Raw genomic sequence first — 57,671 nt, 5'->3', positions numbered from 1 at the left:
CATCCCCGCCGTCCTGCTCGATCCCGTCCCTGTGACGGTCGACGACATCAAGGACACCGTCATCAAGGACGGCGTGTACACGACCGACCAGATCTGCACGCCGAGGGTCCGGGCGGCTTGCGAGCGGGCCGGACTTGTCGGGTGACGGTGCGAGGCGGACTCGTCGGGTGACGGCGCGAGGCGGGGCACGCGGACCATTTCCGGGCTGATGAAGACATCAGCGCACTCGACCGCTGGTGGGCCGGGACCGGTCGGCCCGCAGTCTCCCCCGCGCGGGGGAGACGGTCGCGACCTTCGGACGATCCCCGGACGCCGGGTCGGTGGCGACGATCGAGGCGCATGCCCTCATACGTCCAGATCGGAGCCTCATCGTGCTGAAGTGGACCCTGCGCGCCGTCGCCGTCCTCGCCATCGCCGCCGCGATCGCCACCCCGGTCGCCGCGCCCGCGCCCGCACCGGAAGCGGGCGTCGCCACACCGGCAGTCGCCATCGCCGCGGCCGCATCCGGCCCCGACGCCCCATCCCTGCCGGCGCGGTGACGGTAGGGGTCAGCCAGTCGGTCAGTCAGTCGTCCTCACCACCGGCGCCGACCGAGCCCATCACGCCTTGTGCTGCATGGAGCGCCGTGCGGGGTTCCCCTGTTCGGCGGCCTTGGGGTCCTTCTCGTCGGCCTTGGCCCGTACGCCGTCGGCGATGCGTTTGCCGATGGTCTCGTCGATGTTGGACCAGTACGCGAAGGCTCGCTCCAGGACGGGTTCGCTCACTCCGTTGAGGAGATGTCCGACGACGTTGTCGACCAGACGGTCGCGGGCGGCGTCGTCCAGGACCTCGCGCACCATGGTGCCGGGCTGCCCCCAGTCGTCGTCCTGCGGGTGTGAGACGTAGGCGGCACGGGTGATCTCGCCGTCGGCCGTCCAGCTGGGCGGGGACCCGTAACGCTCCGTGTCCGCGGCGGGACCGCCCTTGGAGTTCGGGGCGTACACCGGGTCGGTGGTGTTCCGGTAGGCCATCGCCCCGTCCTTGGAGTACGTGTGGACGTCGACGACGGGGGCGTTCACCGGCAGCTGCTGGTAGTTGGCGCCGATGCGGTGGCGGTGGGCATCCGCGTAGGAGAACAGCCGGGCCAGCAGCATCCGGTCCGGGCTCGGTCCGACACCGGGGACGAAGTTGTTGGGCTGGAACGCCGCCTGCTCGATCTGGGCGTGGTTGTCGGTGGGGTTCCGGTCGAGCGTCATACGACCGACCGGGATGAGCGGGTAGTCACCGTGCGGCCACACTTTGGTGAGGTCGAACGGGTTGAACCGGTAGCCCGCGGCCTCCTCGTACGGCATCACCTGGACGTACAGGGTCCAGCTCGGGTGGTCACCGTCCCGGATGTGCTCGAAGAGGTCGCGCGTGTGGTAGTCCGTGTCGGCCGCGGCCATCTGATCGGCCTCGTGCTGGGTGAAGAACTCGATGCCCTGGTCGGTCTTGAAGTGGTACTTCACCCAGAACCGCTCGCCGGCGGCGTTGATCCACATGTAGGTGTGGGAGGTGTAGCCGTTCATGTGGCGCCAGGTCCGCGGGATGCCCCGGTCCCCCATCAGCCAGGTCACCTGGTGCGCGGACTCCGGGGAGAGGGTCCAGAAGTCCCACTGCATGTCGTGGTCGCGCAGGTTGTTGTCGGCGCGACGCTTCTGGGACCGGATGAAGTGCTGGAATTTCATCGGGTCCTTCACGAAGAACACCGGCGTGTTGTTGCCGACCATGTCGTAATTGCCTTCGCTGGTGTAGAACTTCACCGCGAATCCGCGCGGGTCACGCCAGGTGTCCGGGCTGCCACGCTCGCCGGCGACGGTCGAGAAGCGGATGACCAGGTCGGTGCGGGTGCCCGGCTGGAACAGGGCCGCCTTCGTGTAGGCGCTGACATCGTGACTGACCTCGAAGTGTCCGAAAGCGCCGCTCCCCTTGGCGTGCGGCTGGCGCTCGGGAATCCGTTCCCGGTTGAACTGCGCCATCTGCTCGATCAGGTAGGCGTCCTGGAGCAGGATCGGCCCCCCGGGACCCACGGTGAGTGAGTGTTCGTCGCTCTCCACCGGTGCCCCGGAATCGGTCGTGGTGGCAGGTCGGATCTCCGTCATGAGTCAGCCTTTCGTGATGCGCCGGCAGTGACGTCGCGATTCCTCGGGCCGCTTGCGCCTCGTGCCCACCGGTCGCGTGATCCTGAAGGGACGGGATAAACACCCTCACTCCGGCCGATCTGGCCGCTTTTTGTTTTCACCGATGGCACGTGGCGTGCCATCCCTCCTGAGTAGAGGAAGCCCGGAGATATGGCCTCCGGGGATAGCCCGGACCGGTGATGTCCCGGAATCCGCCGTGGCGGCATGTGCGGAAACCGCGCGACGGATGCGCCGCCCTGCCCCGTAGAGCAGACGACGGACGGACGTCTGCAGGGAGGGGAACAGAAAGTGGCAGGGCACGGAGTCAGAACCGTCACAGGTACGGCGGCCGCGGTGGCGGCATTGGTGGCGCTGACCGCGTCACAGGCGCCAGGGGCGGTCCCGGCACGGGCCTCGGCGTCGGCACCGGGGCAGACACCGGCCGGGCACGGGCCGAGCGTGTCCGGCGACACCCCGTACCGCACCGAGCTGCCGCCGCTGCGGACCGGGAAGCGGGACGGCGGCGGGGCACGGGCGGGGGTGAGCGGCGGCGCAGCGGCGGAGGCCGGGACCGCGCTGCCGGCGAGCGTGTTCGCCGCGTACCGGCGAGCAGAGGAGCGGCTCTCGCGCGAGGCGCCCGGCTGCCGGCTTCGGTGGCAGCTGCTCGCGGCGATCGGGCAGGTGGAGTCCGGGCAGGCGCGGGGCGGCCGGGTGGCGTCGGACGGTACGACCGTGACGCCGATTCTCGGGCCACGGCTGGACGGCGTGGCGTACGCGCTGATCCGGGACACCGACGGCGGAGTCCACGACGGGGACACGACGTACGACCGCGCGGTGGGGCCGATGCAGTTCATTCCGTCGACCTGGGCCCGCTGGGGCGCGGACGGCAACGGCGACGGGCGTACGGATCCGGACAACGTCTTCGACGCGGCTCTCGCCGCCGGACGCTACCTGTGCGCGGGCGGGAGGGATCTGTCCGTCCCGGCCGAGCTGGACCGGGCGATCCTCGGCTACAACCACTCGGCCGCCTATCTGCGCACGGTCCGGGCCTGGTACGCGTACTTCCTGGACGGGCACCGGGTGGTGCCGGACGCCTCCGCCGGTTCCTCGGCCCGCCCCGAGCCATCGCGGTCACCCTCGAAGCCGAAGAAGGCCTCGCCGACACCCTCCGCCCGTCCGAGCGCAACTCCGTCCCGCACCCCGTCGACCCCCGACGCCTCACCGGCCCCCACCGCATCCCGTCCGGCCACCGGACCCGAGGAGACCGGGAATCCGCAACTCCCCCTCCCCTCCCCGGACATCGAGCTTCCCGGCGACGACGTGCTGCCCAGCGGCGGTTCACTGACCAGTAACAGCGCGGACTCGATGACGGCCACCCCCTCCACAACCGCCGATACTCGACGGTAATGTCGCCACCCGCCGGACGGCACGAGACCGGTGGGTGAGAGCGAAGGGGCCCTCATGGCGACGGACATGCCTGCGGACCAGCCTGCAGGGATACCTGCGGAATTGTCCGCAGAGATACCTGCGGAGTGGGACGCCTCCGACGACCGTTGGCAGCGCATGTGGAGCCACCGCGAGCAACTGCTCAAGGTGGCCCGGCGCAGGTCGATGAGTGCGGAGGACGCCGAGGACGCGGTACACGAGGCGATGCTGCGCGCCGCCGAGCGCCCGGACCTGGACGACGAACGGCTCGCCGCGTGGCTGACGACGGTCACGATGCGGATCTGCGTCGACCGCTACCGGCAGGTCAACCGTGAGGCACAGGTGCGCACGAGCCCTACCCTCATCACCCCGGGGCCGGTGCCCGTCGAGGAGGCTGTCTGCGACCGGGCCGAGGCGAAGTGGCTGGCGGTGCGCAGTGGTGAGCTGCCCGCGCGGCAGGCCGAGGCGCTGCGGCTGAAGTCGGAGGACCTCGACGTCGGCCAGGTCGCCGTACAGATGGGGCTGAGCTACCGGACCGTCGAGTCACTGCTGGCCCGGGCCCGGCGGACGCTGCGGCAGTCGCTGGCCGCGACGCTCGGGTGCGCGCTGTTCCTGATCGGGTGGGGGCGGCCGAGGCCGGCCGGCAAGGGCCCGGCCTTGGCGGTGGCCTCGACGGCAGCGACCCTGGCGGTTGCGGGGTTCGTGCTGCCGTACGCCCTCGACGGCGGTGGCGGCGGGGGCGGTACGGCGCCTCGGCCCGCCGTCGCCTCGCCGGGTCCGGAGGCGGTGCGGCCGGACGGTGGTGGCGAGGGGCGTACACCTCAGGGGAACAAGCCCACCGTCACGTCGGCCGAACGGAGAGCAGCCGAGTCCCCGGCGGGCGAATCGTCCCTGCCACTCACCGTGCCGTCGCTGCCGGACGTCCCGGAGGTCTCCGTGTCCCCGCTGCCGGTGTTGTCCGCGCCGGAGGTCCCCCAGGTGCCCGACGTCCCGGAGCTGCCCGAGCTCCCCGGCCTGCCTGTCACGCCCTCCGCCGTTCCGACGGACACGGCACCCCCGGCGATCCCGGACGCCTCCACCGCCGTACCGTCCACCTCGCTCCCCGCGCCCACGGCGACCCCGCTGCCGTAGCAGGCTCCGGACACACAGCCGCCGGACATACGGCAGTAAATCGTCATGAAACCCTCGACCGGAAACCCGCCCGAAAAAAATCCGCCACCCGAGCGACGGACGCCCCTCCCCTCCCCGTAGAGCAGATGTCAGAGCTGCTCCAGGGGCCGAAGGGTGGACCGGATGGGTGTCGAGATCTGTGTGGAAGGGCTGACCAAGTCCTTCGGTCACCAGGTCATCTGGCAGGACGTCTCACTGACGCTGCCCGCCGGGGAGGTCTCGGTCATGCTCGGCCCCTCGGGCACGGGCAAGTCGGTGTTCCTCAAGACGCTCGTCGGACTGCTGAAGCCGGAGCGGGGCTCGATCACGATCCAGGGCCGGGACATCACCAGGCTCCGCGAGCACGACCTGTACGAGGTGCGCAAACTCTTCGGCGTGCTGTTCCAGGACGGCGCGCTGTTCGGCTCGATGAACCTGTACGACAACATCGCCTTCCCGCTGCGCGAGCACACGCGTAAGTCCGAGAGCGAGATCCGGCGCATCGTGCTGGAGAAGATGGACATGGTCGGGCTGATCGGCGCCGAGGGGAAGCTGCCCGGCGAGATCTCCGGCGGGATGCGCAAACGGGCCGGGCTGGCCCGGGCCCTGGTGCTCGACCCCGAGATCATCCTCTTCGACGAACCCGACTCGGGCCTCGACCCGGTCCGCGTCGCCTACCTCAACCAGCTCATCGTCGACCTCAACGCCCAGATCGACGCGACCTTCCTGATCGTCACGCACGACATCGCCTCGGCCCGCCAGGTGCCGGACAACATCGGGCTGCTGTTCCGCCGCGAACTGGTGATGTTCGGGCCCCGCGAGGAGCTGCTGACCAGCGACGAGCCGGTCGTACGGCAGTTCCTGAACGGCCGGATGCAGGGCCCGATCGGCATGGCGGAGGAGAAGGACGCGGCCCAGGTGGAGCAGGAGCTGGCCGCCCTCGGCGACGACGGCAAGGACACCCGGGTTCCCGGCAGTCAGGCTCTGACTCCCCGCCTGCTGCCGGGGCCGGGTATCCCCCGGCCACCCCGCTGGGAGGCCATCGCCCGGCGCGAGGCCGCGCTGCACCAGAAGGCGGGGGCGAGCGCATGAGTCTGTCACCCCTCGGAGCGCTGCGGCACTCGGGGAGCCTGTTCGCGATGGCGCTGGACGTCGTCCGGACCATCCCCCGACGGCCGTTCCAGGCAAGGGAGTTCATTCAGCAGGCATGGTTCATCGCGAGCGTGACGATCCTGCCGACGGCCCTGGTCTCGATCCCCTTCGGCGCGGTCATCGCCCTGCAGATCGGCAGCCTCACGCGGCAGCTCGGCGCCCAGTCCTTCTCGGGTGCCGCCTCCGTGCTGGCCGTGCTGCGCGAGGCCTCGCCGATCGTCACCGCGCTGCTGATCGCGGGCGCCGGCGGCACGGCGATCTGCGCGGACCTGGGCGCCCGGAAGATCCGGGACGAGATCGACGCGATGCAGGTGCTCGGCATCGACCCCATCCACCGCCTCGTCGTACCGCGCGTGCTGGCGTCGATGTTGGTGGCGGTGCTGCTCAACGGCCTGGTGTCGGTGGTCGGCGTGGCGGGCGGCTACTTCTTCAACGTCGTCCTGCAGAACGGCACCCCCGGCGCCTACCTCGCCTCCTTCACCACCCTCGCCCAGCTCTCCGACCTGTGGGCGGCCGAGATCAAGGCACTCGTCTTCGGCGCGATCTCGGCGATCGTGGCCTCGTACAAGGGGCTCACCGCGAAGGGCGGCCCGAAGGGCGTGGGCGACGCGGTGAACCAGTCGGTGGTGATCACCTTCATGTTGCTGTTCGTGACGAACTTCGTGATGACCGCGGTGTACTTCCAGGTCGTCCCGCAGAGGGGTTAGCCGATGAGACTTCTCGACCGCCCCCTGCGCTCCCTGGAGGAGCTGGGCGTCCAACTTGCCTTCTACGGCCGCTCGTTGGCCTGGACCGGCCGCACCCTGCGCCGCTACAAGAAGGAGATCCTGCGGCTGCTCGCCGAGGTGAGCTTCGGGCGCGGAGCCCTGGCCGTCGTCGGCGGCACGGTCGGCGTGATCGCCTTCCTGTCCTTCTTCACCGGCACCGAGGTCGGCCTCCAGGGCTACGCGGCCCTCAACCAGCTCGGCACCTCCAACTTCGTCGCGTTCCTCTCGGCGTACTTCAACACCCGGGAGATCGCCCCGTTGGTGGCCGGGCTCGCGCTCTCCGCGACCGTCGGCGCCGGGTTCACGGCCCAGCTGGGCGCGATGCGGATCAGCGAGGAGACCGATGCGCTCGAAGTGATGGGCGTGCCCTCGCTGCCGTTCCTGGTGACGACGCGGATGATCGCCGGGTTCGTCGCCGTGATCCCGCTGTACGTGATCGGCCTGCTGTCCTCGTACCTCGCCGCCCGCACCATCACCACCGTCTACTACGGGCAGTCGGCCGGCACCTACGACCACTACTTCCAGCAGTACCTGCCCCCGGTCGACGTGCTGTGGTCCTTCGGCAAGGTGCTCGTCTTCGCCGTCCTGATCATCCTGGTGCACTGCTTCTACGGCTACTACGCGAGCGGCGGCCCGGCGGGGGTCGGCGTGGCCGTGGGCCGTGCGGTGCGGACCTCGATCGTGGCGATCAACGTCCTGGACTTCTTCCTGTCGCTCGCGATCTGGGGCGCCAACACGACCGTACGGATCGCGGGGTGAGCCGCCTGATGAGGGCGCGTATGAGAGTGCTGAGACTGCGGCTGTACGGCATCGTCTTCCTCGCCGTACTCGCCCTGCTGCTGTCCCTGTCGGTCGCCGTCTACCGGCAGGCGTTCACGCCGGTCGTGCGGATCACGCTGGAGGCCGACAGCCTCGGCAACCAGCTCGATCCACGGGCCGACGTCAAGCTGCGCGGGCTGCTGGTCGGCGAGGTGCGCGAGGTGCGGGCGGACGGGACGAAGGCGACGCTCGACATCGCGCTCAAGCCGGAGCACGTCGCCCACATCCCGTCGGACGTGCACGCGCGGCTGCTGCCCAAGACGCTGTTCGGCGAGAAGTACGTCGACCTGGTCGCGCCCAAGCGCTCCTCGGGCCGGGCCATCCAGGCCGGTGACGTCATCACCCAGGACCGCACCCGCGTCGGCATCGAGGTGCAGCAGCTGATGAACGACCTGCTGCCCCTGCTCCGTACAGTCCAGCCCGGCAAGCTCAACGCCACCCTGTCCGCCTTCGCCACCGCCCTCGACGGCCGCGGCGACCGCATCGGCGACAACCTCACGCGCCTGGAGGCCTACCTGAGCCGCCTCAACCCCCATCTGCCGTCCCTCACCGAGAACATCGCCCGCTTCGCCGAGGTCGCCGAGACGTACGGCGACGCGGCGCCCGACCTGATGGCGATCCTGCGCAACACCGTGACCACGAGCCGCACGATCGTCGAGAAGAAGGACCAGCTGGCCGCCGCACTGAAGACGACGGCAACCGTCGCGGGCACGGCGGAGGACTTCCTCGACGTGAACGGGGACCGGCTGATCACCCTCGGCCAGGTCTCGCGGCCCACGCTGGAGCTCTTCGCCCGCTACTCCCCCGAGTACCCCTGTCTGCTGGCCGGACTGGTCCGGCAGGAGAAAGCCTCGGAGGAGGCGTTCCGGGGCGGGAAGATGCACATCACGCTGGAGGTCGTACGGCCGCAGGGGGCGTACGAACCCGGTGAGGAGCCGCTTTACGGCGACCGGTCGGGGCCGAACTGCCATGGCCTGCCGAATCCTCAGGTGCCGGCACCCGGTGCCCACCTCAACGACGGCTCCAGGAACGCGAGTTCCTCCGCGGGTCCGGCCGGCGTCTCCGCCACCCGGGCCGAGCAGCGGGCCGTCAGCTCGCTCGTGGCCCCGGTCCTGGGCGTGCCCGCCGACGAGGTGCCGTCGGTGACGACGCTGCTGTTCGGGCCGCTGGCGCGCGGGACGGCGGTGAGTGTGGCATGAGGACCGGTCGTACAAGGAGTGGAGGAGCCCTGCAGACCGCTGCGCCGCTCGTCAAGTTCAGCCTCTTCGCGCTGGTGACGATCCTGGCGACGGCCCTGCTGGCCGCCACCATCGTGAACATCTCCTTCACCCCGCACGACACGTACCGCGCGGTGTTCAGCGACGTCACCGGCCTGGAGGAGGGCGACGACATCCGGGTGGCCGGGGTGCGGGTCGGCGAGGTCGAGGGCATCCGGATCAAGGACCGGACGCTGGCCGAGGTCACCTTCACGGTCAGCGAGGACCGGCCGCTGCTCACCGGCACCGGCGCGGTCATCCGCTACCGCAACCTGGTCGGGCAGCGGTACGTCGCGCTGACCGAGGGCGCGGGCGACAGCACGCGACTGCGGCCCGGCGCGACGATCCCGCTGTCGCGCACGCAGCCCGCGTTGGACCTCAACGCCCTGCTGAACGGCTTCAAGCCGCTGTTCGCAGCGCTCAGCCCGAAGGACGTCAACCTCCTCGCCACCGAGATCATCAAGACGCTCCAGGGCGAGGGCGGCACCGTCAACAGCCTGCTCGTGCACACGGCGTCGCTCACCTCGACGCTGGCCGGCCGCGACCAGCTGATCGGCTCGGTGATCGACAACCTCAACACCGTGCTGGGGACGCTGGACAAGCGCGGCGCCCGCTTCTCGGGCCTGCTCAAGCAGCTGCGCCGGGTCATCTCGGGCCTGTCCGCCGACCGCAAGCCCATCGGGGAGTCGCTGGTGAGCATCGGCGACTTGACGGAGGCCACCTCGGGGCTGCTGAAGGACGCGCGTCCGCCGCTGAAGGACGACATCGCCGAGCTGACCGAGCTCACCGGAACGCTGAACGACAACGAGAAGACCGTGGAGGGCGTGCTGAAGCGGCTGCCGAACAAGCTGGGCGAGCTGACGGGGACGGCGTCCTACGGCTCGTGGTTCAACTTCTACCTCTGCGACTTCGACGGCCGGATCGTGCTGCCGAAGACGAAGCAGGTACTCACGCCCGATCTGCACGTGGCGAGGGCGAGGTGCGGGGCATGAGCCGTAAGCACCGCCCGGAGCCGATGTTCAGGGTCCGCGTCGAGCCACCGAAGCTGCCGAGGATACGTCCGCCGAAGGTACGGCTCCTGCCGCGCCGCAGGCCCCGTCAGCAACCGCTGATCAAGGTGCGGGTCGAGCCGCCGAAGCTGCCGAGGATACGGCTCCGCCGCCCGCACCTCGGCCCCTTCCGCGACCGCAACCCCGTCGTCATCGGCGCGGTCGGCCTCACCGTCCTCGCGCTGCTGGCGGTGGCCGCGTTCAACGCCGACCGCCTGCCGGTGATCGGCGACGGCGAGACGTACAGCGCCGCCTTCGCGGAGGCGGGCGGGCTCAAGCCGGGTGACGAGGTGCGGATCGCCGGGGTCAAGGTCGGCAAGGTCGAGGAGGTCGACCTGGAGGGCAACCACGTCAAGGTCACCTTCAAGATCAAGGGCGAGCCGGGCTTCGGCACCCGGACCGGCGCGTCGATCCGGGTCAAGACGATCCTCGGCGCGAAGTACCTCGCGCTGCACCCCAAGGGCGGAGGCCAGTTGGCGCCCGGCAGCGAGATACCGCTGAAGCGCACAGTCCCCGCGTACGACGTCGTACAGGCGTTCAGCGACCTCACCACTACGTCGGAGGAGATCGACACCGACCGCGTGGCGAAGGCCCTGGACACCATCTCCGCCACCTTCGAGGACTCGCCGGAGGAGGTACGGGCATCGATCAAGGGCCTGTCGCAGATCTCCCGGACGGTGTCCTCCCGCGACAAGGCGCTGCGCGAGCTGCTCGACCACGCGAACGGCGTCACGGGCGTCCTGGCCGACCGCTCCGGCGACTTCACCGCCCTGGTCAAGGACGGCGACAGGCTGTTCAAGGAGATCAGCAAGCGGCGCGAGGCGATCCACAACCTGCTGAAGAGCTCCGCCGCGCTCGGCATCCAGCTCTCCGGCCTGGTCCAGGACAACGAGAAGGAGATCGGGCCCGCGCTCGAGGGCCTGAACCGCGTGGTGGAGATGCTCGAACGGAACCAGTCCAGCCTCGACCGGAGCATCAAGCTCCTCGCGCCCTTTGTGCGGGTCTTCACCAACACCCTCGGCAACGGCCGCTGGTTCGACTCCTACGTCCAGAACATGGTGGTACCCGCTCCGGTGGAGCCGCGGACGGGAGGGGCGCAGTGAACATCCCGGTCAGGATCAGGAAACGGCTGGCCCTGCTCACCGTGCTGGCCCTCGTCGCCGCGCTCACCTATGTCCTGTGGCCGCGCCCCGAGCCGGTGCGTGTCACGGCGTACTTCCCGCGCACGGTCGGCATCTACCCGGGCTCGGACGTCCGCGTGCTGGGCGTCCGGATCGGCGAGGTCAGGACGATCACGCCGGAGGGCGGCCGGGTGCGGGTGGAGCTGGAGTACGACTCCGGCCGCAAGGTCCCGGCGGACGCGCAGGCCGCGATCATCAACTCCTCGGTGGTCAGCGACCGTTATGTCCAGCTGCTTCCGGTGTACCGCAGTGGTCCGGCACTGCGGGACGGGGACGAGATCCCCGAGTCGCGCACGGCCGTACCCGTCGAACTGGACCGTATCTTCGACAGCCTGCACACCACGGCCGAGGTGCTCGGCCCCGAGGGCGCCAACGAGGACGGCTCCCTGTCGCGGCTGCTCGGGGTGAGCGCGGACAACCTGGACGGCCAGGGCGAGAACCTGCACCAGACGGTCGAGGACCTCTCGGAGGCGGTCACGACCCTGTCCGACGGCCGCACGGACCTGTTCGGCACGGTCCGCAACCTCCAGGTCTTCACGGCGGCCCTGGCGGCGGACGACAAGAGCGTGCGGTCGTTCAACAGCAGCCTCGCGAAGGTCGCGGACCAACTCGCGGGCGAGCGCGAGGACTTGGCGGCGGCGCTGAAGAACCTCGGAACGGCGCTCGGTGACGTGTCCGACTTCGTGAAGAGCAACAAGAAGTCGCTGACCGCGAACGTGGAGGGTCTCAGCAAGGTGACCAAGGTCCTCGTCACCCAACGAGCCGCGCTGGAGGAGCTGTTGGAGGTCGCCCCGACCGGCATGTCGAACCTCAACAACGCCTACAACCCGTCGGCAGGCACCCTCGACACCCGCAACAACCCGGATCATCCGCAGGATCCGGCGTCGCTGCTGTGCTCCGTGCTCAGGACGACCGGGGACGAGGGCGGCAAGAACCCGGACTGCAAGGAGCTGACGGAGTTGTTCGACTCCCTACCGGAGGTCCCGCAGGGCCCGGCGGTCACCGGCACGGTCGACCGCACCCTCGGTGGGATCCTGGGGGCGAGCGCATGAACGTCGAGCGCAAGAGCGTGCTCCGCGGGGGCGTGCTGGGCAAGGGCGGGGCGGTGGCCTGGGCGGCCCTCGGCTCGCTGCTCCTGACCGGCTGCGAGTTCAACGGCTGGTACGACGTCCAGCTGCCCGGCGGCGCCGCCGCGGACGGGAACGCGTACCACGTCACCGTCGAGTTCCGTGACGTCCTCGACCTGGTGCCGCAGTCGGCGGTGAAGGTCAACAACGTCACCGTGGGCGCGGTCGAGAAGGTGGAGCTGGACGGCTGGCACGCGCGCGTACGGCTGAGGGTCGCCGACTCGGTGAAGTTGCCCGGCAACGCGATCGCTGAGCTGCGGCAGACCAGCATGCTCGGCGAGAAGTACGTGGCGCTGTCCAGGCCGGCGGACACCACGCCGACGGGACGGCTCCGCGACGGTGACGTGATCCCCCTGTCCCGCAGCGGCCGCAACCCGGAGATCGAGGAGGTGCTGTCCGCGCTGTCGGCCCTGCTCAACGGCGGTGGGGTGGCCCAGCTCAAGACGATCACCGTGGAGCTGAACAAGGCGCTGGAGGGCCGGGAGAACCGGGTGAAGTCCCTGCTCACGGAGCTGAATGTCTTCCTCGGCAGCCTGGACGAGCAGAAGAAGGACATCGTCCGGGCCCTGGAGGCCGTGGACCGACTCGCCGAGCGCCTCGGCACGGAGAAGAAGACCATCGCCGAGGCGGTGGACGCGATGCCACCCGCCCTGAAAGTCCTGGCCGACCAGCGCCACGACCTGACGCGCATGCTCACCGCGTTGTCCAAGCTCGGCGAGACGGGCACCAAGGTGGTCAACGCCTCGCACGACGACACGGTGGCCAACCTCAGGCAGTTGCGCCCGATCCTGCAACAGCTGAACAAGGCGGGCAGCGACTTGCCCAACTCCCTTGAACTGATGACCACTTATCCGTTCCCACGCAACGCGGTGGACGCGATCAAGGGCGACTACGTCAACCTGCACATCACGGCCGACCTCGATCTGGCGGGGATCTACGGCAACTTGACGAAGAAGCCGGGCGGTGACGGCGGAGACGGGAACGGGGACACGGACGGGCCGGAGCTCCCCGACACCCCCGACCTGCCGGACCTCCCGGAACTGCCGGGCGTGCCGACGCCCACGGCACTGCCGAACGGCCCGAGCACACCGTCGTCGCCTTCGGCCCCGTCCGGGGGCGGCGGAGACCTGCTGTGCCCGCCGGTGTGCACGGCCACCTATACGGCCGGGGGCGACCGGCCCGAGGGGATCAACCTCGAACTCGCCGAGCTGATGCTGAAGGGGGTCCAGCCGTGATCACCCGTACGGTCAAGGTCCAACTGCTGGCCTTCGCCACCATCACCGCGGTAGGGGTGTCGTACGTAGGCGCCGAATACACGGGGTTGGTGGATGACGTCCTGGACCGCGGCTACACAGTCCGCGCGGACTTCCCCGACTCCGGGGGCGTCTTCCCCGGCGCGGAAGTGACGTATCGCGGGGTGCCGGTGGGGAAGGTGGGCGCGCTGCACCTGACGGGCGGCGATGGTGTCTCGGTGGCCCTGGACATCGAGGACGGGGCGCCTCGCATCCCCGCGGACGCCCTTGCCGTTGTGGCGAACCGCTCGGCGGTGGGCGAGCAATACGTCGACCTGCAGCCGCGCACGTCCCACGGCCCGTACCTGCTGGACGGCAGCGACATCCCGCGTCGGAACACCCGCGTACCGCTGCCGACGACAGACCTGGTCCTCAGCCTCGACCGCCTGGTGAACTCGGTCGGCAAGAAGGACCTCCAGGTGACGATCGACGAGTTGGGCGAGGCCTTCGCCGGAACCGGCCCGAACCTGAGCCGCCTGGTGGACTCGGGAAACGACCTGGTCGAGTCGGCGTCCGACGCGCTGCCGGAGACGATCGCGCTGATCGAGGACTCGAGGAAGGTCCTGAAGACTCAGGCGGACCAGGGTTCGTCGATCAAGTCATTCGCGCGCGATCTCGCGTCGCTCTCCGCCCAGTTGAAGGAGAGCGACGGGGACCTGCGCAAGCTGATCGGCAATGCTCGGCCGGCGGCACAGGAGGTGAACTCGCTGCTGAAGTCGGCGGGCCCTGAGCTGTCGGTCCTGCTGGCGAACCTGATCAGCGGCGGCCAGGTGACGCTGGCGAGACTGCCCGGAGTGGAGCAGGCCCTGGTCACCTTCCCGGTGATGGTGGCGGGCAGCTACACGGTCGTGCCGGGCGACGGCACCACCCACTTCGGCCTGGTGGTGAACGCCGACGACCCGCCGGCTTGCACCCAGGGCTACGGCACGACCCGCCGCGACCCCGCCGACACGAGCACCCGCGAGGCGAACACCGACGCCCGCTGCACGCTTCCGCGGGGCAGCGAGTCGTCGGTACGGGGCGCGCAGAACGCGCCGGGCGCCGCTTCCGGAGGCGCAAACCAGGCGGCGTACGCCGCCCCGTACGACCCGGAGACCGGCACCACCACCGGCCCGGACGGAAGGCCCGTCGAGATCGGCTCGACGGGCGGCCAACAGGCCGTGTTCGGAAAGGAGTCGTGGCAATGGCTGCTAGTCGGACCGATGGCATGAGAAAGGCACTGAAGGCCATGGGCAAGCCAATGTCGGGACGAGCACGGTCACTGGGCCTGGCGGCGGCCACAGCCGTGGTCACGGCACTGACGATCTGGCTGACCCTCGGCCTCTACGAACAGCGCGAGGCGGACCAGCGCCGCCAGGACATCCTGGCCGCGGCCCGCCAGTCAGCGCTGAACTTCACCTCGCTCGACTACCGCCACTACGACCGCGACAGCGCGAACGTCCTGTCAGGCGCGACCGGCGACTTCAAAAAGCAGTTCGCGGCCCAGACGGAGCAACTGACGCAACTCGTGGCGACGAACAAGTCCGTATCAGAGGGCCAGGTCCTGGAGGCGGGCATCGTCCGCTCCGACGAGGACTCGGCCCGCGTCCTGGTGGTCGCCGACAGCAAGGTGACCAACACGGCCGTGCCGCAGGGCGAGGCGCGCACGTATCGCCTGCAGCTGGACCTGGTGCAGCGGGATGGCCGCTGGCTGACGTCGGACGTCGAGTTCGTCGGCTGACAAGCATCAACGAGGAGTACGACCATGGCGAAGACGACCACCGGCCACGCCCCCGGTTCCGGCACCCGGCGCACCATGACGGCGGCCGCCCGCGCAGCGGCCAAGCGAGCGGAGCGCGGCCACCGCGAACCGGCCCCGGAGGCCAACGTCGCCGTTGCCGGACGCACCGTACTCATCGAGGCCCCGAAGGACGGCTGGGAGGACCCGCCGGAGCCGTCGTTCGAGGAGTTCGAGGAGGAAGCGCCGGAGGACGGGGGGCAGCCCCGTCGTCGGCGCCGGCTGCTCACCGCGCTGCTCGGCGTCCTACTGGTGGCGGGTCTGGTGGCGGTCGCGGCACTGGGATGGCAGTACTGGGACGGACGCCAGACGGAAAGCGCCAGGACCGAGGCCCTCACGGCCGCACGGAAGGCGGCACCGGTCGTCCTGTCGTACGACTACCGCCACCTGGACAAGGACTTCGCGACGGCCCGTACCCACTTGACCGGCGACTTCCGCGACGAGTACGGCAAGACGACGAAGACCGTGGTCGGCCCGACGGCCAAGAAGTACCGGGGCGTGGTGAAGGCAACGGTCGCTGCTCCCGCCACGGGCGCCCCGGCCGCCTCCGTCGTCTCGGCCTCGCCGGACAAGGTCGTGGTGCTGCTCTTCGTCAACCAGGTCACCGAGAGCACGCAGGTTTCGGGGGCCCGGGTGGATCTGAACCGGGTGCGGATGACGATGACCGACACCGACGACGGCTGGAAGGTCAGTGCGGTGGACGCGCTCTGAAGGTCCCTGAGAGGGCATGTCCGGCGCCGTTCCCTGGTCCCACGGCCCCATCGGGTCTGCCGGGTCGAAATGTCCGGCCTATGCTGGCAGGGAGTGGCCGACGGGGCGGCCGGGGGTGCCTCGGCGAGTCAGGGAGGTCCCCGTGTGAGTGGGTGTCGGGGTCGTACGGCGGTCGCCGCCTCCGCGTTGTCGCTGGTCGTGTGCCTGGGCGCCTGTGGCGGCTCCGGGGAGCCCGGCTCGGGCGGGGCTGCCTCCGGTGAGGGTGGATTCGCGGTCGGGCTGCTGCTCAGCCAGAACATCCAGACGCGCTGGGAGGCGTTCGACAGGCCCCTGATCGAGCGGAAGGTCAAGGAGCTGTGCGCGGGCTGCGCGCTGGAGTACGCCAACGCCCAGGGCGATGTGGCCGCCCAGAAGCAACAGGTGGAGACCCTGCTCAACAAGGACATCAAGGTCCTGATCCTCAGCGCCGTCAACTTCCGGTCGCTGCGCTCCTCGGTCGAGCGGGCGCACGACGCGGGCGTCCCGGTCATCGCCTACGACGGCCTGGTCGAGGGCCCGATCTCGGCCCACGTCTCCTTCGACAACGAACGGGTCGGGAGACTCCAGGGCGAGGCGCTCCTGAAGGCCATGGGCGACAAGACGGACGGCGGGCAGATCGTGATGATGAACGGTCCCCAGACCTCCCCGACCAATGTCTCCTTCAAGAGAGGCGCGATGTCCGCCCTCCAGGGCAAGGTCGGGATCGGCAGGTCGTACGACGTCCCGAGCTGGAGCCAGGAGATCGCCCACGCCGACATGGTCCGCGCCATCGCCGCCCTGGGCGCCGACGGCGTCTACGCGGCGAACGACGGCCTCGCCGCCGGCGTGATCTCCGCCCTCAGGGCCGCCCGCATCGAGCCACTGCCTCCCGTGACCGGCCAGGACGCCGACCTCGAGGCCGTGCGGCGCATCCTCTTGGGCGAGCAGTACATGAGCGTCTACAAGCCCTTCAAGGCCGAGGCCGCCACGGCCGCGGAGATGGCCGTCGCCCTGGGCCGCGGCGGAAATGTCGACGCCATCGCCGAGACCAGCGTCGACACGGCCACCACCAAGGACATCCCCGCCGTCCTGCTCGATCCCGTCCTGTGACCGTCGACGACATCGAGGACACCGTCATCAAGGACGGCGTGTACACGACCGACCAGATCTGCACACCGAGGATCCGGGCGGCTTGCGAGCGGGCCGGACTCGTCGGCTGACAGTGCGGCGCGTGATGACGCCACGGGGACGCACTGTCCGGTGACGGAGAGTGGCAGACGAGTCGGGCTGTACGCCGGGGACAGGTTCGCGGCTCGTGAAATCGGCCCCTGAGCCGCGCAGATTTCCTGCTTGACCAGTGGCCGTGCACATTGCGTGCACACACCCCACCGGAGAACGCGATTGTGAAGTAGCCGGCATGGACGTCTTCCTTGATGGCGATGACATCCCGCGGGGAGAGCTCGCCGGCGCTAATTCGGCTCTCGTTCCCTCACTCGACGACACCCGACTGACGCTGATCATGCGCCACCTCCAATCTTGCCAGTCTCGGCATGCCCTACGCCCAGGCCAGATGCAAGTTCCGTGACAGACGGATCACGCTGAGCGGTGACCGAGCGCAGAACTGTTGCTCAGCGTGACGAAAGGGGCGCCTATGGCAAGGTCGGACAGCGCTCAGCGGGATCGCCACGGTGTCCGAGAACGGCTCCACCGCAGGCAGGCGGTCTTGCGGCCGTCGTTTCACGGCTCTGACAGTGAGGAGCAGCGGGGCGGACTGATGACCGTGAAGGGGGACGATCTCGTGCGCGCTGGGATCGAAGGGATCGACGAACTGTTGCGGGACCGCCTACTGATCATGGTCAATGACCAGTCGGCGATCGACGTGCTCCCGCACGTCCCAGCCCGCACGGGCGGGCTGGTGGTGACGGGCGCTGCTGCATCGGTCAGGTGCAGGGAGGTTCGCAACGCCCTGCCGGAGAAGGTCGTGGTCATGGACCACGGCAGTTACACCCAACAGATTGCCACCACTGACGCGCCCTTCGGCCTCGAGACCAGCTACGGCTGGCGCGACCTGGACCTCGTCGGGCTCAACGAAATTCTGGACGGCCAGCGCGACAATAGGGCGTCCTATGCCGTCACGCCCACGTGTTTCATCCCGGCCGACCAGGTGGGAGACGCGTCGGTGCTCAAGTCAGTGATCCGTCAGGCCAACCAATTGCGCCGTGGGGACACGGTGGTGCTACTGCCGTGCAGCTGGCGATGGTTACGGCGCTCGTCCCTGCCGCACCTCGCCGAGCAGATCCAGACCTGCCGACATCCTGTGGCACTGATCATGCAGGCGGACGGTGACCCACTCGAACGCAACCAGGCTCCTGAAGGGCTGCGGCAGTTGTGTCGTACCTGCCCCCGTCTCGTTCTGTGGCGCACTGATCTCGCAGCCTTTGATGCAATGGCACACGGGGCGCTGGGTGCGGCGGTCGGGACCTCGGCCGTACTCCGGCATGGTGTGGCTCCGCGACCCGGCAACGGAGGTGGCGGCCACAAGCCGTTTCCGGTGGTCCTGGTCCGGCGCCTGCTCCGTTACCACCGCGTGGCGACGCTCGATGACTGGTTCGCCCACGTCGATCCGTGGACCTGCGACTGCGCGGTGTGCAAGGGGGCCGCTCTCACCCGCTTCACGGACAGCGACGCCGACGTCCTTGCGGCCCTGCAGCACACGATCTGCGAACTCTATTCAATGCATGAGGAGTTGGACACGACCCTGCCCGGCGACGAGCGCATCGGGTGGTGGCGTCAGCAACTCGCCGACGCCTGGGAATACCACCGCCTACTGGCGTCCCAGACGGGCACGGAGGTCCCGTTTTCGAAGGTGCTTCAGGCCTGGCGCCGCCCGAGTCCGCCCGCGCTGCCCGTGGCCGGGGAACATCGGGCTCAGGGCCAGTCCGGGCCGAGTTGACGCCAGGCCTGCTCGTGGAAGAGCCACTGGGCAGCGGAGTGCCGTCGGGGGCGGTAAGGGTCAGGCTCAAGGAGCCAACGCAGCCCCGCAGGCTCTTGGGTGGCGACACCGACCCCGTAGAAGCGGGCCTTGAGGAGGAGCAGGTCCATGTCGGAGTCGTCAGTCGCTTCGGGGTTGTGCTGCCCTGGTTCCGACACAGGGTGCGATACGAGGACCCCGCGGGCGCAGAACGGCGCGAACTGCGAGGCGTCCCGAACCGCGGAGTCCCATTCGCCTGGTGAAATGCCTCGCGGTCCGTGGACGAGGACCAGCTCGACACGGGCAGCGGGTACGAGTCGCCGTACGGCGATGCCCTGCCCGTCCACCAGGTCCACGGCGCCGGGCGGCGCGGTGTGCAGCATCCGCAGGGCATGGGCATCGAGCGAGAAGAGCGGTACGGGGAGGTCCACTGGAAGTTCATGCAGTGCGGTGAGCAACACCCGGCTGTCGACAGCGCCGAGGCCGACTGCGGAGCGTCGGCGGGCCTCGTCGGCAAACACTGTGACGGCGGCCTGCACGTGCTCTCCGCGCAGCCTCAGTCCGACGAACGTCTGCTCGGCCAGCAGCATGTCTTGTGTCCTCGTCCTGGTGGCTCGGTGTCGGTCTGTCGGGCGGTCTGTGGCACGGTGGGCGCCGTTCGTCTCCGTTGTCTATCAGCCCCGCACGCTCCGGGCACGTCCGCAGACCGGATATGGCCGACCGGTCGCCGTATCCCTTACCATGCGCCCCGCTATGCGGCCCTCCGTACCGGATCTGGCACCGACTGAGGGTCAACCTGCTGGGAGGCCGGTGCAGGGGCTGGAGGTTGCGCGAAGGCGTCAAGCGCAGTCACCCCGAATCAATGCGCGAAGGGCAGGACAGCCATGGCCAGCGCGACGAAGATCGGCTGGGTGAACTCCCCTGCGGCTCCGGTCAACCCGAGTGCCACGGCAACGGCGACGAGGGCGCACATGAAGAGGAGTGGGACGAGCACGCGGGCCTTCGGGGAGGGCACCGCGGTCGCCTCGGGGAGGGCGTCCGGCACGGCGGCGAGTCGATCGACGTCGACCACGCGGAAGTCGACGACATCGCCTCGCGGACGGCTGCTGTACTTGAGGATGTTGCAAATGAGCAGCCACAGTTCGCGCTCGTGCGTTCGCCGCTCCTCGCTTTCGGCGCTGTCGTGAACGAGTGCGGCGTGGTGACGCAGGGCCCGTACGACGCATGCGGTGTTCTGCGCCATGGTCAGACGACTGCCGGGGACGGTTCCGGCGGACTCCCTGTGGGCGCGACGCACCAGAGCCATGCACAGCTGTTCGATCAACTGGCTCTGCCAGGCCGCGGTGGTCGACTTGGCCGGAGCCTTCTTGGCACGTGTGGTGAAGGATTCCAGGACGCCCACGGCGGCGAGGGTGACCGTGCCTGCCGAATCGGCGTTGCGTACGGCCCAGATGTCGATGCAGGTCAGGAAGGCTGACACGAAGACGAAGGTTAGGTAGACGCCGACAGCCCAAAGCGACGAGCTACGCCAGGCCAAGGGGCTGACGACGAGGGCCAGCGCGGCAGAGGCAAGCATGCCGGGTGCGGCCAGGAATATCCGGCTGAGCTGTGCCCAGGTGGCGTGCGCGTGCACCTGGTTTACGAGCGGCTCGCTCGCCAGCACCTCGAAATCCGGACAGGTGCGCAGGTTTTCGGAGAGCCTTTCCCTGACTGCGTCGAGTCGGCTTCTTGCGTTACGCCGCCTGAATTGCTTCAGCAGAGGAACGCGACCGAGACGCCTACCCGGTATGCGCGTTCCGCTCACCCATGGAATGTAGTAGATGATCAGCATGCATGGCGTGACGGTGAACCAGAGGTAGAAGGTGAACCATAAGTAGGTCTGTCTCATGCTCATGCGAGCAGGGTGCCAGGATGCACTGACAGAGCTACAAGAGCTTCGTTACCGCTTCGGCCAGCAGCCGCATCACCTACCGCACCAGAACGATCTCATCAGCGGCCAGGCCCGAGCCGGTCAGTCCGTACATCGCGGAGTCCATCTGCCGGCCCTGGTCGGCGTAGGCACGAGCATCGGCGTAGTCGCCGTACCCGTACTGGGCGAACGGCCCGACATCGAGCAGCTCACGGATGCGGGCCCTGACCGCAGCGAGATCTCCGCAGTCGCTCGACCCCTGCAGTTCCAGGCGGCACCGCAACTGCCAGTCTTCGCGTATCCTGCTCCCGCACCAGAACGAGCAACTCGTCCTTGGAGAGGGTGGGCGGCCTGGCGTCGAGGTCCTTGGGCTCTGCCGCTGGGCGAGCACGGGTCAGGCCGAGGACGATCGGGTGCGCAGACCGGAGCGAGGCGGGGCAGGGGGCTCCGTGACCAAGCCCCCGTCCACCGCTCCGGCTTGGAGAATCAGTCCAAGCCGAGGCTGTAACGACTACGGCCGCACAACCCTCTGTGGTATTCGACGCACCATTCGTCAATGACGTGCTCGGGACGGCGTATCAGAGGGTTGATCAGTTCCCTGTCTCCGCTCCGCCGCACGTTCCAGTCCTCGTCGATGAAGAGGAAGAGCCTGTCGAACTGGACATGGTGGTTGGGGCAGAGACACAACAGGTTGGACAGTTTGTCCGGTCCGTCGTGCGGGGTTCCGAGCCCTTGGATGTGCGCAGCCTCGCTGTAATGACCGAAACGCGTCTCCAGCTGCACTCCACATACCTGGCACCGGTGCTGATAGAGCTGCTTGATCTCCTCTACGAGACGGGGGTCCCGAACGGGGCGCGCCGAAGTCACATGCCGACGCATTCCGCGCTCAGTGGTCTCATCCGCGCCGTCTCGGCCCTCGACCCCCTCTCCCGCGTTCCCGCTGGCATGGGCGTATCCGGCCAGGCCGAGGCGCATCAGCAGAGCCCCCTGGTCGACATCCTGGAAGTAGGTGGTGCAGAGCAGGCCGATCGCTTGGGCACGGGTGAGTGGCTGCTTGAGCAGCTTCGCCACCTCTGGCCGCAGCCCTGCCGCAATCACGGAATCGGCCGAGGTCACCGCCGGCGCCGAGTCGAGGCCCTCATCCCCTACCCCTTCTGTCTCCCACAAACCGCTGCTCCGCAGGTGCCGAAACGGGTACTCAGGTGCCGCCGCGGTACCAGAACCGCCGAACTCGATCAGGAGAGGACCAACCTCGGCTCTGAAGTCGTTCCATGGCACAAGTCGGCTCTGCCCCGATACAAGACGGCTGATGGACCACAACAGCGTCAGTGATCCGTGATGCGTACGTGCCTCCTCCGGCACGCTGGCGTCCAAGGTCGCGAGGGCACGAAGGAACCCCTCGCGCCCCAGCTTGGCTGCCGCGCACACAGCAGCTTCTCCGCTTGCAGGCCGACCTACGGCGGTCATGTTCCCGCCCACCAGACTGTTCAGCAGCCCCAGCTGACGCCGCCGCTCTGCAGCCCGCACCAGCGTGAGATAGCGCACCTCCGTGTGCAGGGCCAACGCGGTCAAGATCGGTTCTGCCGGGATCTCGAACTCGAAGATGTCCCCCAGAGCCATGATGTGTTCCCAGGTTCGCCCATCCTCGAGCTCCCCCCAGATCTCTCTGGCCAATTCGGGATTCCTGAGCAGCCCGAGAACGCGGGCTTTGGCGATGAACTTCTTGCCGGCGTAGAACAACACCTCGTCGCCGACCTTCTGCCCCCGCAGTGCGGCGCCTTTGGGATGACTTTCCTTCTTGACAGGCGTTGCCCCCCACAGCCGGGCAACTCCGTCGGGGAAGAGTTCCTTGAGCTGCTCCGCATCCTCGCCCAGGGCATGCTCATACTCCGCGAGCCGGATGCCCTTCCGGATCGAACGGTCGAAGTTCTGAGGCCCACGAAGTTGAGGTCCGCCCCTGGGCTGCAGCAGCCACTGCACCGAGGCATCAGATTCTCTGGTGGGGTCCGTACCGCCCCGATTGTCCGTTGCTGCGCCGACCTCGGAGGTCAGGCGGCCACCATACTCATTCCCCATGGTGATCAGATTTTCATACTAACGACAGCTGCTCGTCAGGCCCTTGGCCAAGCAGTCACAACCGGCTCTGCTTGAGAGGCAGCCGAGCACTCCCGTACCCGAGGGTTGATCAACGACGTAAGGCGGCACCTTCCGTGCCCCAACCGCTACGATCTGAGCGGGGAATTTTGCTGCCTGAGCAGCAGCAATCGACATAGAGCGACACGAAGCGGGGATGACACATGCGGGACGGCCGGTGGACTGCGGTCACCGACTCGGAGTTCCAGCATGAGCACCGGGGCCTGGAGGCCATCCGCGAGAAGCTCCCGGACAACGATCCGTGGCGGGCCTGGTCGAACTTCACCTTCACTGCCCACACCGGCCACGTCAGGGAAGTAGACCTGCTGGTGATCGCCCCGGGCGGCGTCCACCTGATCGAGCTGAAGGACTGGCACGGCTCCGTCGAGTCCCGAAACGGTACCTGGCTGCAGACCCAGCCCAGTGGCCGACAGATCCCCCACGGCAACCCGCTACACCTGGCCAACAAGAAGGCCAAGGAGCTGGCCGCGCTGCTCCAGCAGAACGGCGAGAAGGTGTGGGTTTCGGAGGCCGTCTGCTTCACCGACTCCTCGCTGCGCAACCGGCTGCCCGCCCACGACCGCAACGGCGTCTTTACGGTGCACCAGCTCACCGAGATGCTGAAGGAGCCGCCGAAAGACGAGTACCGCCGGATCGACGCCGCGCGGTCGCGCCGGATCAAGGCGGCCCTTGAACGCATCGGCATCGCGCGCAGCGACGCCGAGTACAAGGTCGGCCCGTACCTGCTGAGCCGGAAGGCGTTCGACTCGGGCCCGACCTGGGCCGACTATCTGGCCCAGCACAGTGAGCTGCCGGAGGCCGCCCGCGTCCGTGTCTATCTGCGCGAGCGCGGCTCCGACGCCGAGCTGCGGGCATCCGTGGAGCGCGCGGCGCGCCGCGAGGCCGCGGTGCTGCGTTACTTCCGGCACCCTGGTGTCGTCCAGCTCAAGCAGTACGACCCATCCGGGCACTCCGCGGGCCCCGCGCTGATCTTCGACTTCGATCCGCGGACCCTGCGCCTGGACGAGTACTTGATCCAGTACGGCGAGAAGCTGGACATCCTCAGCCGGGTGGCACTGGTGCGCCAGCTGGCCGAGACGGTGCGCTCGGCGCACGGTCGGCGGATCTTCCACCGCACCCTGGCGGCCCGCGCGGTCCACGTCATCCCGCGCGGTCGTACCCGCCGGGCCGACTCCGAGAGCGAGACCGGCGCCTGGTTCAGCCCACACCTGCAGATCTCCGACTGGCAGGTCGCCGTCCAGCGCAGCTCCGAACACGGTGTGGCCGCCAGCGGCGAGCGGTTCGCCCCCACGACCTTCTCGCGTGCGGGCGCACATCTAGCCGAGGGCGCGGACCCGTATCTGGCCCCGGAGTTGACCGCGCTCAGGCCCGACCCGGTTGCCCTGGACGTGTACGGACTCGGAGTGCTCACCTATCTGATGGCCACCGGCAGGCCACCGGCCGCCAGCCAGGCCGAACTGGTGGCTCGCTACGAGGCGGGCGAGGGCCTGCGCCCCAGCTCCGTGGTGGACGGCCTCTCCCCGTACATCGACGAGCTGGTGCAGGCGGCCACGGCCTACGACGTCTCCGCCCGGCTGTCGTCGGTGGACGACTTCCTGGAGATGCTGGAGGTCGTCGAGGCGGACCTGACCGAACCTCCGACGGCCGAGGCCCCGCGCCCGGCCGAACCCGAGAAGGACCCCCTGGACGCGGTCGCCGGCGACGTGCTGGCGGGCCGCTGGGAGGTCAGGCGCCGCCTCGGTACGGGTTCGACGAGCCGCGCTTTCCTGGTGCGGGACCTGACCGCCGGCCCGGATGTGCGCTTCTCGAAGTCCCTGGCGGTGCTGAAGGTCGCGACCTCGGACAGCCGCGGGGAGGTCCTGCGTCGCGAGGCCGAGGTGCTGGGGCAGCTGCGCCCGGACTCGCGAGTGATCCGGTTGGTCGAGCCGGAGCCGCAGCGCATCGAGCCCCGCACGGTCCTGGTCATGGAGTACGTCGGCGATGAGCGCGAGGAGAGCGGCGACCCGTCTACACCAGGTGCGAAGCGTAGACGGCGGGAGGAGACGGTCGCCCGGCAGCTGCGCGAGTTCGGCCGCCTGTCCGTGGACCAGCTCGAGGCCTACGGCGACTATCTGTTCGGCGCGGTGGACTTCCTCGAGGGCGAGGGCGTGTGGCACCGCGACATCAAGCCGGACAACATCGCGATCCGCATCCGACCAAACCGCACCCGCGAGCTGGTGCTGATCGACTTCTCGCTCGCGGGCTACCCGGTGAACGAGACCGCGGCGGGCACGGACGGCTACCTCGACCCGTTCATCGGCACGCTCACCGACCGCTCGGTCTACGACGCCCACGCCGAACGCTATGCCCTGGCCGTCACCCTGCACGAGATGGCGTCCCGAGAGCTGCCTGTGTGGGGCGACGGCAAGGTCTCGCCGCGCCAGACCGACCCGGAGAAGGAGCCGTACCCGAGGATCGCCGCCGACGCCTTCGACCCGGCGGTACGGGACGGCCTGGTCGCGTTCTTCCAGAAGGCCCTGCACCGAGACGCCTCCGAGCGCTTCCCGGACCTCAAGCCGATGCGGGACGCCTGGAAGAAGATCTTCCTTGCCATGGACGAGGCGAAGCCCTCGTCCCGCCGCCCGTCACGGCACGCGGCGCCACCCGCGCAGGGCGAGGCGGCGCAGCCCGCCCCGGACGCAGCCATTCCGGAGGCCGAGGAGGAAAGCGCCGAGCAGCAGCGCGAGCGGCTGGCGGAGCGCGTCGACCGGGGCACGCTCGTCTCGTCGTCTGGTCTGAGCCCGGCCGCGGAGTCCTTCGTGTACGGCCTCGGCGTCAACACGGTCGGTGAGTTGCTCGACTACAGCCAGCGCCAGCTCGTCAACGCCCCCGGTCTCGGCGCCAAGACCCGCAAGGAGGTCTTGAGCCGTATCAAGCAGTGGCGGCTCAAGTTCGCGGAGAAGCCTGCGGCTCCCCTCACGCCCGAGGGTCGCAAGGCCGCGAAGGAGGAGCTGTCGGCCGCCGAGGCCGCGGCGGCCGACGCGGTGGCGGCGAGCGGCGGTGCCGGTGCGGGTTCGCTGCCGGAGCGCGCGCTGCGCAGCGTCAGCCTCGACACCCTCGCCACGGTGTTCGTACCGCCGCTGCGCAAGGACGGCTCGAACCACAACGAGTGCGAGATGGTGCGGCTGCTGCTGCGGCTGCCCAACGAGCACGGCGTACTGCCGTCGGAGGTCGGGGTCTGGCCGAAGCAGACGGACGTCGCGCACGCGCTGGGGCTGTCGCGGGGCCGCATCCCTCAGATGCTGAAGAACCAGCGGACCCGCTGGAAGAAGCACCCGGCGGTACGGGCGCTGCGCGCCGAGGTCCTGGACCTTCTGCACGACCTGGGCCGGGTCGCTTCGGCCGCGGAGGTCGCGGACGCACTGACTGTGCGACGCGGCACCCAGCTCCAGGAGCGCGAGCAGCGCCGGGCCCTGGCCCTGGCCGCTGTACGGGCCGTGGTGGAGGTCGAGCAACTCGTCCCGGACGAGGCCGAGTTCCAGCACGCCCCGAACCGCGACGCGGCCGACGAGAGCATGGGCGCGGGGCTGCTGGCGCTGGAGGTGGGCGCGGACGACGCGCCGGACACGCCGTCCGCGCCGGGCCTGCTCCACTACGCCCAGCGGCTCGGCCGTATCGCCGACGGCATGTCGGAGCTCGACACCCTGCCCACGGCGGCGACTGTGGTGGCCGAGCTGGGGGCCATACCCCCGCCGAGTGCGGCGGTGCAGTGGGACGACCGGCGCATGGTGGAGATCGCGGTGGCCGCCTCCCGCCATGCCGCCGCGACACCCCGCCTGGAGATCTATCCGCGCAAGCTGCCGCTGGTGCGGGCGCTGCGCCTCACCCAGGCCGGCCTGGTACCGCTCATCCCGGGGATGGCGGAGGCCGAGCAGCCGGGCCTGACGGCGGACGATGTCCACGAGCGCGTACGGGCCCGCTTCCCAGAGCTGCTGAACGAGCGGGGTGGCCATGCCCTGCCTACGGGCGGTCCGCTGACCAGGGCTCTACGGGAGGCCGGCTTCGACCTGGTGCTGTCGACGCGCAAGAGCACGGGGACGCTGCGGTATTTGCCGAGCAGTCCGGACGGAGTGTCTGCGTATCTGTCGTCGGACGCCCGGCGGCAGCCGACGGGCACCGTCTCCGCGCACCGCTACTCCGACGATCCGGAGCTCGCGGCGGCGGGGACGGCCGAGGACCGACTGAAGGCCTCGGCGCGCCGGGACGGCTTCCGCGTACTGACGGTGCCGACGGAGTGGGCACGGGATGCGATCGACGAACTTGGGCGGGAGGACTTCGCCGGTGGGGCCGTCGTGGTGTCGGTGGCCGAGTTGTTCGTGCGGGCGCTGCACGAGCTGGTCGACCCTCGGCCCAAGCCCACGTGGGAGACGATCCTGCGTGCGGATGTGGCGAAGGCTGGGACGCCGGGAGCGATGAAGTTCGCCGAGTATGCGGGGACGGCGTGGGGACTGGTGGAGCCTCGGATCGGGGAGCTGCTGGTGCCGGGGGGCTCGGATTCTAGGAACAGTGGCGGCGGGGGCGGGTTGGCTGCTCCGTTGCTGCTGACGGACGCCGGGGTCTTCGCCCGGTACGACGCGATGGGCGTCCTGGAGCGGCTGGCGGAGCGGTCGCGTGGTGGCGGGCGTGCACTGTGGCTGCTGTGTCCGCAGAGCGATCCGGCCCGGCCGCCGCGGCTGGGGACGGTAGCGGTGCCGTACCAGTCGGGGCTCGGTGAGTGGATCGTGCTGAATGAGTTCTGGGTCCAGAACGCGCACCGCGCGAAGTCGGAGAGGGCCGGGGCCGGCGGGCCACGGGGATGATGCGCTGAGCGCGCGTGCCGTACTCGGAGCGGTTCGCGTGTGGGTGGGGATGACGACAGGAGACGTGACCAAGTGATCGACCGCAAGTCCAAGGCACTGCTGACGGACCTGATCAAGCAGGTGAAGGCGGTCGAGGTCGACCTCGGCCAGCAGGTACGGGACGGCGAGACAGTCCTGAAGCCGCTGCGCACGGAGTACGGCAAGCTGCAGAAGGCCGATCCCCAGGGGAGCCCCAAGTGGGATGCCTGGCTGGAGGAACGGCTGGCCGAGCTGCCGGAGGAGCGGGCCGAGCGGGTACGGGCGGCGGAGGCGGTCGCGGGGCGGCTGAAGGCCGAGTACGACCAGGCGTTCAAGCTCGGCCGTACGGGGGCGACTTGGAGCGCGTGGCTGGATGAGCGGATCACGCAGGTCGCGGTGGCGTGGGTGCTGGGCACGGTGTTCGTACGCTTCTGCGAGGACAACCGGCTGATCCCGGAGCCGTACCTCACGGGCCCCGATGCCGAGCGGCGGGATCTGGCGGAGGCCCGGTACCGGCAGTACGTCGAAGATGAGCAGGACCCGACGTATCGAGGGTGGCTGGAGCGGGCGTTCGCGGAGTTGGGCTCCGGGCAGGCCGGCAAGCTGCTGTTCGACAAGCGGCGCAACCCGCTGTATCAGATCCCGGTCTCGCACGACGGGGCGCGGGCACTGGTGGAGTTCTGGCGGGAGCGCCGGGAGGACGGTGAGCTGGTCCACGACTTCACCGACCCGCTAAACGAGGACGGCACGGAAGGGTGGGACACGCGGTTCCTGGGTGACCTGTACCAGGATCTGTCGGAGGCGGCCCGGAAGACGTATGCGCTGCTTCAGACCCCGGAGTTCGTGGAGGAGTTCATCCTCGACCGGACGATGGATCCGGTGGTGCGGGAGCTGGGCGGGCGCTTCGGCGAGCTGAAGATGATCGACCCTACGTGCGGGTCGGGGCACTTCGTGCTGGGCGCATTCCGGAGGATGGTCCGGCTTTGGGCGGAGCGGGAGCCTGGGCGGGATGTGCATGAGCGGGTGCGGGATGCGTTGAACTCCGTGCACGGGGTGGACATCAATCCGTTCGCGGTGGCTATCGCACGGTTCCGCTTGTTGGTGGCGGCGATGGCGGTCTCGGGGGTGCGGACGCTGGCGGAGGCCTCGAAGTACGACTGGCCGATCCAGTTGGCTGTAGGCGACTCGCTAATCAAGGCACGGCAACTTGAGCTTTCCCTTGGCGATGAGGAAGCGCAGGACCCGCTGGCGGACTTCTCGTATGCCACGGAGGACGTGCACGAGTATCCCGGGATACTGCAGCAAGGACGGTATGACGTGGTTGTAGGGAATCCCCCATACATCACAGTCAAGGACAAGAAGCTGAACGCGTTGTACCGGGAGCTGTATGCATCCTGCTCAGGGAAATACGCCTTGTCTGTTCCCTTTGCTGAGCGCTTCTTCCAGCTCGCGAAAGTTGGCCAGCCAGACGGGTACGGCTACGGCATGGTTGGACAGATCACCGCGAACTCGTTCATGAAGCGAGAATTCGGATCCAAGCTAATTGAGGAGTATTTCGCACATAAGGTAGAACTGACCGAAGTTATCGACAGCTCGGGTGCCTACATCCCAGGACACAGCACACCAACTGTAATTCTCGTGGGCCGCCGACGAGCAGGAGCAGGCCGTTCAACTACGATTCGCACTGTTCGCGGCATCCAGGGTGAGCCTCCAGGCGACAAAAGCGGTGAGGATGGCCTGGTTTGGAATGCGATTGTAAACCAGATCGACGCCCCCGGCTCGGTCGGCCCTTGGGTGTCAGTGGACGATCTCGACCGTGAGCGATACTTCAGAAAGCAGCCTTGGATCCTCGCTGACGGCGGCTTGGAGTTGAACGAGAAGATTGAATCGAGTAAGCGAAGTAAATTGAAGAGCACCCTGTCTCGGGACATTGGTTTCGCCAGCTTTCCCGGCCAGGACGACGCCTTCATCAGCACGCCAGGAGCCCTCCGACGAAAGCGGATCTCTGGAACGCTCGCCAAGCAACTCATTGTTGGCGAAGTGGTCAGGGACTGGGATAGCCATCCCGTCGAAAGCGCGATCACACCGTACGATCACGATCTAACACCGCTACCCTACGACCCCGAGGCCCCGTGGGCGCGACTTCTATGGACCACTAGAAGCCACCTTCGCTCCACAACCGATTTCGACGGCCAGACCCAACAGGACCTCGGTAAAGCGTGGTGGACTTGGTACCGATGGGTCGCTGAGCGCTACCGAACACCGCTGTCAATCACCTTCGCTTTTGTGGCGACTCACAACCACTTCGTATTGGATCGGGGTGGGAAGGTGTTCAAACAATCCGCCCCTGTGATCAAACTCCGAGAGGGAGTAAACGAAGACGATCATCTTCGCCTACTGGGACTCCTAAACAGCTCGACTGCTTGTTTCTGGCTCAAACAAGTGAGCCACAGCAAGGGTAACGCCACGGCCGCAAGCGGTATGCCTGACCAGCCTTGGTCCTGGAACTACGAATTCACCGGCACCAAAATCGAAGAGTTCCCGCTTCCGTCGCCGCACTCGACGAAACTTGCAGCGTCTATTGACGCATTGGCCCAGGAGCTGGCACGCGTCAGCCCCTCCGCGCTGATCTCAACGAACGGTCCCGTTTCCTCTACTGAGCTGCGCGAAACTCGCACCCGGTGGGAATTCACTCGTGCTCGCATGATTGCTCTGCAGGAAGAGATGGACTGGCAGGTCTACTCAATCTACGGTTTGCATTCTGAAGACCTCCGCCATCCCGAAGATGACGTTCCGGGAATCCAGCCTGGTGAGCGCGCCTTCGAAATCCTTATTGCACGCCAGATCAGAGACGGCGAGATTGCCACAAAGTGGTTCAGTCACCATGGCCACACCCCTATCACTAAAATCCCGGCCCATTGGCCTGAAACCTACAGGTTGGTCGTCCAGAAGCGTATCGACGCCATCGAGTCATCCCGCGCCATCGGCATGGTCGAGCGCCCCGAGTACAAGCGCCGGTGGGCGACGGAAGGTTGGGATGCGCTCCAGGAGAAGGCCCTGCGCTCCTGGCTGCTCGACCGCATGGAGAACCGCGAACTCTGGTTCCAGGACGGCCAGCCGACCATCCTCACTCGTGCTCAGCTCACCTCCGCCCTCTCCCTCGACGAGGACTTCGTCTCCGTCACTGAGCTGTACGCCCCCCGCAAGGAACTGGCGACCATCGTCACGGATCTCCTCGCCAACGAGCACGTCCCCTTCCTCGCCGCCCTGCGCTACAAGCCCACCGGCCTGAGAAAGCGCGCCGACTGGGAGCACGTCTGGGATCTCCAGCGTCAGGAAGACGCCGCCCCGGACGAGCCCGCCAAGCGGAGGATCCGGGACTCGATCCCCGTACCACCGAAGTACACGTCGGCCGACTTCCTCAAGCCGTCCTACTGGCGCGCCCGCGGGAAGCTGGACGTGCCGAAGGAGCGGTTCATCTCCTACGCCACCGGCACGATCTCCGGCACTCCGGACCTGTTCGGCTGGGCGGGCTGGGACCACCGTGAGCAGGCTCAGGCCCTCAGCACGTACTTCACGAACCACGACGAGCTGTCCGACGAACAGATGACCCCGCTGCTCGCCGGCCTCCTCGAACTTCAGCCCTGGCTCACCCAGTGGCACGACGAGTTCGACCCCCTGTACGGCGGCTCCCCCGCAGCCTTCTTCGCGGGCTACCGGGCGACCAAGCAGGGTGAACACGGTCTGACCGACGACGACCTGCGCGCGTGGCGTCCCGGGAAGCCGACCAAGGGCTGATCACCCCGGCGTGCCCTCCCCTCTCTCCCACGCGGAGGGCACGCCATCGTCCCGCACAGTCAACGGTTCGGCCGCGTCTACCCGTAGCGCCGGGGCCGCGTCCAGTCCAAGCACAACGGCGAGTCCACCAGCCGTGTACGGCTCAGTGCGCACCGCACGAACACCGCGCCACTCACCCCACACTCGCACTCGCTGGCCAGGCCGCACCATGACCGCCGCGACCTCCCATCCGTCAGGCTCAGCCACGATGTCCGGCGCTTTCAGCTCTGCCCACACGGTCTTCCCAATCCCGCCCACGCGCTCGTCAACTCCCCAGCGGTGAGCCAACGCCTCCACGAGCAACAGCCCGCGTCCGCCGGTCTCCTCGTCACCGGGCGTCCGCACTTCGGGCCTGCCCGAGCCCGCGTCGCTGACTTCCAGCCGCAGCAGCCCGACCTCCGGGGATCGCGCGATCCGTACACCCACCTGTCGATCACTCGGCACACGTACGCGCAGCGCGTTGGTCACCAATTCCGAGAGCACCAACTCCGCAGATTCCAAGACGTCTTGGCTGACTCCCCAGCCGCTGAGCACGGCATGCGCCAGCGCTCGCGTTCGGGGCACGCTGCGACGGCAACGGGTTAACCGGAAGGTGACTTCATTCGGTGCAGCCATGGCAGCCCCCAGTGGGTCGACGCGCGACCGGAGCCCCATAGAGACAGCAAGTCGAGCCATGGGACGCCGATGTCCATGGCCAGCAGAATGTATGCGCACCATCCGAATTTGCAACGTTGCCGACTGAGATGACCTCAATCTTCCCTCTTCCGGGTTAATGCAACCCTGACGCATCCACGGCTCTGCTAAAGGTGTTGGCATGCTTACGAAGAGCACCACCCCGAACCCCTCGACCGTGCTCGGCCGCCAACTTGGCGACGAGCTACGCCGGTTGCGGGAGGCCTCAGGGCTGACCACCAATCAGGCAGCTGAAGCCCTCGACTGCACCAAGGGCAAGATCAGCCGGATCGAGAACGGTCGGGTGGCCGTCCGACTCCCGGACCTGACCGCGATGCTGCACGCCTACGAGGTGGCGGACCCTGAGCTTCGCGAGCGACTGGGAGCGCTGGCCCGCAAGGCCAACCGCCGTCGCAGGCAAGGATGGTGGAACCAGTACGGATCCGTCCTCGCCGACACGTACCGCGACTACATCGCGCTGGAAGCCATGGCTGGAGAGATCCGCACGTTCCAGGCGCAGTTGGTTCCCGGCCTGCTCCAGACCCCGGAGTACGTCCGTGCCGTGACGGTGGCCTCACGACAATGGCAGACAGCCGACGAGATCGAAAAGTTTGTCCAGGTTCGCCTCGCCCGACAGGAGCGACTCACTGGCGACTCCCCTTTGCATCTCTGGGCAGTGGTGTCGGAGGCCGTTCTCCTCCAACAGGTCGGCGGCCCTCAGGTGATGCAGGCTCAGTTGGAGCACCTCCTGACGATCTCCGAGCAGCCCAACGTGACCATCCAGGTCCTGCCGTTCTCGCGCGGAGCACACGCGAGTATGTTCGGCCCGTACGTAGTACTGGGTTTCTCGGAGGAGGCAGCGCTCGACGTGGTGCTGGCGGACAACCCAACCGGCTCCATCTGGCTGGAGCGGGAGGCGGAAGTCGCCCGTTACCAAGATCTGTTCGACGCCGCTCGCACGTCCGCGCTCTCTCCGATGGAATCGCGAGCCGTCATCCGACGCAGGGCCAAGGAGCACAGAGCATGAATAGCGCACGCCACAGCATGCTGGACCTGTCGGGCGCGAAGTGGCGCAGCAGCACCTACAGCGGCGGCAACAACGAGTGCGTCGAGATCACCGACGGCATCCCCGCACTCATACCGGTCCGCGACAGCAAGCGCCCCACCGGCCCAGTGATCGCCTTCGCCCCCCACGCCTGGCGCGCATTCATCGCCCACCTGAGCTGAACCCGATCACCCACAAGGCCAGCCTGCCCTTCACCGCCTTCCTGCTCTACACGTACTCATCACCCATAGTCACCCTTCGTTACTCGAATTCACCATACTATGGTTCACTTGAGTATGTTCATCACGAGCAAGCTCGAAAGGTGACCCATGCCAGGCTTCGTAGGCCGCACATCCGAGCTGGCCACCCTGAACCGCCACCTCGCCTGGGTACGCGACGGCCGAGGCGACCAGCGCGGCCGTGCCCTGCTCCTCCGCGGCCGGCGTCGCGTCGGGAAGTCGCGGCTCGTCGACCTCTTCTGTGAGCGCGCCCAGGTGCCCTACGTCGTCCACCAGGCCACCCGAGGCGAGGACGCCCAACGGGAACGGGCCCGCTTCCTCGACGAGGTCCGGCACTCCTCGCTGCCCGACACCGCCCTCCTCGCCGGCGTCACGACCGTCGCCGAATGGGACACCGCCCTGCGCCAGCTCGCAGCCGTGCTCCCGGACGACGCCCCCAGCATCGTCGTACTCGACGAGCTGCCGTGGATGCTCGAAGGCGACCCGGTTCTGGAAGGCACCCTGCAGACCGTGTGGGACCGGGTGCTGAGCCGGAAGCCCGTGCTGCTCATCCTCATCGGCAGCGACCTGGCCATGATGGAGCAGCTCTCCGCCTACGGCCGCCCCTTCCACCAGCGAGGGGTCGAGATGGTCCTGGCGCCCCTCTCCCCCTCCGAGGTCATGGCAATGACCGGGCTCCCGGCCGCCGACGCCTTCGACGCCCATCTGATCACCGGCGGCCTGCCCCTCATCTGCCAGGAGTGGCATGACAGCGAGAGCCGCACCGACTTCCTCTCTCGCGCCCTCGACGACCCCACCTCCCCCCTCCTCGTCTCCGCCGAGCGGGCACTGGCCGCCGAATTCCCGACCGCCCTCCAGGCCAGGCACGTGCTCTCCGTGATCGGCAGCGGTGAGCGGACCTTCGGAACCATCGCCGCGAAAGCCGGGGCGGCCGATAGACCGCTCCCGCCCGGCTCGCTCAACCCGGCCCTGCGCAGCCTCGCGGACAAGCGGCTCATCGCCGTCGACACCCCGCTCTCCACCCACCCCGGAGACCGCGACCGCCGTTACCGCGTCGCCGACCCCTACCTCCGTTTCTGGCTCGCCTTCCTGGAGCAGGGGATCCCGGAGATCGAGCGCGGGCGTGGCCGGATCGTGGTCGAGGCGGTCGAACGTGGATGGACCTCGTGGCGCGGGCGGGCGATCGAGCCCGTCGTACGGGAGTCCCTGGCCCGGTTGCTGCCCGACGACACGTGGCCGCAGGTGAGAGAAGTGGGGGGCTGGTGGCCCCGCACCAACAACCCCGAGGTCGACCTGGTGGGGGCGGACCGGTCGCCAGCGCGCGAGATCGGGTTCGTCGGCTCGATCAAGTGGCACGAGCGCAGCACCTTCGACCGCCGTGCCCTGGCCGCGCTGGCCCGGGACGCTCTCGTCGTACCCGGTGCCGACGAGGACACTCCGCTGGTCGCGGTGTCCCGCTCCGGGTTCTCTGTGGACGGGCTGGCGGCCACGTACGGGCCCGAGCAGCTGATGGAGGCCTGGGCTTCCGCTGCGTGAGCTCCCTCCCCCATGTCAGACACGCCCGATACGATCGGAGACCGTCCCCACATGGGTGAACAGTGGCGGACGGTGCTTCCGGAGCAGCGTGCGGTGCGGGCATCGCACGTCGTTCCGGTCGACGGGGGACGCGCCGCGCTGCCCGGTGGACGTAGACGCAGTACACGGAAAACAGGAGACGCGAGACAGAGATGGCCCCGACCGCCGCCACGGCCCCCCTCCTCCGCGATGTCATCGACATCAAGACGTCCATCTCCACGTCCGACTTCGTCCTGAAGCTGGCCGAGGCCGTCACCAAGGAGGGCGCTGAACGGGCGCTCCGGGACTACGTCGTCACCGAGCGCCTTCTCGAGAACTTCGACGAGGCGCTCAGTCTGATCAAGACCGCGCTGGACGGGCAGACGTCGAAGGCCGCGTATCTGCACGGCTCGTTCGGTTCCGGTAAGTCGCACTTCATGGCCGTGCTGCACGCCCTGCTCCGGGGCGACGAGGCCGCACGCGCCCGGACCGATTTCGATCCGGTGCTGGCCAAGCACGAATGGCTGAGCACCGACGGGAAGCGGTTCCTGCTCGTGCCGTACCACATGCTCGGGGCCAAGTCCCTGGAGCAGCGGGTGCTCGGCGGGTACGTCAGCCACGTCAAGGCACTGCATGACGATGCGCCCACTCCGCAGGTCTACCGGACCGACTCCCTCTTCGCGGACATCCGCGCGCTGAGGGATCGTATGGGCGACGACAAGTTCATCGAAGGGCTCGCCGGAGCCGCAGCCGACGGAGACGCCTTCGATGCCGACGACGAGTGGGGGGACTCCTTCGCCTGGACCCCGGCACTCCTCAACACCGCCCTCGCCGCCGAGGAACTGGACGGCGCCGAGGTCAACCTCAATCTGGTCAACCCGACCACCCCTGCCGAGCTGCGCGCCAAGCTCGTGCATGACGCGAGCACAAGCTGGTTCCCCGGCTTCGCGAAGAACGCCGCCGAGGACGAGCACGGTTTCATCTCTCTCGACGCCGGCCTCGCCGTCATCGCCGAGCATGCGAAGTCGCTGAAGTACGACGGGCTGATCCTGTTCATGGACGAGCTGATCCTCTGGCTCGCCAACCGCATCCACGACCAGAAGTTCGTCTCCCGCGAAGCCGACAAGATCACCAACTTCGTGGAGGGCGCCGACTCTCGGCGCGCCATCCCGATCGTGTCGTTCATCGCACGGCAGCGCGATCTGCGGGAGCTGGTCGGCCAGGAGGTCTCCGGGGCGGCCGAGACCGCGATCCAGGACAGTCTCAACCTGGCCTCCGGGCGCTTCGACAAGATCACGCTGGAGGACCGCAACCTCCCGCAGATCGCCCACGCGCGTCTCCTGAAGCCCAAGGACGCGGAGGCCGCCGCCAAGCTCGACGCGGCGTTCGCGAAGATCAAGCGGGTCGGACCGCAGGTGTGGGACGTGCTGCTGGGCTCCGACGAGGGGACGACCGGTGCCGACGAGTCGTCGTTCCGGCTGACGTATCCCTTCTCCCCTTCGTTCATGGACACCCTGGTCCACATCTCCTCGGCGCTGCAGCGCTCCCGTACCGGTCTGAAGCTCATGGGCCAGCTGCTGGCCGATCATCGCGACGATGCAACGCTGGAGCAGCTCATCCCGCTGGGCGACCTCTACCCGGTCATCGCGGACGGCGGCGACCGGCCGTTCGTCGACAGTCTGAAGGTGGAGTTCCAGGCCGCCGACAAGCTGTACCGCACCAAGCTGCGGCCCTATCTCCTGGCGATGTACGACGTCACCGAGGAGGACATCGAGCGCTACCGCCACCGCCGCGAGACCGTCACCGATCAGGGACTCGTCCAGCGGTGCAAGGCGTTCGTGGGCGACGACCGGCTGATGTGCACGCTTCTGCTGTCCGCGTTGGCGCCCAGTGTGCCCGCGCTGCGGGACCTGACGATCCGGCGGCTCGCGTCCCTCAACCACGGCTCGGTCATCTCCCCCATCCCGGGCGCTGAGGTCGGCGCGATTCAGTCGAAGGTCGACGAGTGGGCGGCGCGTTTCGCGGAGATCAAGCCCACCGGCACCAAGGTCAACCCGGGCGTACGGCTCGAGCTGGCCGGTGTGGACGTGGACTCCGTCATCGCCAATGCCAACGTCAACAACAACCGAGCCAACCGCCGCTCCCTCGCCAAGCGACTCCTCGCCGAAGAGCTGGGCATCGACCTCCAGGAACGGCTCACCGCGGACGAGCTGAAGTTCGTCTGGCGTGGCTCGAACCGCACGGTTGAGGTCATCTTCGGCAACATCGCCGACCACGACGACCTGCAGGACCACGAGTTCGCCCCCAGCCAGGACGGGCTGTGGCGGATGATCATCGATCTGCCGTACGACGAGGGCGAGTACGGGCCGCGCGAGGACGCCAACCGCATGGCCGAGCTCCGCAGGTTTCCCGGGAACCGGCCACGGACTGTGGGGTGGATTCCCACCCACCTGTCCGCTGCCCGCTTCCAGGACTTCCAGCGGCTGGTCGTCATCCACTACGCCCTCGCCGACCAGCGGCGCTTCGACACCAGCTACGCGCAGCACCTGAACTCCGACAACCGGGCCCGCGCCAAGGCGCTGCTGGAAGACCAGCGCGAGACGCTCACCAAGACGGTGAAGGCGGCCTTCAAGCAGGCCTACGGTCTTGCGGCCAAGAAGCCGGGCGATGTCAACCCGGACTTCAACGAGCACTTGGAGCCGCTGCCCGACGTGCCGGATCTACGGGTCTCCATCGGGCAGTCCCTGCACGACGCGGCCCGGCACGTGGCGGGCAAGCTGCTGGCCCACCAGTTCCCCGCGCACCCGGACTTCGACCCCGACGGCACGGGTACCGTCGTCAAACTCGCCGACGCGCGGACGGTGTTCGGGCACATCCGCGCCGCGTCCGAGGCCGGTGACCGGCAGGCCGAGATCCCGGCCAAGGAGCGTCCGCTCATGCGGCGCATCGCCGCGCCGCTTGGACTCGGCCAGCAGAAGGAGGCGTACTTCCGGCTCTCGACTCGCTGGCCGGAGCACTTCGCCCTCCAGGCGCGCGGCGAGGCCGGTCCCGGTGACCTCAGCGTCGTGCAGCTCACCGAGTGGATCGACCGTCCCTCGCCGATGGGTCTTGAGCCGTTCCTCGCCAATCTGGTGATCGCGTCATACGCGGAGATGGACGACCGGGTCTGGGTACGGGCCGGTGCGCTGCTCGACCCCTCGCCCGAGCTCTCGGCGATCAAGCCGCAAGACGCTCTGCGTTCCCAGCCGCTGCCGGAGGAAAGCGTCTGGGAAGAGGCGGGACGCCGCTACTGGGAGATCTTCGGTGAGGAGCCGCCCAGGCTGCGCCGGGGCCGGATGGTCGGACAGTTCGCCCGGCGGATCACTGAGCAGGCCCGCACGTACCAGCCACACGCAGCCGATCTGGTGGCGCAGTTGGAGAAGCACGTGACGCTGCTCGGCCTGGACGGCACCGACGAAGCCGGCCGACTGGCGATCGCCCGCCGGGCCCGGGACCTGCTGGACGAACTGCGCGGGCTGGATCAGGGGGCGAGCGGCGGTTCCGGGGCGGCGAAGCAGGTCATCTCCGCCTTCGCCGGCTTCGATCTCGGCGACGTGCCGACGAGCCGCTACGGTGCGTCGATCAAGCAGGCCGAGTCCGTCGCGGCTGCCCTGGCCACCGCGGCCTGGGACATGCTCAAGCTCGCGCCCAACTACGGGCCGCAGGGTGAGGCAGTGCTGGAGGAGTTGCGCGGCGCGGCGCGTGTCGATCAGCGCACCAAGGACCTCAAGGAGGCGCTGCGGGAGGCACGGCGCGCCATCGTCGCCGTCATCGAGCGCAGTCAGGCACAGACCACCGACCCGCGTAGGGCGTACGCCGCGCCCACGCCGACCGAACCTCTCACAAAGCCCGACGCGATCAGCCTGAGCACCGACACCAGCCAGCCGCCCGTGCCCTCCACCCACCCTGGCACCGACGGCGGACCACGTGCGGGACGCCGCTCGGGCGGAGGCCGGACCACAGCCTCCCGTGCGCTGGCCGAGTTGAAGGCCGAACTGGCCGAACTGGCGGCTGCCGAGCCGGACGCAGAGATCGAAATCAGCTGGCGGGTTGTGGAATGAGCGGAAGGCAGAAGGCGGAGAGGGTGTGGGAACAGTGAGTACGGCGGCCGTGACCACCACCAGCGCGGTGCGGCTCAACGCCGCGACCATCACCCAGTACCTGGCGTCACAGCCCGGCCTCAAGCCGGACAAGCGCAGGGTCGTGCTGCTACGGGCCGCGCCCTCCTGGGACGGCCCGGACGAGCTGCCGTGGGGTGAGCAGCGGCGGGCCACGGTCGCGGCGGCGCCCTCTCCCCTCGGCGTGTACGAGCTGCTCCTCGCACACCAGAAACCGTCGGCCACCGGGCCCGACGTGCTGGTGGTACTGACCGACCGCGAGGAGGCGGAACTCGGGCCCGATCTGCTGGCGAAGGTGCACCGGCAGCGGGTCAACGCCGTCGACACCTGGGACGTCGTACGGGAGGCTTTCGGTGCCGGCGCCTCCGACCACCGGCTGTTCGAGGAGAACTGGGCTGCCGAGGCACTGCTGGACGCCGCTCCGCCGCACGGCGGATGGCCGAAGCTGGCGGGCGGTGTCCTGTCGCGGCGCGAGGCGCTTACCTCGCTCGCCCTGCGCAGGCTGGGAATCGGCCGCTACGATCCGGACGCCGAAATCTCCCGCTCCGCGGCGGGAGCCGGGGACGAACTGGACATCCACACCCTGCTGCGGTGGTCTCTCGTGCCTGGCGGCCCGGAACGGCTCCTGGCGCTGCGAACGCCCGAGCGAGCCGGGCTCGTGCAGTTCCTCAGCGAAGAGGAGCAGGCCGGGCGCGCGGGACAGGCCCTGCTCGCCCTCGTGACGGCGGAACACGGGCCGGACGCCGTCGCGTTCGGGCTGGTCTGCGCGGCGCTGTGGGGGCCCGCCGACGCCGTGGCGGACGCGGAGGATTACCGAGCCCGGGGACGGGCCGAGCGCTGGTTCGGAGAGGAACCGCCCGCCCAGGGTGAGCATCTTGACGCCCTCGCTGCGGCCTTCGGACGGTCATGCGAGGAGTTCGTCTCCGCCCTGCTGCTGACGGGACGGTCGGACAGTGACGAAACGGCGGCGGAGGCCCGGCGGCTGACCGGCTTCGTTCTCGACCGAGCGGCCGCCCTTTCCCGCCAGTTCGGGGCGGAACGGGCTGCAGGGACAAGTTCCGTACTGGCGGCTGGACTTGAAGCACGCTTCACCGCTGTCGGCGAGGCGCTGTCGAGCAGCGGCCGCGAGCGGATCACACCCGCGGTGAAGGCCCTCAGCCGACACCGGCTCGCCCGGGATCCCGACTACAGCGTTCGTATCGAGCGGGTGCGCATGGCGCAGCGGCTGGCACGTTGGCTCGCGACCGACCCGCCGGTCGAGACCCACACGGTGGCGGATGCCATCGCCCGTCACGTCACCGAGACGGGCTGGGTGGACCTGGCATTGGAGCACATCGAGTCCGGGGGCGATCCCGATCCGGCGCTCCGGGCCGCGTACGACGCTCTGTGCGCCTCGGCGCGCGACCGTCGGCGCGAGATCGACCGGCACTTCGCCCAAGTGCTTGCCGCCCGGGCGGCGACCGACCGTGGTCCCGGCTCGATGCCGGCCGTGGAGACGTTCCTCCCCGAGGTCGTCGCCCCGGTCGTGAAGGCCGGAGAGCGGAGAGTGCTGCTCCTCGTGCTCGACGGGATGAGCGCCGCCATCGCCGCCGAGCTCGGCGAGCAACTGCGCGACCACTGGGCCGAGTACGACCCGCTGCCCGGAGCGAAGGACGCTCCGCGGCGCCGCGCGATGGCAGCCGCGCTCCCCACGGTCACCTCCGTGTCGCGGACCTCGCTCTTCGCAGCACGGCTGATGAAGGGCACGCAGGCCGACGAGAAGAGGCTGTTTCCCGCTCACCGCTTCTGGGGCGGGGAGGACGTGGCGGTCTTCCACAAGGACGATCTGCGCGCCGAGACCAGTGGTGAGCCGTTCGGGCCCGAACTGCACGAGGCGCTCGTCGGCGACCATACGCATGTGGCGGTGGTCCTCAACACCGTGGACGACCGACTGGCCTCCGAGCAGAAACTCGGTAACGGTGCCTGGCGACTGTCCGACATAGGAGGGCTGCGAGCACTGCTTCGGTCTGCCGCGGCGCAGGGCCGGGCGGTGATGCTCACGAGCGACCACGGCCATGTGATTGATCGGCGGTCGGCGCGGGTGGACGCCGAAGATGTGCGGTCCGCGCGGCACCGTGGCCCCGTAGGTCCGCTCGTTGAGCAGGAAATCGTGCTGACGGGCCCTCGGGTTCTCGACCCGGAACCGGAGAGCGAGATCGTCGCCCTCTGGAACGCCGACACCCGCTACACGTCTCGCAAGGCCGGCTATCACGGCGGCGCGTCCCTGGCCGAGTTCGCCATCCCGGTGCTGGCCTTCCTGCCCTTCGGGGCGAAGCCGCCGAGCGGCTGGCGGGAGCTGGGGAACCAGCGGCCGAGCTGGTGGTCACTGACCCCGCAAGGGGAAAAGCAGCCGCTGCGGGCGGCCCACGCCGCCGCGGTCTCGGCACCGGTACCGAAGAAGTCGCCCAAGAAGACCAAGAGCGAGGCGGAACTCGCCAAGAGCCACGAGGCACTGTTCGACGTGACGCTGGTTCCTTCGGGATCCGAGGACGGCGCTCTGTTGTCCGTAGCCCCTGTGTCTCCGGGTGATGCCTTGGTCGACGCTCTCCTGCAGTCCGAGGTCTTCACGTCACAGGTGCAGCTGCTCGCCCGTAAACCGGACCTTGCTCGGGTGGAAAGGGCCGTACACGCTCTGCTGGACGCAGGCGGCACCCTGCCCATGACTGCTCTCGCCCAGCGCGTCGGCCTGCCCGCGAACCGGCCGGCGGACGGCTTCGCCGCCGTGCTACGGCAGTTGCTCAATCACGACGGTGTCCAGGTGCTGGAAACACTGCCGGACGGGCGGACCCTGCGGCTGCACACCGGACTGCTGCGGGACCAGTTCGAGCTGAGTTGAGGAAAACGGTGTCGTCGGTCCCGGGCGCCTGGGGCCGACGACACCATGCGTCAGGTGAGCTGACGCAGCAGCCCCGCGAACTGGCGCAACTCTTCGCTCCGCTGCGCCGACAGCGGCTCCGGATCGAAATGCGCGATCTGGTTGCGGATGCTGCGCACCCGGTCGAGCTGGTGCACGAACTGGACGCGGTTCACCCCGGTCCAGCCCAGGGTCTGCCAGTTCTGGTCGGCCGCGGCGCACAGCGCCTCTTTGCGGTGTCCCTGTTTGCTGCGCTGATCGCCGTCCAGCAGCATCACGTACTGGCCGAACATGAGGTCCGCGATCTTCCCCGTCTTCCTGTCGTTTTGCTGCACGGCGCGGATCGCGTCCTCACTCATCTTCGCGCCGAGACACTTGCGGAGCCGGAACTCGATCTCGCCCACGACGAAGAACGGCCATGCAGTCGCGTCGAAGCGCTGGGTGATGTCCGCAGCAGTGACGATGCCGCTGATGCGCCCGTTGTGAGCCCGGACCAGTACGTATCCGTGCTCGCAAACGTTGGAGAGCATGGCGAAGAAGTCGTCGTGTGCGTGCGCGACCGGCGGGTCCTCCACGATCGCATTGGCCAGTGCCGCTTCCGCACCGGTGGCGTACATCTTGGCCACCGAGCGCCAGGTGACAACACCGGCCACCGTGTACTGGTCCTCCAGGACTGGGACCTGGGAGTAGTTCTTCGTGTGCATTATGTACGTCGCCTCGGTGAGGTCCGAGGCAGGCGTGACCGAGTCGACTCCGGCGTGTGCGCACGGCAGGTCGCCGATCCGGAAGGGCTGCTGTGGCATGGCACCAGGCAGCAACCCCGCCTCGTCCTCCTGCTCCTCGTCCGCACCGTCGCTCTGGTCCCCTGTCGCGGATTCCTGGGCAACGATGTGGATCTCGGACTGACTGCTGCAGGTCGCGAAATACGGCAGGGTCGCTAGACCGACGTCCTTCAGCTTCTGCTCGATGTGAAGGATGGCTTGGTCGTTACGGAACCGGGTGTTGAAACAGGTCAGGAGTTCCACGAGAGGAACGCGCCGGCCTTTGAATGCCAGCAGTTCTTCGTCGGAGGGTGTCCGGAGCACGGCCGCGTCACCCGGCCTTCACGTCACGGAAGACGGTGCGCTTGCCCATGGCCGACATGACCAGCTCCAGCAGCTGCTTGGATCTGTTCTCGTAGAACCGCTCGAAATCGCCCGCGTGCAGCGCGGCAGGGTCGATGAGGTGAGTGCCGATGACGTCGTCGAACCATTCGGGACGCATTCCCGACTCGAGCGCGAGCGTCTTGAGGTAGCCGGCAGGCGATCCAGTCATGCTCTTGCTGGCCCTCAGCGACAGGGGTGTCTTGTTGATGATCGAGTTCGCCCTGTTGCTGTAGGCCCGGTCGTTCTTGTCGATCCACGCCTTCGGGAAGATCTGGCGCACCTCCACGCTGTACTCGGCGAGGCGCGCGGCGTTCAGGGGTGCTTCCGTGAAGTACCAGTCCACCGCCCCCTGCTTGACCAGGAGGGCGTAAACGCCCTTATATGCGGCGCTGTTGCGGGTACTGAGGGTGTCCAGCCGGTCATCCAGGAATGCCGCCTCGGCGATGGTGTCGGGAACTACTTCGGTGTTGCCCTGCAGGCGTTCGACGAGTTGCTCGACGTCGCGGGTGAAGCGGCTTTCCGTAGAACCGCCGTACATCTCGCCGAGCACACCGCACCAGTACCACTGAGTGAACAGCTCGTCGGCCGCCACTGTCTCGGTCTCCTCGCCCAGGATCGTCCGTACGGCGGCCAGCGGTACGAGCTGGGTTCGATACGGCAGGTCCGGGGCGCGCACGATGCACTGCCGCTCCAAGAAGGCCCCCACCCACTCGAAGGCCTCGGCCACGCGCGGAGCGAGCAGGCTGAAGTCGGCGAGCGGCAGTTCCAGCAGGTCACGGCGCTTGCAAGAGACCGCGGCGCGCGGCTCCTGGCGCTTGCGCTCCCAGGTTCGAACGAGCGCCACGGCCTGGAGGAAGTCACTGCTGCTGAGCCCGTCCTCGACGCCGGCCTCCATACGCCCGAACACGGGGTACGACGACGTCAGGCCCTTCTTGATGTCCAGCCAGACGTCGGGAAGCTTGTAGTAGTCGCCGTGCTGGGCCACGTACTCCTGGTTGCCCGCGTACGTGGCCGTCAGCAGTTCGAAGACGTTGAGCGGCACACCACCGGTGTTCACCCGCTCGAACACGGCACAGACCGCGTCCATGGTCGTAGAGGCCGCGAGCTTGATCATCGGTACCTGGAACGACTGCATGCGGTTGAGCACGTGCATCTGGAACTGTCCCCACAGACCCCAGTTCGTAACGTCGACCTTCACGTACTCCTGGTGCCAGTCGTTCACTCGCTCAGTGTCGAACACGAAATGGAGTGGGAAGTAGCCTGCCGCGCACTCACCTTCGACAGTACTCAGGTCGATGAGGTCCCTGCGGTTGAAGCCGGTCTTGAGGATCTTGTCCTCAGGAACAGACACGATGGCCTCGTCGCGTTCGGCCGGTGGCCCGATGGCCTTGGCGATGTCGACGTAGTACCAGCGCCTCAGCTCCTTGCCGCGAGCATCCACCGTCTCCACCGGGCGATCCCGGTGCAGGGCCTGGAAGAGGGAGGTCAACCGTTGCTGGCCGTCGAGCAGCAGGAGATCGGGCACCCGGCCCTCCGCGTCCTCGGCGCCCTTGAGTGTCCGAGTGCGGAACGGTGAGGTGCCATTGGTCTGCAGCGCCATCACCACCCCGAGCGGATAGTCGAGTGTCACCGTCGCGATGAGTGCCCTGATGCGCTCGTCGTCCCACTTCCACTCACGTTGGAAGTCGGGGAGCTGTAAGGCGCCGGAAGCGACGTCCGCAAGGGCGTCGCTGAGTTTCAGACTGTCGAGTGCCACGCTGTGTCTTTCCGTCTGGGACCGAACGCTGCGTCACCGCCTCTCCCGGCGGTGAACATGCCATTGCACCAAGGGGGTTGGCGGCCGTCAAGGCGTTCATCGATCCCGCTACCATGCACCAGCATCAGCGATCCGTAGGCGACCGGAATGTCCATTCGCACTACGGTCCAAGCGCACTATGGTGCCGCCCGTTTCGCCCTGCGCCCTCGTGGTCTCAAGCCGATGGGAGACTGTCGGGGTGAGTACAGACAGCCCTGGCCGAAACGGACCCGTCAGTGCCGCCCGGCGCCGTGACGTGATCGATGCGCTGCGCCGGGGAGCCGTTCCTGAGAGCGGGCTCGACCTGCTGGCCACCGGCCTTGACCGGTACGAGAGCGCCCTGAACGCTGAGCTCGACGCCGTGGCGTCGGGCGCGTCGGTATTCAAGGCCGTGCGCGGCGAGTACGGGTCGGGCAAGACCTTCTTCGCGCGGTGGCTCGGGGAGCGGGCCAAGCGGCGCAATTTCGCCGTCGCCGAGATCCAGGTCTCGGAGACCGAGACTCCACTGCACAAGCTGGAGACCGTCTACCGCCGCCTCACCGAGCGGCTGGCCACGCCCGGATTCCCCCCGAGCGCGCTTCGGCCGGTTGTTGACGCCTGGTTCTACGCCCTTGAGGAGGACGCCCTCGCCGCAGGTGCGTCCGAGGAGAACCTGCCCGCAGAGGTGGAGCGGCTGATGACCGCCCGGCTTACCGAGGTGTCCCGGCACGCCCCGTCGTTCGCAACGGCGCTGCGGGGATACCGTACGGCCCTCGAGTCGGGAGACGAGGCCACCGCCTCGGCAGTCATGGGCTGGCTGGGGGGACAACCGCATGTGGCCGCGGCGGCCCGTAGGTCCGCCGGGGTGCGCGGCGACCTCGACCATTTCGGCGCTCTGGGGTTCCTGCAGGGACTGCTCACCGTGCTGCGTGACTCCGGGCACGCTGGCCTGTTCGTCGTGCTGGACGAGGTGGAAACCCTGCAACGGGTTCGGTCCGACGCCCGTGACAAGGCGCTGAACGCGCTGCGCCAGCTCATCGACGAGGTGCACTCCGGACGCTTTCCCGGCCTCTATCTGCTGATCACCGGCACGCCGGCGTTCTACGACGGCCGACAGGGCGTGCATCGTCTGGCTCCGCTGGCCCAGCGGCTGGCAACCGACTTCACCACCGATCCGCGCTTCGACAACCCTCGTGCCGTGCAGCTCAGGCTGCCGGGCTTCACACTGGACTCGCTGATCGGTCTCGGGCTGACCATCAGGGACCTGTATGCGTCCGGGTCTTCGGCGGCCGAGCGAGTCAGGGAGATCACAGACGACGTATATGTCGCCGACCTGGCCAAGGCCGTCGGCGGGGCGCTGGGGGGCAAGGTGGGGGTAGCGCCTCGCCTGTTCCTCAAGAAGCTCGTCGGCGACGTCCTCGACCGAGTGGAGCAGTTCGAGGACTTCGATCCGCGCAAGCACTACGCGCTCACGGTGAATGCCTCGGAGCTGACCGAGGTCGAGCGCAACGCCGCGGCGGTTGACAGTGCCGATGACGTCGAACTGGACCTCCCGTGAGCGACATGGCGCCCGACCCGATGGACCTGCTTCACCCGGGGTTGGTCCACCACGTCGTGAACACTCTGGGCTGGCCCCGCCTGCGGACCCTCCAGGAAGAGGCGATCACCCCCCTGACAGACGGGGCGGACGCCGTGCTGATCGCCCCCACCGCGGGTGGGAAGACCGAGGCTGCGTGCTTCCCCTTGCTATCCCGGATGGCGCAGGAGAAATGGGACGGCACCTCGGTCCTCTACGTGTGTCCGCTGAAAGCGCTGCTCAACAACCTGTTGCCCCGGCTGGAGACATACACCTCCTGGCTCGGGCGCACAGCCGCGCTCTGGCACGGCGACGTCACGCACTCCCGCCGCAAGCGCATCCTGCGCGAACGGCCGGATGTGCTGCTGACCACTCCCGAGTCCCTGGAGGCCATGCTGGTCAGCGCAAACGTCGACCACCGGGCGTTCTTCTCCGGGCTGCGGGCGATCGTCGTCGACGAGGTGCACGCTTTCGCGGGCGACGACCGGGGATGGCATTTACTGGCCGTGCTGGAACGGCTGGAGCGGGTGGCCGGGCGTCCGGTGCAGCGGGTCGGCCTGTCCGCGACCGTGGGTAACCCAGAGGAGCTGCTCACCTGGTTGCAGGGAGCAAAGGCCGGGCAGCACACGGCGCATGTCGTCGCCCCACACCTGAAGGAGAAGGTCCAGAAACTGCCCCCGCCCGGGGACGTCCAGCTCGACTACGTGGGGTCCTTGGCCAATGCCGCGACGGTGATCGCGGCACTGCACCGGGGCGAGAAGCGGCTGGTCTTCTGCGAATCGCGCAAGCAGGTCGAGGAACTCGGCGCGGCGCTGCGGGCGAAGGGCCTGACCATTTTCCTGTCCCACGCATCGCTGTCCGCAGACGAAAGGCGGCGGGCGGAGGAAGCATTCGCGGAGGCTCGCGACTGTGTGATCATCTCCACCAGTACCCTGGAACTGGGTATCGATGTCGGCGACCTCGACCGGGTCATCCAGATCGATGCACCAAGCACCGTCGCCTCATTCCTACAGCGACTGGGCCGCACCGGTCGACGACCCGGATCCAGCCGCAACTGCCTGTTCCTCGCCACCGACGACGCCGGCCTCCTGTCCGCGGCGGCACTTCTACTGCTCTGGTCACGCGACTGGGTGGAGCCGGTCATCGCTCCTCCCGAGCCCCGGCACATCGCCGCGCAACAGGTGCTGGCGCTCTGCCTCCAGGAGCACCGGGTGGGTGACCGGTTGTGGCAGGAGTGGTGGGGAAGCCTCGGTCCGTTCGGCCCTTCCGCCGAGCCGATCGTGCGCCACCTGGTCGACGAGGGCTATCTGGACCGGGACGGCGAACTGCTGTTCATCGGCCCAGAGGCCGAAAAGCGGTTCGGCTACCGGCACTTCATGGACCTCACGGCGGTCTTCACCGCTGCCCCGGAGTTCACTGTGCTCTCGGGCCGTACCGAGATCGGCACCACAGACCCCGTGCTGCTCACGGACGAGGTCGTCGGTCCTCGCCGACTTCTGCTCGCCGGACGCAGCTGGCAGGTGACTTACATCGACTGGTCGCGCCGCCGCTGCTTCGTCGAGCCTGTGGAGAGTGGCGGGCGGGCCCGCTGGGGTGGCGTCGGCCTGACCCGCACCGCGTCGTACGAGCTGACACAGGCGGCCCGCGAAATCCTGCTCGGTGCCACCCCGCCGGTCAGGCTCACCCGCCGTGCCGATAGCGCCCTCGCTCGCGTGCGCAATGAGAGCGCTGAGTTGGTGCACCGCGACGGCACGATCATCATGCGGGGGGGCCACGACACGAACGTGCGGTGGTGGACGTGGGCGGGCTATCGCACCAACGCCACCCTGGCCGCGACCCTCTCAAGCGTCGCCGACCCCCTGCAGCGCCCCACGGACACCTACGTCCGGCTGCGCGAGGACATCACCCCCCAAGAATGGAGAAAGGCCACCGCACACGCCGCCGACCACTTGTGCCTCCCGGCGGTGGATCTCCGTGCGCTGGCAGGACTGAAGTTCAGCGTGGCTCTTCCGCCGCGCCTCGCCGAGGCCACGCTCGCAGCCCGGCTGACCGACCTGGACGGTGCCACCGCCTTGCTCCGCGAGACGGTCAGGTTCACGACCAGATGATGGAAACGTGGACGCGTAGGCAAAGGTCGACAGCACGTACGAGCCAAACATGGGTTCAGGCAACCCCTGTCTGAGACTCGCTCGTTGGGACCATGTGCACACAGCTTGTGACCCTCAAGCTGGCCCAGCAGGTAGCCACTGGCCGTTCGGATTTGCGCTGCCCGGAATACAGTCGTGCGCACCCCGACCAGCGGACCCCCTTGTGCGCCGATCACGACCCACAGGCGTACACCTGGCGTCCGAGAGCAGACGGTGCCCACAACGCGTGCACGCTTGGGCGGGAACTCCCAGGAAGTCGCAGGTAGAAGCGGGAAGTACCGAACACGGAAAGAGTCCCGCCCAGGTCATAAGGCCAGGTCAGAGCCCAGAAGGCAGACGAGTCGGGCTATACGCCGGGTTCTGTTCCCCAGGTTCCTCGCGGACCCTGGGGCGACGGCCATCCATCTACGACCGGCGTTGCCGCCGGCCTCCTGCGGTCTACCCGCGGACTCGGGCGGGCAGCCCTCGAACGTCCGCGCAGAGTCGCCCCTCTTTCGAGAACGCGGCCCCTCTTGACCTTGCTCCGGGTGGGGTTTACCTAGCTGCCCAGGTCGCCCTGGGCACTGGTGGTCTCTTACACCACCGTTTCACCCTTACCCAGCGCCGAAGCGCTGGGCGGTTTGCTTTCTGTGGCACTGTCCCGCGGGTCACCCCGGGTGGCCGTTAGCCATCACCCTGCCCTGTGGAGCCCGGACGTTCCTCGGGAAGCCCCTGAAGGGACTCCACGCGGCCGCCCGCCCGGCTCGTCTGCCGTGTCGACCATGTTACCGGCCTGCGGGGGGCTGCCGTCGCCAGGACCGATCCGGCGAGGATCAGGGCGAACGCGGCGAGCACCCCGGGCGTCAGGGGCTCGTCCAGGAACAGAGCCCCCGCCGCCACCGCGACCGCCGGGTTGACGTACGTGAAGACCGTCGCCCGCGTCGGCCCCACCTCCTTGATCAGCTCCAGGAAGGCCACGAAGGCGACCGCGGTGCAGATCACGCCCAGACCGGCCAGCGCCGTCAGGACCTCGGTCGACGGCATCGAAGACGGCCGGGTCAGCGCCGCCGCGGGGGCGTAGACCAGCGCCGCCAGGGTCAGGCAGGCCGCCGTGAGGTGGAGGGACGGCACGTCTCGCAGCCACCGCGCCGCTATCAGCGGAGCCGTCGCGTAGCCCAGCACCGTCAGCAGCACCTCCGCCAGCGAGCGGGCGTCGCCGCCCGTCAGGTGCGGGACCGTGAGGGTCGCCACGCCGGCCAGGCCCAGGGTGAGGCCGGTCAGGCGGCGGATGCCCAGGTGTTCCGTGGCGCCGAAGAAACGGGCCAGGGCGACGCCGACTATCGGGACGCCCGCGATCAGCAGGCCGGCCGTGGAGCTGGAGAGGTGGCGCTCGGCGTCGGTCAGGGTCCACCAGGGGCCGATGATCTCGATGCACGCGAAGGCCAGCATCGGGCGCCAGTGGCGTCGTATCGTCCGGGGCAGGCCGCCCTGCCGGATCGCGAACGGGAGCAGCAGCGCGGCGGCCAGCGCGCATCGCGTGAACACCACCACCGACGGCGAGACCGTCTCCACCGCCACCTTGATCATCAGATACGGGATGCCCCAGACCACGCTCATCAGGGCGAACAGAAACCAGCCGCGTGCAGTCATGCGGCGAGTCTCGGCCGGGTCAGGCCCCGGTGTCTTGAACGCTGTTGCGGTACGCCGCCGGTGTCACCCCGAGCACCCGCCGGAACCAGCGGGTGAGGTGCGCCTGGTCCGCGAAGCCCACCAGGCCGGCGACCTCGGCCGGACGCAGGCCGGACTCCAGCAGGCCGCGCGCCCGGGTCACCCGGTACTGGGCCAGCCAGGCGTACGGCGGTATCCCCATCGTCGTGCGGAAGGCACGCAGGAGCTGGTAGCGGGACAGGCCCAGGTCGGTGGCCAGGGCCGCGAGCGAGGGCGGGGACGTGAGCTCGTCGGCGAGGCGGTCGCGGACCGTCCGCGCTATGTGGTCGGCGCCGGGCACGGAGTCGTCCGCCGCGCGGGCCGTGGAGTGGCGGCGGGCCAGGGCGGTCAGGAGCCAGGGGATACGGGACTCCGCCTCCAGCGGGTCGGGGCAGGCGGCGAGTTCGGCGTGCGTGATGCGCAGCGCGGTGGACAGTTCGGGGTCGTCGAGGAGGGGATCGCGGAAGTGCGGGGCGGCGGTGCCCAGGGCGCCGTCCGTCAACAGCGACGTCTCGGCGTATAGGGCTCGGTAGGCATAACCGCCGGACGTGTCCGGACCGCCTGTGTGCATCTCGCCCGGTGCCAGTACGACGATCGAGCCCGGGACAGGACGGATGCGGCCGCCTCGGTAGTCGATGATCTCGCTGCCGCCGACGCACACTCCGATCGTGAACTCGTCGTGGGCGTGCGGGGCGTAGACGTGCCGGTCGAAGCGGGCGGTCAGCAGATCGAGCGGGGGCCCGCCCCGGCCGAGCCGGGCCCTGGTCCACAGCGCCTGTTCACCCACTTCGCGCCCCTCTCGCAGTCCTGGAGGCGCAACACCGGGAGCGTCAGAGAAAGTCCGCCGTGTCCAGCTCGAAACCGAAAGGCTCCGGAAGACTGAGCGGCTTGCCCAAGGGGCGGGTGCGGTGCTCGCGATAGTCGTCCTTCTCGGGATCGCTGAACAGCGTGATCGAGGAGGCTTCGCGGTCGACGAGCAGGTAGAGCGGGATGCCGCCGCGGGCGTAGCACCGACGCTTGGCCTCGCGGTCGGCCTTGGGCTTGGTGGATGTCACCTCAAGCACCATGGCGACGCCGTCGCATGGCATCCAGGATTCGGCGCCCCTGTAGAGGCGCAGCTTCCTGGGCGCGAAGGTGCCGTCCGGGATTACGTGGTCCTTCGGGCATCCGCCTCCGCTCTGCAGTTTCAGTCCCTTGTTCCCGGAGAACTGCACGTCGGTTCGGGATCGTCTGTACACCTGGTTCACGATCAGCTCGATGTAATCCTCGTGATCCCCGTCCGGCGGCGGCGTCACAACGATCTCCCCCTCGATCAGCTCGGCCCGGAATCCCTCCGGGGTGTCCAGGGCGAGAAAGCCCTCCAGCAGGACCTCTTCCTGCGTGAGCGGCTCATGGGCCATGGCAGTCACGTCACGCCCCTCCTTCGGTCGCTCGCCAGACTGGGACATCGGAAGATCACCTGTCCGAGAGATCGGGAACCGTTCCCTCGATCGTGGCACACCAGCACGACCGTCGTCAGGCGCCGAGCCGTTCACTTGACCCTGCCGCAACGTCAACGTTTCTACTGATCCCATGCGGATCGGAGAACTCGCCGCCGCCGTCGGCGTCACCACGCGCACGGTGCGGCACTACCACCATCAGGGGCTGCTGCCCGAGCCGGAGCGGCGGCCGAACGGGTACCGGGAGTACACATTGCGGCATGCCGTCGTGCTGGCGCGCATCCGGCGGCTGACCGAGCTGGGGCTGGGGCTCGCGGAGGTGCGGGACGTGCTGGCCGAGGACGCCGGGAAGGATCTCGTGGAGGTGCTCGGCGAGCTCGACGAGGATCTCGCCCGGCAGGAGGCGGCGATCCGGGAGCGGCGGGCGCGGCTGCGGGCGTTGCTGGAGTCGGAGGGCGGGCTGCCCGCCGAGGGGCCCGTCTCGCCCGAACTGGCCGCGCTCTTCCGGGACATGGGCCATCTCTCCGAGTCCCCCATGGCCGCCAAGGACCGCGAGATGCTCGCGCTGATCGAGACGACGGCGGGTCCCGAGGGCCGGGAGCAGCTCATGAACGCGCTGGGCGACGCGCTCGCCCGGCCGGGCGGCAAGGAGCGGGCCCTCGCCGCCTACGCCCTGCTCGACGCACTCGCCGACGCCGACCCCGGCGACCCGCGCGTCGACGAGGCGGCCCGCGCCCTGGCCGACTGTCTGCCCCCGGACCTGCTCCCGGAGCCGGTGGAGGTCGACCCCGACAACAGCTTCCTGCGCGCGTTCTACGCCGACTTCGCCCCGGCACAGGCCGAGGCGATCCGCCGTACCCTGCACCTGCTCATGGAAGGGGACGGACCGTGATGCGCACCGCACTCGTCCTGGTCCGGCACGAGCTGCGGCTCGTCGTCAGTCTCTGGCTGTGGGCCGCCCGGCGCCGGCACGGGCTCGGTGGCGGCACCGCCTTCGGGTACGCGCGCGGGCAGGGCACGATGATGCTGGGATTCGGATTCGTGATCGTGATCGAGTCGATCATGATGTCCGTGCTGCTGCGGAACCACCCGGCCGTGCAACGGGCGTGGTTCATGCTGGACATGTACACCCTCCTGATCATTATCGGGATGCACGCGGCCTCCGTCGTACGTCCCCACGTACTCGACGCCGGTTCCCTGCGCGTCCGGCGTGCCGCGCACGTCGATCTGCGCATACCGCTGGAGAAGATCGCGCATGTGCGGCGCGAGTTGCGCACCACCCATGAGCGGGCCGACGGGGAGCTCAACCTCGCCATCGGCGCGCAGACGACCGTGACGCTCGAACTCACCGAGCCCGTCGCCCACTTCACCTTCCTGGGCCGCCGACGGGACATCCGGCTCGTGCGCCTGCACGCCGACGACGCCACCGACCTCGTACAGGCGATCAAGCAGGCTCGAACCGCGCCATCGCCGCAGCCGGAGCGGCTTGCGTAGGAGCGGGGCCTGCGGTGGCACGCCGTACGCTGTCGCAGAGTGCAACCGAAGGAGATCACCCGTGCTTGTCCTGCTGCCTCCCTCCGAAGGAAAGGCATCCTCCGGCCGCGGCGCCCCGCTGAAGCTGGAGCCGCTGTCGCTGCCGGGGCTGGGCGACGCCCGCGCGGCCGTCCTCGACGAGCTCGTCGAGCTGTGTGCGGGCGACGAGGACAAGGCGCGCGAGGTACTCGGGCTGAGCGAGGGCCTTCGGGGCGAGGTCGCCAAGAACGCCGAGCTGCGGACGGCGGGCGCGCGGCCGGCCGGGGAGATCTACACGGGCGTGCTGTACGACGCCCTCGACCTGGCGTCTTTGGACGCCGCGGCGAAGAAGCGGGCGACCCGGTCGCTGCTCGTCTTCTCGGGACTGTGGGGTGCGGTGCGCGTCAACGACCGCATCCCCTCCTACCGTTGCTCGATGGGCGTCAGGCTTCCGGGCCTCGGCGCGCTCGGCGCGCACTGGCGGGCGCCGATGGCCGAGGTGCTGCCGGAGGTGGCCGGGGACGGTCTTGTGCTGGATCTGCGGTCGTCGGCGTACGCGGCGGCGTGGAAGCCGAAGGGCGAGGTGGCCGACCGGACGGCGACGGTACGGGTGCTGCACGCGCCGACCCGGAAGGTCGTCAGCCACTTCAACAAGGCGACGAAGGGGCGGATCGTACGGAGTCTGCTGACGGCGGGGATCGCGCCGAAGGGCCCGGCCGAGCTGGTGGAGGCGCTGCGGGACCTCGGGTACGAGGTGGAGGTGGAGGCGCCCGCGAAGGCCGGGAAGGCGTGGACGCTGGATGTGCTGGTGGCGGAGATCCACTGACGCTCCACCGAAGCATTGCAGCATGCGCAACGACCTTTGCGCATGCTGTTCACCGCAGGGCAGGATGAGGCCATGACCTCTCCGCTGCCCGCCTCCGTGCTGGATCTCGCGCCCGTCGTGCCCGTCGTCGTCATCGAGGACGCCTCCGACGCCGTACCGCTGGCGCGGGCGCTCGTCACCGGCGGGCTCCCCGCGATCGAGGTGACGCTGCGGACGCCGACGGCGCTGGACACGATCCGGGCGATCGCCGCCGAGGTGCCCGAGGCCGTGGTGGGCGCGGGCACGGTCATCACGCCGGAGCAGGTGACGGCGTCGGTGACGGCCGGGGCGCGGTTCCTGGTCAGCCCGGGCTGGACGGACGTACTGCTGGAGGCGATGCGGGTGTCCGGGGTGCCGTTCCTGCCGGGGGTGTCGACCACGTCGGAGGTCGTGGGGCTGCTGGAGCGGGGCGTGACGGAGATGAAGTTCTTCCCGGCGCAGGCCGCGGGCGGTACGGCGTATCTGCAGTCGCTCGCCGGGCCGTTGCCGCAGGCGCGGTTCTGCCCCACGGGGGGAATCGGGCCGGGCAACGCGCCGGAGTATCTGGCCCTGCCCAACGTCGGCTGTGTGGGCGGCACTTGGATGCTTCCGGCGGATGCGATCGCCGCGCGGGACTGGGCCCGGGTCGAGCAGCTGGCCCGGGAGGCCGCCCGGCTGCGGAACGGCTCAGGCGCGCAGGTGTGACGTGTCGTTGAAGAGCCGCACGCTCGCGTTGCCGTCGGCGTAGTACGCCACCGCCGAGAGGGAGGCCGCCGAGAGTTCCATGCGGAACAGGGACTCGGGCGGGGCGCCCAGGGCGAGGCGCACGAACGTCTTGATCGGGGTGACGTGCGTGACGAGGAGAACCGTACGGCCGGTGTGGGCCGCGACCAGCTTGTCCCGGGTGGCGGCGATACGGGTCGCCGTCGCCGCGAAACTCTCGCCGTCGCCGGTGGGACGGGCCTCCGGGTCGGCCAGCCAGGCGTTGAGGTCGTCCGGATAGCGCTCGCGGACCTCGCCGAAGGTGAGCCCCTCCCAGGCGCCGAAGTCGGTCTCGCGCAGGCCGTCGTCGATGCTCACGTCGAGGCCGAGGTGGGCGGCGACGATACCGGCGGTCTCCCGGGTACGGGTGAGCGGCGACGCGATGACGGCCTGGATGGTGCCGCGCCGGGCAAGGGCGGCACCGACGCGCTCGGCCTGCTCCCGGCCGACGTCGGAGAGGGACGGATCGGTACCGCCACTGCCGGAGAACCGCTTCTGGGGGGTGAGGGGCGTCTCCCCGTGCCGCAGCAGCACGAAGGTGGCCGGCGCCCCCATGTCGGCGGGAGCCCAGCCGGCCGAGGGCGCGGCCACGGTACGGGCGGCCCTGACATCGGCGTCGGCCTTCGCGGCTCCGCCGCCGGGGGACTCCGCCGCTCCACGCAGCGCCGCACGCGCTCGCGACGCGCCCGCGGCGGCGTCTCCGGGCGGGCCCGACGGCTCAGGACCGGCGGCCGCCTTCGCGGCCCGCGCCGCCCTGGCGTCGGCCGCCGCCAGCTCCGCCGTGGAAGCCGCCGCCGACCACTGCTCGCCGCGCTTCCCGGCATCCATCGCCTCGTTGGCCAGCCGGTCCGCGTGCTTGTTCTGCTCCCGGGGGATCCACTCGTACGTCACCTGCGTGGGCGGCAGAATCCGAGCCGCCTCGAACGCCAGCGGCTTCATGTCCGGGTGCTTGATCTTCCAGCGGCCCGACATCTGCTCGATGACGAGCTTGGAGTCCATGCGGACGTGGACCCGGGCGGACGGGTCCAGTTCGTGCGCCGCGCGCAGGCCGGCCAGCAGGCCGCGGTACTCGGCGACGTTGTTCGTGGCGACGCCGATGTACTCGGCGGCCTCCACGAGGGTCTCCCCCGTCGCCGCGTCCAGCACGACCGATCCGTAGCCCGCGGGCCCCGGGTTGCCCCGCGACCCGCCGTCGGCCTCGACGATGAACTCCCGCACGGCACAGGCTCCTAGAGGCCGGACTCGGCCGTACGCACCAGGATGCGGCGGCAGTTCTCGCACCGCAGGACCGTGTCCGGCGCGGCCGCGCGGACCTCGCTCAGCTCGGTGATGGCGAGCTCCTGGCGGCAGCCCTGGCAGGTGCGCTGGTACAGCTTGGCCGCGCCGATGCCGCCCTGCTGCAGGCGCAGCTTCTCGTAGAGCTTCAGCAGGTCCGCGGGCACCGACCCCGCCATGACCTCGCGCTCCTTCGTGACCGTCGCCACCTCGCCGTCGATCTCCTCGAACGCGGCGTCCCGGCGGGCGGTCGCGTCGTCGACCTTCCCCTGGACGGCACCGACCCGCTCGGTCAGCTCGGCGACCCGCTCCTGCGCGGACTCGCGGCGCTCCATGACCTCCAGGACGATGTCCTCCAGGTCGCCCTGCCGCTTGGCGAGGGAGGCGATCTCGTGCTGGAGGTTCTCCAGGTCCTTCGGGGAGGTGACGGCGCCGGAGTCCAGGCGCTGCTGGTCGCGGGCGGCGCGCTGGCGCACCTGGTCCACGTCCTGCTCGGCCTTGGTCTGCTCGCGGGCGGTGTCGCTCTCCTCGGTCTGCGCGGCGACGAGCAGGTCGCGCAGCTGGGTGTGGTCCTTGGACAGCGACTCGATCTCGGCGTGCTCGGGCAGGGACTTCCGCTTGTGCGTGAGCTGCTGGAGGCGGACGTCGAGGGCCTGGACGTCGAGGAGTCGGATCTGGTCGGCCGGCGCGGCGTTCAGTTGGGGGCTCCCGTGGTGCTAGTGGGCGGGTTGGACGCCGCGTGGGCGGTCCAGGGGTCGGTGACCGTCTTCGAGACGTGGACCCGCAGGCCCCATCCATGGCGGTCGGAGATCTCGTCGAGCTGGGCGGCGGCCAGCTCGCACCAGGGCCATTCGGTGGCCCAGTGCGCCGCGTCGAGCAGCGCGAGAGGACTTTGGGCCACGGCCTCGGATACCGGGTGGTGGCGGAGGTCCGCGGTGAGGAAGACGTCGACGCCGGCGGCCCGTACCTGGTCGAAGAGGCTGTCGCCGGAGCCGCCGCTCACGGCGATCGTACGGACCGTCGCCTCGGGGTCGCCGGCCACGCGGATGCCCTGCGCGGTGGCGGGGAGGCGCTCGGCGGCTCGGGCGGCGAGTTCGCGGACGGTCAGGGGGTGGTCCAGCTCGCAGATACGGCCCAGACCCCTCCGGCCCTCCGGATCACTCGCGTCGGGCACGAGCGGCCGTACGACACGGAGGTCCAGCGCACCGGCCAGCGCGTCGCTGACTCCGGGGTCGGCCGTGTCGGCGTTGGTGTGCGCCACGTGCAGCGCGATGTCGTTCTTGATCAGCGTGTGCACGACCCGGCCCTTGAAGGTGGAGGCCGCGACCGTCGTCGTACCGCGCAGATAGAGCGGGTGGTGGGT

42 protein-coding genes, 1 other RNA gene and 2 pseudogenes (2 of these 45 only partly in view) are annotated in these 57,671 nt (G+C 68.9%); 30 read left to right on the top strand and 15 right to left on the bottom strand.

Annotation, left to right across the window (positions count from 1 at the left end):
- Together ACIA8X_RS32580 and ACIA8X_RS32575 are read left to right on the top strand one after the other, a co-directional pair.
- Nucleotides 1–145 carry the end of a sugar ABC transporter substrate-binding protein gene (locus ACIA8X_RS32580; RefSeq protein WP_399459789.1) on the top strand. The gene continues 959 nt to the left of window position 1, outside the view, so 145 of the gene's 1,104 nt are visible here — the last part of the coding sequence; its start codon lies off the left edge, out of view; the stop codon is at nucleotides 143–145.
- Between the two features lie 226 nt (nucleotides 146–371).
- Entirely contained in the window at nucleotides 372–539 is a 168-nt protein-coding gene (locus ACIA8X_RS32575) for a hypothetical protein (RefSeq protein ID WP_399459788.1), read from the top strand.
- 60 nt (nucleotides 540–599) lie between these two features.
- Here the strand turns inward: ACIA8X_RS32575 and ACIA8X_RS32570 are convergent, their stop codons facing one another.
- Nucleotides 600–2,120: a catalase gene (locus ACIA8X_RS32570; protein WP_399459787.1), complete on the bottom strand. Its 1,521-nt coding sequence runs from the start codon at nucleotides 2,118–2,120 to the stop codon at nucleotides 600–602.
- Between the two features lie 327 nt (nucleotides 2,121–2,447).
- On the opposite strand from ACIA8X_RS32570, the gene ACIA8X_RS32565 reads away from it, so the two are divergent.
- The 15 genes and pseudogenes from ACIA8X_RS32565 to ACIA8X_RS32495 all read left to right on the top strand — a co-directional run bounded on the left by ACIA8X_RS32565 (nucleotide 2,448) and on the right by ACIA8X_RS32495 (nucleotide 18,814).
- Nucleotides 2,448–3,545, top strand: a complete 1,098-nt coding sequence (locus ACIA8X_RS32565; RefSeq protein ID WP_399459786.1) for a lytic murein transglycosylase — start codon at nucleotides 2,448–2,450, stop codon at nucleotides 3,543–3,545.
- Between the two features lie 102 nt (nucleotides 3,546–3,647).
- Nucleotides 3,648–4,694: a sigma-70 family RNA polymerase sigma factor gene (locus tag ACIA8X_RS32560; protein WP_399459785.1), complete on the top strand. Its 1,047-nt coding sequence runs from the start codon at nucleotides 3,648–3,650 to the stop codon at nucleotides 4,692–4,694.
- Nucleotides 4,695–4,856: 162 nt separating this feature from the next.
- A complete protein-coding gene (locus ACIA8X_RS32555; protein ID WP_393442054.1) occupies nucleotides 4,857–5,804 on the top strand; it encodes an ABC transporter ATP-binding protein in 948 nt (315 codons plus the stop codon).
- A complete protein-coding gene (locus ACIA8X_RS32550; protein ID WP_393442052.1) occupies nucleotides 5,801–6,571 on the top strand; it encodes an MlaE family ABC transporter permease in 771 nt (256 codons plus the stop codon). The genes ACIA8X_RS32555 and ACIA8X_RS32550 overlap by 4 nt, the downstream gene beginning before the upstream one ends.
- Nucleotides 6,572–6,574: 3 nt before the next feature.
- Nucleotides 6,575–7,390 (top strand): MlaE family ABC transporter permease, encoded by an 816-nt coding sequence (locus ACIA8X_RS32545; RefSeq protein ID WP_399459784.1) that lies wholly within the window; start codon nucleotides 6,575–6,577, stop codon nucleotides 7,388–7,390.
- 20 nt (nucleotides 7,391–7,410) lie between these two features.
- Nucleotides 7,411–8,649: an MCE family protein gene (locus ACIA8X_RS32540; RefSeq protein WP_393442050.1), complete on the top strand. Its 1,239-nt coding sequence runs from the start codon at nucleotides 7,411–7,413 to the stop codon at nucleotides 8,647–8,649.
- Entirely contained in the window at nucleotides 8,646–9,698 is a 1,053-nt protein-coding gene (locus ACIA8X_RS32535; protein WP_393442048.1) for an MCE family protein, read from the top strand. Before ACIA8X_RS32540 ends, ACIA8X_RS32535 begins: the two co-directional genes overlap by 4 nt.
- Nucleotides 9,695–10,858 (top strand): MCE family protein, encoded by a 1,164-nt coding sequence (locus ACIA8X_RS32530; protein ID WP_393442046.1) that lies wholly within the window; start codon nucleotides 9,695–9,697, stop codon nucleotides 10,856–10,858. Before ACIA8X_RS32535 ends, ACIA8X_RS32530 begins: the two co-directional genes overlap by 4 nt.
- Nucleotides 10,859–10,860: 2 nt before the next feature.
- A complete protein-coding gene (locus ACIA8X_RS32525; RefSeq protein ID WP_399459851.1) occupies nucleotides 10,861–11,988 on the top strand; it encodes an MCE family protein in 1,128 nt (375 codons plus the stop codon).
- Nucleotides 11,985–13,298, top strand: a complete 1,314-nt coding sequence (locus tag ACIA8X_RS32520; RefSeq protein WP_399459783.1) for an MCE family protein — start codon at nucleotides 11,985–11,987, stop codon at nucleotides 13,296–13,298. The genes ACIA8X_RS32525 and ACIA8X_RS32520 overlap by 4 nt, the downstream gene beginning before the upstream one ends.
- Nucleotides 13,295–14,566, top strand: a complete 1,272-nt coding sequence (locus tag ACIA8X_RS32515) for an MCE family protein (protein WP_399459782.1) — start codon at nucleotides 13,295–13,297, stop codon at nucleotides 14,564–14,566. The genes ACIA8X_RS32520 and ACIA8X_RS32515 overlap by 4 nt, the downstream gene beginning before the upstream one ends.
- Nucleotides 14,563–15,075 (top strand): hypothetical protein, encoded by a 513-nt coding sequence (locus ACIA8X_RS32510; protein ID WP_393442040.1) that lies wholly within the window; start codon nucleotides 14,563–14,565, stop codon nucleotides 15,073–15,075. Before ACIA8X_RS32515 ends, ACIA8X_RS32510 begins: the two co-directional genes overlap by 4 nt.
- 24 nt (nucleotides 15,076–15,099) lie before the next feature.
- Nucleotides 15,100–15,843: a hypothetical protein gene (locus ACIA8X_RS32505; RefSeq protein ID WP_399459781.1), complete on the top strand. Its 744-nt coding sequence runs from the start codon at nucleotides 15,100–15,102 to the stop codon at nucleotides 15,841–15,843.
- Between the two features lie 144 nt (nucleotides 15,844–15,987).
- Nucleotides 15,988–17,081, top strand: a pseudogene (locus tag ACIA8X_RS32500) (sugar ABC transporter substrate-binding protein).
- A gap of 554 nt (nucleotides 17,082–17,635) precedes the next feature.
- A complete protein-coding gene (locus ACIA8X_RS32495) occupies nucleotides 17,636–18,814 on the top strand; it encodes a hypothetical protein (protein WP_399459780.1) in 1,179 nt (392 codons plus the stop codon).
- Here ACIA8X_RS32495 and ACIA8X_RS32490 read toward each other — a convergent pair.
- The 4 genes from ACIA8X_RS32490 to ACIA8X_RS32475 form a co-directional block, all read right to left on the bottom strand.
- On the bottom strand, nucleotides 18,790–19,422 hold the full coding sequence (locus ACIA8X_RS32490) for a hypothetical protein (RefSeq protein ID WP_399459779.1): 633 nt from the start codon (nucleotides 19,420–19,422) through the stop codon (nucleotides 18,790–18,792). The genes ACIA8X_RS32495 and ACIA8X_RS32490 overlap by 25 nt on opposite strands.
- A 269-nt stretch (nucleotides 19,423–19,691) precedes the next feature.
- The gene (locus ACIA8X_RS32485) at nucleotides 19,692–20,726 is read right to left on the bottom strand and encodes a hypothetical protein (RefSeq protein WP_399459778.1); all 1,035 of its coding nucleotides are present in this window, start codon (nucleotides 20,724–20,726) and stop codon (nucleotides 19,692–19,694) included.
- Between the two features lie 73 nt (nucleotides 20,727–20,799).
- Nucleotides 20,800–21,024, bottom strand: a complete 225-nt coding sequence (locus ACIA8X_RS32480; RefSeq protein WP_399459777.1) for a hypothetical protein — start codon at nucleotides 21,022–21,024, stop codon at nucleotides 20,800–20,802.
- A gap of 203 nt (nucleotides 21,025–21,227) precedes the next feature.
- Complete coding sequence (locus tag ACIA8X_RS32475) at nucleotides 21,228–22,817, bottom strand: HNH endonuclease (protein ID WP_399459776.1); 1,590 nt, start codon at nucleotides 22,815–22,817, stop codon at nucleotides 21,228–21,230.
- Between the two features lie 221 nt (nucleotides 22,818–23,038).
- Between ACIA8X_RS32475 and pglW the strand changes: the two genes are divergently transcribed.
- Together pglW and pglX are read left to right on the top strand one after the other, a co-directional pair.
- Nucleotides 23,039–27,733 carry a BREX system serine/threonine kinase PglW gene (gene pglW, locus ACIA8X_RS32470; protein WP_399459775.1) on the top strand — a complete coding sequence of 1,565 codons (4,695 nt, stop codon included), beginning with the start codon at nucleotides 23,039–23,041 and terminating at the stop codon, nucleotides 27,731–27,733.
- Nucleotides 27,734–27,805: 72 nt separating this feature from the next.
- Nucleotides 27,806–31,549, top strand: coding sequence for a BREX-2 system adenine-specific DNA-methyltransferase PglX (gene pglX, locus ACIA8X_RS32465; RefSeq protein ID WP_399459774.1), 3,744 nt, complete (start codon nucleotides 27,806–27,808; stop codon nucleotides 31,547–31,549).
- Here pglX and ACIA8X_RS32460 read toward each other — a convergent pair whose 3' ends face one another.
- Complete coding sequence (locus tag ACIA8X_RS32460; protein ID WP_399459773.1) at nucleotides 31,550–32,203, bottom strand: ATP-binding protein; 654 nt, start codon at nucleotides 32,201–32,203, stop codon at nucleotides 31,550–31,552.
- 199 nt (nucleotides 32,204–32,402) lie between these two features.
- On the opposite strand from ACIA8X_RS32460, the gene ACIA8X_RS32455 reads away from it, so the two are divergent.
- The 5 genes from ACIA8X_RS32455 (at nucleotide 32,403) to pglZ (ending at nucleotide 42,130) form a co-directional block, all read left to right on the top strand.
- Nucleotides 32,403–33,287, top strand: a complete 885-nt coding sequence (locus ACIA8X_RS32455; RefSeq protein ID WP_399459772.1) for a helix-turn-helix domain-containing protein — start codon at nucleotides 32,403–32,405, stop codon at nucleotides 33,285–33,287.
- Nucleotides 33,284–33,487: a DUF397 domain-containing protein gene (locus tag ACIA8X_RS32450; protein WP_399459771.1), complete on the top strand. Its 204-nt coding sequence runs from the start codon at nucleotides 33,284–33,286 to the stop codon at nucleotides 33,485–33,487. The genes ACIA8X_RS32455 and ACIA8X_RS32450 overlap by 4 nt, the downstream gene beginning before the upstream one ends.
- A gap of 147 nt (nucleotides 33,488–33,634) precedes the next feature.
- Nucleotides 33,635–35,080 carry an ATP-binding protein gene (locus ACIA8X_RS32445; protein ID WP_399459770.1) on the top strand — a complete coding sequence of 482 codons (1,446 nt, stop codon included), beginning with the start codon at nucleotides 33,635–33,637 and terminating at the stop codon, nucleotides 35,078–35,080.
- A 191-nt stretch (nucleotides 35,081–35,271) separates the two neighbouring features.
- Nucleotides 35,272–39,198: a phage resistance protein gene (locus ACIA8X_RS32440; protein ID WP_399459769.1), complete on the top strand. Its 3,927-nt coding sequence runs from the start codon at nucleotides 35,272–35,274 to the stop codon at nucleotides 39,196–39,198.
- A gap of 34 nt (nucleotides 39,199–39,232) precedes the next feature.
- Nucleotides 39,233–42,130: a BREX-2 system phosphatase PglZ gene (pglZ, locus tag ACIA8X_RS32435; protein WP_399459768.1), complete on the top strand. Its 2,898-nt coding sequence runs from the start codon at nucleotides 39,233–39,235 to the stop codon at nucleotides 42,128–42,130.
- A gap of 50 nt (nucleotides 42,131–42,180) precedes the next feature.
- Here the strand turns inward: pglZ and ACIA8X_RS32430 are convergent, their stop codons facing one another.
- On the bottom strand, nucleotides 42,181–43,173 hold the full coding sequence (locus tag ACIA8X_RS32430; protein WP_399459767.1) for a CBS domain-containing protein: 993 nt from the start codon (nucleotides 43,171–43,173) through the stop codon (nucleotides 42,181–42,183).
- 67 nt (nucleotides 43,174–43,240) lie between these two features.
- Nucleotides 43,241–45,049 (bottom strand): DUF262 domain-containing protein, encoded by a 1,809-nt coding sequence (locus ACIA8X_RS32425; protein ID WP_399459765.1) that lies wholly within the window; start codon nucleotides 45,047–45,049, stop codon nucleotides 43,241–43,243.
- Between the two features lie 238 nt (nucleotides 45,050–45,287).
- Between ACIA8X_RS32425 and brxD the strand changes: the two genes are divergently transcribed.
- On the top strand, nucleotides 45,288–46,625 hold the full coding sequence (gene brxD, locus ACIA8X_RS32420; protein ID WP_399459764.1) for a BREX system ATP-binding protein BrxD: 1,338 nt from the start codon (nucleotides 45,288–45,290) through the stop codon (nucleotides 46,623–46,625).
- 5 nt (nucleotides 46,626–46,630) lie between these two features.
- Entirely contained in the window at nucleotides 46,631–48,751 is a 2,121-nt protein-coding gene (locus ACIA8X_RS32415) for a DEAD/DEAH box helicase (RefSeq protein ID WP_399459850.1), read from the top strand.
- 372 nt (nucleotides 48,752–49,123) lie between these two features.
- Here the strand turns inward: ACIA8X_RS32415 and rnpB are convergent.
- The 4 genes and pseudogenes from rnpB to ACIA8X_RS32395 form a co-directional block, all read right to left on the bottom strand.
- Nucleotides 49,124–49,536: RNase P RNA component class A (gene rnpB, locus ACIA8X_RS32410), an RNA gene on the bottom strand.
- A gap of 103 nt (nucleotides 49,537–49,639) precedes the next feature.
- Nucleotides 49,640–50,419 (bottom strand): annotated as a pseudogene (locus ACIA8X_RS32405) (DMT family transporter); the annotation flags it as partial.
- Nucleotides 50,420–50,438: 19 nt separating this feature from the next.
- Nucleotides 50,439–51,263 (bottom strand): helix-turn-helix domain-containing protein, encoded by an 825-nt coding sequence (locus ACIA8X_RS32400; RefSeq protein ID WP_393442002.1) that lies wholly within the window; start codon nucleotides 51,261–51,263, stop codon nucleotides 50,439–50,441.
- 43 nt (nucleotides 51,264–51,306) lie between these two features.
- On the bottom strand, nucleotides 51,307–51,876 hold the full coding sequence (locus ACIA8X_RS32395) for a Uma2 family endonuclease (RefSeq protein WP_399459849.1): 570 nt from the start codon (nucleotides 51,874–51,876) through the stop codon (nucleotides 51,307–51,309).
- Between the two features lie 172 nt (nucleotides 51,877–52,048).
- Between ACIA8X_RS32395 and ACIA8X_RS32390 the strand changes: the two genes are divergently transcribed.
- From ACIA8X_RS32390 to ACIA8X_RS32375, 4 genes are all read left to right on the top strand, one after another.
- Nucleotides 52,049–52,807, top strand: coding sequence for a MerR family transcriptional regulator (locus ACIA8X_RS32390; protein ID WP_393442001.1), 759 nt, complete (start codon nucleotides 52,049–52,051; stop codon nucleotides 52,805–52,807).
- The gene (locus ACIA8X_RS32385) at nucleotides 52,807–53,409 is read left to right on the top strand and encodes a hypothetical protein (RefSeq protein WP_399459848.1); all 603 of its coding nucleotides are present in this window, start codon (nucleotides 52,807–52,809) and stop codon (nucleotides 53,407–53,409) included. The genes ACIA8X_RS32390 and ACIA8X_RS32385 overlap by 1 nt, the downstream gene beginning before the upstream one ends.
- Before the next feature lie 61 nt (nucleotides 53,410–53,470).
- Nucleotides 53,471–54,253, top strand: coding sequence for a peroxide stress protein YaaA (gene yaaA, locus ACIA8X_RS32380; RefSeq protein WP_399459763.1), 783 nt, complete (start codon nucleotides 53,471–53,473; stop codon nucleotides 54,251–54,253).
- A gap of 72 nt (nucleotides 54,254–54,325) precedes the next feature.
- Entirely contained in the window at nucleotides 54,326–54,976 is a 651-nt protein-coding gene (locus tag ACIA8X_RS32375) for a bifunctional 4-hydroxy-2-oxoglutarate aldolase/2-dehydro-3-deoxy-phosphogluconate aldolase (protein ID WP_399459762.1), read from the top strand.
- Here ACIA8X_RS32375 and ACIA8X_RS32370 read toward each other — a convergent pair.
- The 3 genes in view from ACIA8X_RS32370 to ACIA8X_RS32360 are tightly spaced (at most 11 nt apart) and all read right to left on the bottom strand, a layout consistent with a single transcriptional unit that may run on beyond the window.
- Nucleotides 54,959–56,251, bottom strand: a complete 1,293-nt coding sequence (locus ACIA8X_RS32370) for a bifunctional RNase H/acid phosphatase (protein WP_399459761.1) — start codon at nucleotides 56,249–56,251, stop codon at nucleotides 54,959–54,961. The two genes, ACIA8X_RS32375 and ACIA8X_RS32370, sit on opposite strands and share 18 nt — an antisense overlap.
- 11 nt (nucleotides 56,252–56,262) lie before the next feature.
- A complete protein-coding gene (locus ACIA8X_RS32365) occupies nucleotides 56,263–57,006 on the bottom strand; it encodes a zinc ribbon domain-containing protein (RefSeq protein ID WP_393443211.1) in 744 nt (247 codons plus the stop codon).
- Nucleotides 57,003–57,671 carry the 3' portion of a Nif3-like dinuclear metal center hexameric protein gene (locus ACIA8X_RS32360; protein ID WP_393441992.1) on the bottom strand. 189 nt of this gene lie beyond the right edge of the window, so 669 of the gene's 858 nt are visible here — the last part of the coding sequence; the start codon falls outside the window, past its right edge; the stop codon is at nucleotides 57,003–57,005. Before ACIA8X_RS32360 ends, ACIA8X_RS32365 begins: the two co-directional genes overlap by 4 nt.

This window comes from Streptomyces sp. NPDC051738, assembly GCF_044453205.1.
Lineage (GTDB): Bacteria > Actinomycetota > Actinomycetes > Streptomycetales > Streptomycetaceae > Streptomyces.
This window is presented reverse-complemented; position numbering and strand designations above follow the sequence as displayed.

What these genes read in the sequence shown, in the direction of transcription:
- ACIA8X_RS32570 (WP_399459787.1), bottom strand. Translation starts at nt 2,120, where the DNA reads ATGACGGAGATCCGACCTGCCACCACGACCGATTCCGGGGCACCGGTG.
- ACIA8X_RS32520 (WP_399459783.1), top strand. Translation starts at nt 11,985, where the DNA reads ATGAACGTCGAGCGCAAGAGCGTGCTCCGCGGGGGCGTGCTGGGCAAG.
- ACIA8X_RS32445 (WP_399459770.1), top strand. Translation starts at nt 33,635, where the DNA reads ATGCCAGGCTTCGTAGGCCGCACATCCGAGCTGGCCACCCTGAACCGC.
- ACIA8X_RS32415 (WP_399459850.1), top strand. Translation starts at nt 46,631, where the DNA reads ATGGCGCCCGACCCGATGGACCTGCTTCACCCGGGGTTGGTCCACCAC.
- ACIA8X_RS32455 (WP_399459772.1), top strand. Translation starts at nt 32,403, where the DNA reads ATGCTTACGAAGAGCACCACCCCGAACCCCTCGACCGTGCTCGGCCGC.
- ACIA8X_RS32540 (WP_393442050.1), top strand. Translation starts at nt 7,411, where the DNA reads ATGAGAGTGCTGAGACTGCGGCTGTACGGCATCGTCTTCCTCGCCGTA.
- ACIA8X_RS32545 (WP_399459784.1), top strand. Translation starts at nt 6,575, where the DNA reads ATGAGACTTCTCGACCGCCCCCTGCGCTCCCTGGAGGAGCTGGGCGTC.
- ACIA8X_RS32530 (WP_393442046.1), top strand. Translation starts at nt 9,695, where the DNA reads ATGAGCCGTAAGCACCGCCCGGAGCCGATGTTCAGGGTCCGCGTCGAG.
- ACIA8X_RS32535 (WP_393442048.1), top strand. Translation starts at nt 8,646, where the DNA reads ATGAGGACCGGTCGTACAAGGAGTGGAGGAGCCCTGCAGACCGCTGCG.
- ACIA8X_RS32485 (WP_399459778.1), bottom strand. Translation starts at nt 20,726, where the DNA reads ATGAGCATGAGACAGACCTACTTATGGTTCACCTTCTACCTCTGGTTC.
- ACIA8X_RS32495 (WP_399459780.1), top strand. Translation starts at nt 17,636, where the DNA reads ATGACCGTGAAGGGGGACGATCTCGTGCGCGCTGGGATCGAAGGGATC.
- pglW (WP_399459775.1), top strand. Translation starts at nt 23,039, where the DNA reads ATGCGGGACGGCCGGTGGACTGCGGTCACCGACTCGGAGTTCCAGCAT.
- ACIA8X_RS32375 (WP_399459762.1), top strand. Translation starts at nt 54,326, where the DNA reads ATGACCTCTCCGCTGCCCGCCTCCGTGCTGGATCTCGCGCCCGTCGTG.
- ACIA8X_RS32510 (WP_393442040.1), top strand. Translation starts at nt 14,563, where the DNA reads ATGAGAAAGGCACTGAAGGCCATGGGCAAGCCAATGTCGGGACGAGCA.
- ACIA8X_RS32460 (WP_399459773.1), bottom strand. Translation starts at nt 32,203, where the DNA reads ATGGCTGCACCGAATGAAGTCACCTTCCGGTTAACCCGTTGCCGTCGC.
- ACIA8X_RS32395 (WP_399459849.1), bottom strand. Translation starts at nt 51,876, where the DNA reads ATGGCCCATGAGCCGCTCACGCAGGAAGAGGTCCTGCTGGAGGGCTTT.
- ACIA8X_RS32550 (WP_393442052.1), top strand. Translation starts at nt 5,801, where the DNA reads ATGAGTCTGTCACCCCTCGGAGCGCTGCGGCACTCGGGGAGCCTGTTC.
- ACIA8X_RS32390 (WP_393442001.1), top strand. Translation starts at nt 52,049, where the DNA reads ATGCGGATCGGAGAACTCGCCGCCGCCGTCGGCGTCACCACGCGCACG.
- ACIA8X_RS32450 (WP_399459771.1), top strand. Translation starts at nt 33,284, where the DNA reads ATGAATAGCGCACGCCACAGCATGCTGGACCTGTCGGGCGCGAAGTGG.
- ACIA8X_RS32505 (WP_399459781.1), top strand. Translation starts at nt 15,100, where the DNA reads ATGGCGAAGACGACCACCGGCCACGCCCCCGGTTCCGGCACCCGGCGC.
- ACIA8X_RS32385 (WP_399459848.1), top strand. Translation starts at nt 52,807, where the DNA reads ATGCGCACCGCACTCGTCCTGGTCCGGCACGAGCTGCGGCTCGTCGTC.
- ACIA8X_RS32490 (WP_399459779.1), bottom strand. Translation starts at nt 19,422, where the DNA reads ATGCTGCTGGCCGAGCAGACGTTCGTCGGACTGAGGCTGCGCGGAGAG.
- ACIA8X_RS32475 (WP_399459776.1), bottom strand. Translation starts at nt 22,817, where the DNA reads ATGGGGAATGAGTATGGTGGCCGCCTGACCTCCGAGGTCGGCGCAGCA.
- ACIA8X_RS32555 (WP_393442054.1), top strand. Translation starts at nt 4,857, where the DNA reads ATGGGTGTCGAGATCTGTGTGGAAGGGCTGACCAAGTCCTTCGGTCAC.
- ACIA8X_RS32440 (WP_399459769.1), top strand. Translation starts at nt 35,272, where the DNA reads ATGGCCCCGACCGCCGCCACGGCCCCCCTCCTCCGCGATGTCATCGAC.